Annotated in this window: 50 protein-coding genes, 1 CRISPR repeat array and 1 riboswitch (2 of these 52 running past the window's edge); of the genes, 5 read left to right on the top strand and 45 right to left on the bottom strand. The window is 37.8% G+C overall.

Going from position 1 to position 57671, the window contains the following annotated elements:
• Both BN6559_RS15555 and BN6559_RS15550 read left to right on the top strand, forming a co-directional pair.
• A protein-coding gene (locus BN6559_RS15555) for a LysR family transcriptional regulator (protein ID WP_110955582.1) crosses the window boundary here: on the top strand, window positions 1-423 show its 3' portion. The gene continues 450 nt to the left of window position 1, outside the view; 423 of the gene's 873 nt are visible here — the last part of the coding sequence; its start codon lies off the left edge, out of view; its stop codon occupies window positions 421-423.
• Between the two features lie 49 nt (window positions 424-472).
• Window positions 473-1396, top strand: a complete 924-nt coding sequence (locus tag BN6559_RS15550) for a hypothetical protein (RefSeq protein ID WP_110955581.1) — start codon at window positions 473-475, stop codon at window positions 1394-1396.
• A gap of 72 nt (window positions 1397-1468) precedes the next feature.
• Here BN6559_RS15550 and BN6559_RS15545 read toward each other — a convergent pair whose 3' ends face one another.
• On the bottom strand, window positions 1469-2167 hold the full coding sequence (locus tag BN6559_RS15545) for an LrgB family protein (protein WP_199884061.1): 699 nt from the start codon (window positions 2165-2167) through the stop codon (window positions 1469-1471).
• A complete protein-coding gene (locus BN6559_RS15540; protein ID WP_110955579.1) occupies window positions 2164-2535 on the bottom strand; it encodes a CidA/LrgA family protein in 372 nt (123 codons plus the stop codon). Before BN6559_RS15540 ends, BN6559_RS15545 begins: the two co-directional genes overlap by 4 nt.
• A gap of 236 nt (window positions 2536-2771) precedes the next feature.
• On the opposite strand from BN6559_RS15540, the gene BN6559_RS15535 reads away from it, so the two are divergent.
• Window positions 2772-3674, top strand: a complete 903-nt coding sequence (locus BN6559_RS15535; RefSeq protein ID WP_110955578.1) for a LysR family transcriptional regulator — start codon at window positions 2772-2774, stop codon at window positions 3672-3674.
• Between the two features lie 94 nt (window positions 3675-3768).
• Here the strand turns inward: BN6559_RS15535 and BN6559_RS15530 are convergent, their stop codons facing one another.
• The 39 genes from BN6559_RS15530 to BN6559_RS15340 form a co-directional block, all read right to left on the bottom strand.
• Window positions 3769-4695 carry a LysR family transcriptional regulator gene (locus BN6559_RS15530; protein ID WP_110955577.1) on the bottom strand — a complete coding sequence of 309 codons (927 nt, stop codon included), beginning with the start codon at window positions 4693-4695 and terminating at the stop codon, window positions 3769-3771.
• 570 nt (window positions 4696-5265) lie between these two features.
• Window positions 5266-7014, bottom strand: coding sequence for an NADH-dependent [FeFe] hydrogenase, group A6 (locus tag BN6559_RS15525; RefSeq protein ID WP_456060823.1), 1749 nt, complete (start codon window positions 7012-7014; stop codon window positions 5266-5268).
• A 15-nt stretch (window positions 7015-7029) separates the two neighbouring features.
• Window positions 7030-8271 carry a complex I 51 kDa subunit family protein gene (locus BN6559_RS15520; protein WP_110955575.1) on the bottom strand — a complete coding sequence of 414 codons (1242 nt, stop codon included), beginning with the start codon at window positions 8269-8271 and terminating at the stop codon, window positions 7030-7032.
• A gap of 16 nt (window positions 8272-8287) precedes the next feature.
• Window positions 8288-8785, bottom strand: coding sequence for an NADH-quinone oxidoreductase subunit NuoE family protein (locus tag BN6559_RS15515; protein WP_110955574.1), 498 nt, complete (start codon window positions 8783-8785; stop codon window positions 8288-8290).
• Window positions 8786-9279: 494 nt separating this feature from the next.
• Complete coding sequence (locus tag BN6559_RS15510) at window positions 9280-11301, bottom strand: methyl-accepting chemotaxis protein (RefSeq protein WP_110955573.1); 2022 nt, start codon at window positions 11299-11301, stop codon at window positions 9280-9282.
• A 160-nt stretch (window positions 11302-11461) separates the two neighbouring features.
• On the bottom strand, window positions 11462-12208 hold the full coding sequence (locus tag BN6559_RS15505; protein WP_110955572.1) for an ABC transporter permease: 747 nt from the start codon (window positions 12206-12208) through the stop codon (window positions 11462-11464).
• Window positions 12205-12957, bottom strand: coding sequence for an ABC transporter ATP-binding protein (locus BN6559_RS15500; RefSeq protein WP_110955571.1), 753 nt, complete (start codon window positions 12955-12957; stop codon window positions 12205-12207). The genes BN6559_RS15505 and BN6559_RS15500 overlap by 4 nt, the downstream gene beginning before the upstream one ends.
• Window positions 12958-12963: 6 nt before the next feature.
• A complete protein-coding gene (locus tag BN6559_RS15495; protein ID WP_110955570.1) occupies window positions 12964-13905 on the bottom strand; it encodes an ABC transporter substrate-binding protein in 942 nt (313 codons plus the stop codon).
• 630 nt (window positions 13906-14535) lie between these two features.
• A complete protein-coding gene (locus BN6559_RS15490) occupies window positions 14536-15180 on the bottom strand; it encodes a beta/alpha barrel domain-containing protein (protein ID WP_110955569.1) in 645 nt (214 codons plus the stop codon).
• A 196-nt stretch (window positions 15181-15376) separates the two neighbouring features.
• On the bottom strand, window positions 15377-16255 hold the full coding sequence (gene dapA / locus BN6559_RS15485; protein ID WP_110955568.1) for a 4-hydroxy-tetrahydrodipicolinate synthase: 879 nt from the start codon (window positions 16253-16255) through the stop codon (window positions 15377-15379).
• A 31-nt stretch (window positions 16256-16286) separates the two neighbouring features.
• Window positions 16287-16910: a KpsF/GutQ family sugar-phosphate isomerase gene (locus tag BN6559_RS15480; RefSeq protein ID WP_110955567.1), complete on the bottom strand. Its 624-nt coding sequence runs from the start codon at window positions 16908-16910 to the stop codon at window positions 16287-16289.
• A 72-nt stretch (window positions 16911-16982) separates the two neighbouring features.
• Window positions 16983-18245, bottom strand: a complete 1263-nt coding sequence (locus BN6559_RS15475) for a PTS ascorbate transporter subunit IIC (protein ID WP_110955566.1) — start codon at window positions 18243-18245, stop codon at window positions 16983-16985.
• A 253-nt stretch (window positions 18246-18498) separates the two neighbouring features.
• Window positions 18499-18816, bottom strand: coding sequence for a PTS sugar transporter subunit IIB (locus tag BN6559_RS15470; protein ID WP_234407849.1), 318 nt, complete (start codon window positions 18814-18816; stop codon window positions 18499-18501).
• Window positions 18817-18861: 45 nt separating this feature from the next.
• A complete protein-coding gene (locus BN6559_RS15465) occupies window positions 18862-19323 on the bottom strand; it encodes a PTS sugar transporter subunit IIA (protein ID WP_110955565.1) in 462 nt (153 codons plus the stop codon).
• Between the two features lie 21 nt (window positions 19324-19344).
• Window positions 19345-21294 carry a BglG family transcription antiterminator gene (locus BN6559_RS15460; protein WP_110955564.1) on the bottom strand — a complete coding sequence of 650 codons (1950 nt, stop codon included), beginning with the start codon at window positions 21292-21294 and terminating at the stop codon, window positions 19345-19347.
• Between the two features lie 741 nt (window positions 21295-22035).
• Complete coding sequence (locus tag BN6559_RS15455; protein WP_110955563.1) at window positions 22036-22347, bottom strand: hypothetical protein; 312 nt, start codon at window positions 22345-22347, stop codon at window positions 22036-22038.
• Between the two features lie 1187 nt (window positions 22348-23534).
• Window positions 23535-25911: a CRISPR direct-repeat array (repeat unit 31 nt; unit sequence ATTTACATTTCATTATGAGTCAATTCGAAGT).
• 193 nt (window positions 25912-26104) lie between these two features.
• Window positions 26105-27283: an MFS transporter gene (locus BN6559_RS15450; RefSeq protein ID WP_110955562.1), complete on the bottom strand. Its 1179-nt coding sequence runs from the start codon at window positions 27281-27283 to the stop codon at window positions 26105-26107.
• A gap of 375 nt (window positions 27284-27658) precedes the next feature.
• The gene (locus BN6559_RS15445) at window positions 27659-28150 is read right to left on the bottom strand and encodes a hypothetical protein (protein ID WP_110955561.1); all 492 of its coding nucleotides are present in this window, start codon (window positions 28148-28150) and stop codon (window positions 27659-27661) included.
• Between the two features lie 249 nt (window positions 28151-28399).
• A complete protein-coding gene (locus BN6559_RS15440) occupies window positions 28400-29836 on the bottom strand; it encodes a sodium:solute symporter family protein (protein ID WP_110955560.1) in 1437 nt (478 codons plus the stop codon).
• A gap of 247 nt (window positions 29837-30083) precedes the next feature.
• A complete protein-coding gene (locus tag BN6559_RS15435; RefSeq protein WP_110955559.1) occupies window positions 30084-30887 on the bottom strand; it encodes a TIGR03915 family putative DNA repair protein in 804 nt (267 codons plus the stop codon).
• Window positions 30866-32200, bottom strand: a complete 1335-nt coding sequence (locus tag BN6559_RS15430) for a putative DNA modification/repair radical SAM protein (protein ID WP_110955558.1) — start codon at window positions 32198-32200, stop codon at window positions 30866-30868. The genes BN6559_RS15435 and BN6559_RS15430 overlap by 22 nt, the downstream gene beginning before the upstream one ends.
• 189 nt (window positions 32201-32389) lie before the next feature.
• Complete coding sequence (locus BN6559_RS15425; protein WP_110955557.1) at window positions 32390-32782, bottom strand: DUF3783 domain-containing protein; 393 nt, start codon at window positions 32780-32782, stop codon at window positions 32390-32392.
• Between the two features lie 32 nt (window positions 32783-32814).
• The gene (locus BN6559_RS15420; RefSeq protein ID WP_110955556.1) at window positions 32815-33393 is read right to left on the bottom strand and encodes a hypothetical protein; all 579 of its coding nucleotides are present in this window, start codon (window positions 33391-33393) and stop codon (window positions 32815-32817) included.
• A 154-nt stretch (window positions 33394-33547) separates the two neighbouring features.
• A complete protein-coding gene (locus BN6559_RS15415) occupies window positions 33548-35056 on the bottom strand; it encodes a sensor domain-containing diguanylate cyclase (protein ID WP_110955555.1) in 1509 nt (502 codons plus the stop codon).
• A gap of 404 nt (window positions 35057-35460) precedes the next feature.
• Window positions 35461-36348 (bottom strand): AraC family transcriptional regulator, encoded by an 888-nt coding sequence (locus tag BN6559_RS15410; protein WP_199884060.1) that lies wholly within the window; start codon window positions 36346-36348, stop codon window positions 35461-35463.
• Window positions 36349-36424: 76 nt separating this feature from the next.
• Window positions 36425-37660: a beta-ketoacyl-ACP synthase II gene (gene fabF / locus BN6559_RS15405; RefSeq protein WP_110955553.1), complete on the bottom strand. Its 1236-nt coding sequence runs from the start codon at window positions 37658-37660 to the stop codon at window positions 36425-36427.
• Between the two features lie 217 nt (window positions 37661-37877).
• A complete protein-coding gene (locus tag BN6559_RS15400) occupies window positions 37878-39839 on the bottom strand; it encodes a methyl-accepting chemotaxis protein (RefSeq protein ID WP_110955552.1) in 1962 nt (653 codons plus the stop codon).
• A gap of 320 nt (window positions 39840-40159) precedes the next feature.
• Window positions 40160-40579 (bottom strand): DUF2000 domain-containing protein, encoded by a 420-nt coding sequence (locus BN6559_RS15395; protein ID WP_110955551.1) that lies wholly within the window; start codon window positions 40577-40579, stop codon window positions 40160-40162.
• Between the two features lie 128 nt (window positions 40580-40707).
• Window positions 40708-41490: an AraC family transcriptional regulator gene (locus BN6559_RS15390; RefSeq protein WP_199884059.1), complete on the bottom strand. Its 783-nt coding sequence runs from the start codon at window positions 41488-41490 to the stop codon at window positions 40708-40710.
• Between the two features lie 201 nt (window positions 41491-41691).
• Window positions 41692-42951 (bottom strand): S-layer homology domain-containing protein, encoded by a 1260-nt coding sequence (locus BN6559_RS15385; protein WP_110955549.1) that lies wholly within the window; start codon window positions 42949-42951, stop codon window positions 41692-41694.
• Between the two features lie 14 nt (window positions 42952-42965).
• Window positions 42966-43925, bottom strand: a complete 960-nt coding sequence (locus tag BN6559_RS15380) for an ABC transporter ATP-binding protein (RefSeq protein WP_110955548.1) — start codon at window positions 43923-43925, stop codon at window positions 42966-42968.
• Window positions 43915-44703, bottom strand: a complete 789-nt coding sequence (locus tag BN6559_RS15375; RefSeq protein ID WP_110955547.1) for an ABC transporter ATP-binding protein — start codon at window positions 44701-44703, stop codon at window positions 43915-43917. The genes BN6559_RS15380 and BN6559_RS15375 overlap by 11 nt, the downstream gene beginning before the upstream one ends.
• A 21-nt stretch (window positions 44704-44724) precedes the next feature.
• Complete coding sequence (locus tag BN6559_RS15370; protein ID WP_110955546.1) at window positions 44725-46293, bottom strand: ABC transporter substrate-binding protein; 1569 nt, start codon at window positions 46291-46293, stop codon at window positions 44725-44727.
• A gap of 59 nt (window positions 46294-46352) precedes the next feature.
• Window positions 46353-47174, bottom strand: coding sequence for a nickel transporter permease (gene nikC / locus BN6559_RS15365; RefSeq protein WP_110955545.1), 822 nt, complete (start codon window positions 47172-47174; stop codon window positions 46353-46355).
• A complete protein-coding gene (nikB, locus tag BN6559_RS15360) occupies window positions 47175-48116 on the bottom strand; it encodes a nickel ABC transporter permease (RefSeq protein WP_234407848.1) in 942 nt (313 codons plus the stop codon).
• Between the two features lie 264 nt (window positions 48117-48380).
• Window positions 48381-48560, bottom strand: a riboswitch (cobalamin riboswitch).
• 77 nt (window positions 48561-48637) lie between these two features.
• Window positions 48638-49078, bottom strand: coding sequence for a GNAT family N-acetyltransferase (locus BN6559_RS15355; RefSeq protein ID WP_110955544.1), 441 nt, complete (start codon window positions 49076-49078; stop codon window positions 48638-48640).
• Window positions 49079-49092: 14 nt separating this feature from the next.
• Window positions 49093-49581: a GNAT family N-acetyltransferase gene (locus tag BN6559_RS15350; protein ID WP_110955543.1), complete on the bottom strand. Its 489-nt coding sequence runs from the start codon at window positions 49579-49581 to the stop codon at window positions 49093-49095.
• A 2-nt stretch (window positions 49582-49583) separates the two neighbouring features.
• On the bottom strand, window positions 49584-50033 hold the full coding sequence (locus BN6559_RS15345; RefSeq protein ID WP_199884058.1) for a MarR family winged helix-turn-helix transcriptional regulator: 450 nt from the start codon (window positions 50031-50033) through the stop codon (window positions 49584-49586).
• A 207-nt stretch (window positions 50034-50240) separates the two neighbouring features.
• A complete protein-coding gene (locus BN6559_RS15340) occupies window positions 50241-50816 on the bottom strand; it encodes a hypothetical protein (RefSeq protein WP_110955541.1) in 576 nt (191 codons plus the stop codon).
• Window positions 50817-51026: 210 nt separating this feature from the next.
• Here BN6559_RS15340 and BN6559_RS15335 point away from each other — a divergent pair, with 210 nt between their 5' ends.
• Entirely contained in the window at window positions 51027-51701 is a 675-nt protein-coding gene (locus BN6559_RS15335) for a cytochrome c biogenesis CcdA family protein (protein WP_110955540.1), read from the top strand.
• Between the two features lie 13 nt (window positions 51702-51714).
• Window positions 51715-52293, top strand: coding sequence for a TlpA family protein disulfide reductase (locus BN6559_RS15330; RefSeq protein WP_110955539.1), 579 nt, complete (start codon window positions 51715-51717; stop codon window positions 52291-52293).
• Window positions 52294-52602: 309 nt separating this feature from the next.
• On the opposite strand, the gene BN6559_RS15325 is transcribed toward BN6559_RS15330, so the two are convergent.
• From BN6559_RS15325 to nifH, 4 genes are all read right to left on the bottom strand, one after another.
• The gene (locus BN6559_RS15325) at window positions 52603-53823 is read right to left on the bottom strand and encodes an IS110 family RNA-guided transposase (RefSeq protein ID WP_110953917.1); all 1221 of its coding nucleotides are present in this window, start codon (window positions 53821-53823) and stop codon (window positions 52603-52605) included.
• Between the two features lie 360 nt (window positions 53824-54183).
• The gene (locus tag BN6559_RS15320; RefSeq protein WP_110955538.1) at window positions 54184-55689 is read right to left on the bottom strand and encodes a nitrogenase component 1; all 1506 of its coding nucleotides are present in this window, start codon (window positions 55687-55689) and stop codon (window positions 54184-54186) included.
• 13 nt (window positions 55690-55702) lie between these two features.
• A complete protein-coding gene (locus BN6559_RS15315) occupies window positions 55703-57043 on the bottom strand; it encodes a nitrogenase component 1 (RefSeq protein ID WP_110955537.1) in 1341 nt (446 codons plus the stop codon).
• A gap of 21 nt (window positions 57044-57064) precedes the next feature.
• Window positions 57065-57671, bottom strand: the 3' portion of a protein-coding gene (gene nifH / locus BN6559_RS15310) for a nitrogenase iron protein (protein ID WP_199884226.1). 233 nt of this gene lie beyond the right edge of the window; the window shows 607 of its 840 coding nt (coding positions 234-840); its start codon lies off the right edge, out of view; the stop codon is at window positions 57065-57067.

Below are 57671 nucleotides of genomic sequence, written 5' to 3'. Positions count from 1 at the left end.
GATAATAATTTTATTGAAAATCTACACTTGGGCACACAGGAACTTGTTGTTTGCTGTTCGAAAGAACATCGTTTTCATCAGCTTCCGACAATTGATCTATCCGATTTAGTCGATGAACCATTGATTCTATTCAAACACGGTTGTTTACTTAGAAAGCTAATCATTACAGAATTTGAGCATCGAAACACGCTGCCACAAATAACATTTGAATCGAATCATATTCAGACAATCAAAAATCTAGTTGCCTGCAATATCGGATTATCCATTATTCCTCGCGATTTGTGTGAACATGATTCTCATTTAGCAGCAATTCCTTTGAAAAATCCGATCCATATTAACATCGCAATTGCCAGAAAGAAAAACAAATACCTCTCCCATGCAGCACAAGCATTATTAAATTTGACATCCAGTCTAACTGAATAAGTACATTTTAAATAGATCTGGATGGAAAGATGAAAGGAATTTAATCATCATGAAGTTAAAAATTGCAGCAGTCGGCAGCAGTCCATTGATAGCAGGCGAAATTCTCGATGCTACCAAGTTTATTGTTGGCGATGAAATTGATATAAAAACGTACTCTACCTATGAAATACAAAATGACACGGTAGCTGATATTTATATCTGTGCACAAACACAGTTAAAATCATTGAAAAAAATAATCCCCGATACGAAAATTGTTCTTTTAGATTTAATACCTACTGCGAAATTTTTCATTGCAGTCGCTAGAATTCCACGTGGCGAAACAATCTATTTATTTAATAATCAACTAGAATACACCACGATCCTTGCTGAGTATTGCGAAAAGCTAGGGATCACCGAAGTAAACTTTTTACCAATCGCTTATGAAGAGATGCCGAAAGAAGAAGTGATCGCACGCTTAAAAGAAGCAAAATACATCATAGGTGTTGATAAATTTGTGGGTAACGATGTCTTGCAAGCGCCAAAATACGTTTCTTACCTTCGACCTGACTTAACGATCATCCCAGGTACACGTGTTGCCTCTGTGCATTCTGCCTGTGCATTATTGCAATGCATTGCCACTAATTTTCACAAATGCATCGATCAAGGCGTAGCCGATATTGCAGCAAAATTAAAACTTACGCCTACCCATTCTGAAAAAGAACTCGGTGAGCTTCATCAAGAAGTCGATGAATTAGCACTCTATAGCACTAAGGCGATTGATGTCATTCAAAATGCAGTCATAAAATCTGTCGTAAATCATGTTTCTCCCGATGTGGCAATTTTAGATACTTCGACGGAAGATTCTTCAAAGCGACCAATCTTATTTAATTCTCAACACACGACAAATCATCCAATCTGCGATTCATTGGAATCCATAACCGAATTGAACCACACCCTACTCACTATCGCGAAAAAGTTAGCTAAATTAACCTAAAAATAACAATACGCTTTGCAAAATTGCAAAGCGTATTGTTGTTCATATTATAAAATTATATTTTTTTACAGATTAGAAAACTCCGCCACCAAGAAAATGAAAGCATACTGCAACAACCTGCGGCGCAATAAACGTAGTGATAATTCCCATAAAAATCATCGCCAGACTGGCAATCACACCTTCAATCTGTCCCAATTCATAAGCTTTTGCAGTACCGGTTCCATGTGCAGAAATACCATACAGTACACCTTTTGTTACCGGACTTTTAATCGGTGCATATTTGAGCAGTGCAGTTGTCAAAATCGTACCAAGCAATGCCGTGCAAATGACAAATACAGCTGTAATGGAAGGATTCCCTCCGACAAGTTCAGAAACACTCATTGCAATTGGTGTTGTAATGGAACGAGGTGCGAGACTCGCAAGTAATTGAGAATTGATTCCTAAAAAACTAGCGATTACCATTGAAGTTACTATAGCTACTATAGCGCCTCCGGTTACACTCACAGCCAATTCCATAAAATACTTTTTAACGGTTTTACGGTATTTATACATTGGTACTGCCAACGCAACAGTTGCAGGCTGCAGCATCATAGTCAATAACTGTCCGCCTTGATCATACGATTCATATGGTACTTGAAACACCAGCAATACCCCAATGATAATAATCGGGCAAACCAGCAAAGGTGAAAATATCATATGATTGGTTCTACGATATAATTTTTTTGCTATAAAATAAATGCTTAAAGTTAAAATTAAATAAAAAATCATCATGATATTTTCCTACTTTCACGAAAGCGAACAATACCTTCCGTTATAATACCGACAAATACTACAACAAAACAAATACTTCCGCCAATTGCAAACAACAATTGTGCCCAATCATTTTTTAATACATCTTGAAATTGAATGACACCAATCGCGGATGGAATAAAAAACAAAAGTAATTCTGCAATCAAAAAATTTGCACCTAATTCAATTTTTTCAAGCGGCAGCCATTTTTGCTGGATCATAATAAGTAATATTAAAATTCCAAAAATGCTGCCAGGAATTCCAACATGAACAGCACTTGCAATCATATTGCCAATAAAGCTAATCACACACAATCCTACAATTTGCATCAAAATACTTATGATTTTCATTTCTATCACCCCATGTTCTATTTACAAGTTTACATTTTCCCAGGTAAAATCCAAGACATTTTTATTTAAAATTCAATTAATATAATTAATTGAATTATTATTAAAAATTAACCAAATTTATTATTCATCTTTATGTTTCATAGTTTACTACAATTTGCAGGAATAATAAAATACTTGTTATATATATATAGTATGCGTTTAAGCTATATCAAAATAAAAAATGAGGTGCCTTAGAAATGGATATCTTGCATTTGACCTATTTCATTGAAGTTGCCAGACAAAAAAGTTTCACAAAGGCTTCACAATTCCTGCATGTCAGCCAGCCTTCGATCAGTAAGGTTATTAAAACACTGGAAAATGAGCTTGGCGTAACTCTGTTTGAACGACTTGGGCGTGAGATAGAACTTACGGATGTGGGAAAAGCGGTATTTAAACGTGCACAAAGTGTCGTGAGTGAATTTCATGATTTATCTAGTGAAATCCACGATGTCGTAAACATTAAGCATGGTGAAATTACAATCGGACTTCCCCCTATGGTTGGTTCACGCTTTTTCCCCAGTGTAATTGGTGCCTTTAAAAAGGCCTATCCACAAGTTATGTTAAAATTAATTGAAGTGGGATCAAAGCAAGTAGAACTTGATGTAAAAAACGGGCTGCTTGATATCGGCGTAATTGCCTTGCCGCTGACCGAAAGCGAAATTGAAAGCTTTACTTTCGTCAAAGAAGAATTAAGAGCCGTACTACCGATAGACCATCCACTGGCAAATCGTGCTACTCTTAGCTTAGCTGAATTGAAAGATGAAGATTTTATTCTCTACAGTAACGATTTTTCGCTGAACGGACTGATCTATAAAGAATGCCAAAAAAATAACTTTTCCCCAAACATCGTATGCCAAAGTTCACAATGGGATTTTATCGCTGAGACAGTAAATGCCCGCTTAGGCATTGCTTTACTCCCGGAAACAATCTGCAAGGAATTAGACGATAAAAAATGCATCAATATCCCACTTAATAACGCATCAATTCCCTGGAATTTAGCAATTATATGGAAGAAAAATAAATATCAGTCCTTCGCGACACGTGAATGGTTAAAACTTTGTAAACAGCATTTTAAAAACAGATATCCAAATAAAGCATGAAAAGAATTGATCCGCGGATCAATTCTTTTCATGCTTTATAAGCGCTCTTTCAAATTAAAATAACTAAGAATTCAGGGTTATAAATAGGGTTCATTTATCTTTCATCGCTCTTTGAACGATAGGAATGTATGAAATCTTGAAAATCAGCCGATTTTATATAGTTTTTTATAAAATCCACAAAGCTTTGACTTGCCTGTGATAAATATTTATTGCCACTCCAAATGAGTAGAACATTCACAATCATCGCTGGCTTAAGCTGAACAGTCGAAAAATCCGTTTCCGTATGCGTTACTAAATTCGGCAGTACAGAAATCCCCGCTTGATTGGCAACAAGCTGCTTAATCGTTTTCAACTGTGCTGTAGAAAGTAAAACATTAGGTTCAAAACCATATTCTTGACAGCGCGCATAAATCTCTTTATATTGGTGTGTACTTGGCTGCTGTAAAATAAAAGTTTCATTTTTGAGCTGCTGAAAGCTCACTGCGCTCTCTTTTTTAAGCCCATGCGCATTATGCACACATACACTCATCTGATCTTGCATAATCAACTGGCTATTTTTATGTTTGGCATTCTCACCTAAAATAATCCCGAGATCAATTTCCCCTTCTTCCAGCTTGGTCTGCACTTCGATTGAAGCGCCATATTCTAAAATATTCAGCTCAATCTTTGGATATAACATTTTAAATTTTGTAAAAATATCCGGAAACAAATACCCCTCTATCATCGGTGGTATCCCAAGTTTCAATTCCCCTTGTTCATTCTTTTGAAATCGATTCATATCCTGAACAGCTGCTTCCATAGCCTGTACTATTTTTTCCGCATGGATTAAAAATGCCTTACCTTCTGGTGTTAACATGATATGTTTTTGACTTCTATCAATTAATGTTACTTTCAGTTCCACTTCCAATGATTTAATTGCTTTCGTTACTGAGGGCTGAGATACATGCAAGAATTCTGCTGCACGCGTAAAATTCTCTAATTTAGCAATCATGCAAAAGTATTCTAATTGTCGAAATTCCATTTTTTCACCTTCTACTACACGCAGCCTATATTGGTCAGATAATTTTCCTGTTTATTTTATCATCATTCTGTGTTTATCGCTACTAAAAATTACCTCTTAATCTTCCGTCTGCAATAGCGTTTGCTTTATCAAAGTTTGCTAAAATCTGTTATAAAATTATAAATATTTCCCTGGTAATAGAAAAATTTTATTCTATTTGCTATAACAAGAAAAAGAAATATCGCAATAAAACTTTACCTATGAAGCTCTTAATGCATACATACATAGAGGTCCTTTTGGCATTGCCCAAAAGAACGAAAAGGCTAGGCCTTAAGCCTCCAAAACACTTGAAAAAAGATCAACTTACTAAAATCCTTAACTCACTGCGCTCAAGCAAACGGATTTCTTTACGTAAGTCGATCTTTTTTCATCCTACGGAACGTGTTTTTCCGGAAAAGGCCGGAGACGAAAACAAAAGTTGCTGAATTTTAGTTCGTCTCCTCAGCACACAAACAACTTCTAGACAGATAGGGTTGGGTTGCGATCTCTCCTAAAGACTAAGCATGGTAGAGGAAATCAGAGGTCGTCTGATTATTTATCTAAATAAGAAAAATCGTAAGGTTTCTCTATCTTTTTGTACTGGGTGTGCAAGAGTGCATGTGCTTTATGGCTAAGTGGTGCTTCAAGATATTTTTCATAGAGCGCTTTAACCTCTGGATTTTCATGCGACTTTCTAATAATATGGGTTTGATCAATATCATAGAGCGCATCCATACGTAATTTTTTGACATCCACCGTGGATTGAATTGGCTGTCCACCACCGCCGACACAGCCACCAGGGCAAGCCATCACTTCAATAAAAGTATAATCACAATCACCGGCTTTTATTGCTTCCATAATTTTTTCTGCATTTCGCAAGCCATGTGCAATCGCTACTTTTATGCTAGCATCACCAAGGTCAATCGTAGCTTCTTTGATTCCCTGCCAGCCGCGTACTTCTTTAAAATCGACTTCCTTCAATTCTTTTCCTGTATATACTTCCGCTACCGTTCTAAGCGCAGCTTCCATAACGCCACCGCTTGTTCCAAAAATAGCACCGGCACCGCTGCCGATACCAAGTGGGCTATCAAAAGAGCCTTCTTCTAAATTCACAAAATCAAGACCGACGTATTTTATTAACTTACTTAATTCTCTAGTTGTAAGAACAATATCAACATCTTGTCTGCCATCCCGTCCCATTTCCGGACGATTTGCTTCAAATTTTTTCGCAACGCATGGCATAATGGAGACAGTCACAATATCCTTAACGTCTACACCCGAAACTTCTGGGTAATAAGATTTTGCAATTGCACCAAAGATTTGCTGCGGAGATTTCGCCGTAGAAAGATGCTCAATATAATCACCATAGTGTTTTTCCATATAATTGACCCAGCCAGGACTGCAGGATGTAATCATAGGCAGTTTTCCATGCTGTTTTATCCGTTCTAATAGCTCACTGCCTTCCTCCATAATCGTAACATCGGCTGCAAAATTCGTATCAAAAACCTTATCGAACCCGAGCATTTTAAGTGCGGTCACCATTTTTCCTGTAACGATAGACCCTTGCGGCAAACCAAATTCATCACCAATCGCAACACGAACTGATGGCGCAACTTGCACAATCACATGCTTACTTGGATCCTGCAGCACATTTAAAACTTTTTGTGTATTATCACGTTCCACAATAGCACCAACGGGGCATACTGAGCTGCATTGTCCACAAAGAATACAATCCGTTTCCAATAATGGTTTATGATATGCCGTAGTCACCTGAAAATCTTCTGAACGTCCAGAATACGTAAGTGCATTTACACCTTGCACCTCATTACAAACTTTTACACAACGTCCGCATTTTACACACTTTGACAAATCCCTCATGAGACTCGGATTTTTATCATAAATCACATTAGGTTCACTGACTTTTTCAAGATGCGGTTTTAAGACATTAAATCGACTGCATAGTTTTTGCAAGTCACAATTTTGGTTTCTTGCACAAGATAAACAATTCTGTTCATGATTTGCTAAAATAAGTTCCAAAATCCCCACTTGTGTATCACGCACGAGTTTTGTATCGGTATAAATCTCCATGCCATCCCACACTTCTGTAGAGCATGCAGCTAAAAGCCTTCGGCTGCCAACAACTTCGACCGTACAAATACGGCAATGTGCTTTAATCGTTTGATCGGGATGATAACAAAGATGAGGAATATCAATATGGATTTTTTTAGCCGCTTCCAGTATTTTTGTTCCTTTTTCTACTTGAAGAGGAATATTGTTAATTTTTATATTCACTGTACTCAAAATCTACACCTCATTCTATTTAATTTGAAAATCTTCCGCAAAACAATGCATAGCAGAAACTAACGCACTCTGCGCTGTTTCCCCTAATCCACATAGAGATGACATTGCCATAATCTTTGCAATTCTCTGCATAGCCGCTACATCAGCTTCTGTGTGCGATCCTGCAGCAACTTTGCTTAACAGCATTTTTACATGCCGATTGCCCTCTCTGCATGGCGTACATTGTCCACAACTTTCATGTGAAAAAAAGTCTTGTGTAGTTCTCAGAAAATCAATTACGCTTGTGCGTTCATCAACGACTAAGATCGCTCCTGATCCCACACCAACACCAGCTCTGCGTAAATCTTCATAGGTATAAGGTGTATCTAAAACACTCTTTGATGCAATTTTTCCGGACGCACCGCCAAATTGGATCAATTTAATTTCGCGGTCATCAACGATGCCGCCCGCTAATCCATATACAATATCACGCACAGTGACACCAAATGGGATTTCAAAAACGCCCGGATGCTTTACATTCCCAGCGACACTTACCAATTTTGTTCCCACTGAATCTTGCGTACCATACGTCATATATTTCTTTTCATCATCTAATAAAATACTTGAGACCAAAGACAAACTTTCCACATTATTTACACAAGTAGGCAGATTATATAAACCACATTGCTTAATAAACGGCGGTTTCATACGCGGGCGACCACTTTTCCCCTCAATGGATTCAACAAGAGCAGTACCTTCGCCGCAGACATAGGCGCCAGCACCAGAATACAAATGAATATCATAGTTAAAACCTTTGCCCAGAATATTCTCACCTAAAAATCCATAAGTCTTTGCTTGCTTGATTGCATCCAGAAGCAGCGGCCTAAGATGGCTGTATTCTTCCCTTAAATAGATATATCCATTTTGCGCATCTACAGTATAACCAGCAATAATCATACCTTCTATTAAATTAAACGGATCTTTTTCTATCAGTGTACGGTCCTTAAATGTACAAGGTTCTCCCTCATCTGCATTACAAACAACTACTTTTTGATCGGCAATAACGGCTTTTGCCTGTGACCATTTTTTCCCCATATCATAGCCTGCACCACCACGACCTTTAATTTTCGCCTCTGCAAGCGTTGCTGCAATCTCTTCCCCTGCCATGTTAACTGCTTTTTTTAACGCGTTAAATCCGCCAATCGCCATATAAGAACCAATGGATTTTACATCATATTTCCCAAAATTTTTTGTCATAAAACACACAGCTTTACTCATTCGGCTCTTCTCTCCCTTAAATCAATTCATTTAACATATTGGCAATTTTGTCCCTTGTCGTTAAATGTCCATACACTTTGCCATTGATACGAACAGCCGGCGCAATATCACAAGCGCCAAAACACGGAACACTTTCCAATGTGAAACGGCCATCATACGTAATTTCATTTAAATTAATATTCAACATTTCTTTTAGCATTTCAAACAATTGCGTATTGTGATTGATCTTGCAAACGATACTGTTACAAACTTGAATCGGATATTTTGCTCTCGGTTTATCCGATATCGAGGAATAAAACGTAATACAATCGTAAACTGTAGCAATCTTGATATTTAATTTCTCTGACAGATAATAAGCGACTTCCGTTGGAATATAATGATTTGGAATGACCGCTTGGACATCCAATAAAATTCCAACCAATTGAGTACCATCGTTATCATGCGCAAATAAAATTAAATCAATTTGCTTTGCAAGTTCTTTTGTTAAAGCTTTTTCATGTGTACCGAATGCCATAATATAAAATACCCCCTCATGATAATAAAGTGACAGAAAAAGGAGAAATCAACGAATACTAGATCCATTCTCGCAAAATGCGAAATTATCAAAAAATTTAAACTATAAATTCATAAAACGTGATGGATTTACATTTTTAAATCTGCAATATTCGTCAATAATACTATTATATTTAACAGTTATTCTATGTCATAGGTACTAAATCCTTTCCAGCATATCTATAAACAAAAAGTTGTAATTTTATGAAAATTCAACTTCCATTTTTTACGTAAAATAAGGAATCAAGTGGGTTTTTTCACATTTTCCTCAATGCATAAAAATTCATAAAAAAGCATAGAAACCACACTTTTATTTATATACTTTAACGTTAAAACAGCTTAAAAATTACGTCGATAAACTTCATTTACTAACTATTTTTGTATAGAAAAATAGGGTACAGTTAACAAACCTCATTTCGTTAACTGCACCCTATTCGTTATTTATTCACGAATCATTTAAATTTTAAATTTCTTTATTTCTTCTTGTAATTGCTCCGCCATTTTCGCCAAATTCTGACTTGAGAAAGCAATCTCCTGCATTGAAGCAGATTGCTGCTGCGTTGCCGCAGATACATTCTGTGCTTCGTCTGCCCCCTTCATACTTAAGCGATCCATCTGTTGTACAATATCAACAATATGTTGGCTGTTATCCGCCATATTCTGCATTGCGTGGGAAATGCCCTTAACTTCAGCTGAAACTTCCATAACAAATTGTAAAATCTGTTTAAACGAATCACCAGTTGCTCCAACGACCTCGGTTCCGATTTTAACCTGCTGACTGCCCTCATTCATCGTCACGACTGCAGTATCCGTATCCTTTTGGATTTCTGAAATCAATTCTGAAATTTGTTTCGCAGCCAATTGTGACTGCTCGGCAAGCTTACGAACCTCCTCCGCAACAACGGCAAACCCTCTGCCAGTTTCACCAGCACGTGCAGCTTCAATTGCGGCATTCAAGGCAAGGAGATTCGTCTGCCCAGCGATACCGGAAATCGTATCAACAATCTGACCAATTTCTTTTGATCGTTCACCAAGCACTGTTACAACTCTAACAGAATCATTGGTCGTTTGCTCAATCTTATTCATTTGCGTGATTGCCTGCTCTACAGATTCGCTACCAGTCTTTGCTGTATTCGCAGCTTCCACACTCTTATCCGCAGCAACATTCGCATTTGCAGCAACTTCTTCAATCCCCGCTGACATCTGTTCCACTACATTTGTCGTATCTTTTACAGCTGCTAACTGTTCTGTCATCCCACCTGCAACTGCCGTGATTGAATTTGCAACTTGATTTGAAGCTTGTGCAGACTGCTCTGCAGTTGCTGTCAACTCTTCCGAAGAGGAAGCTAAAGTTTCCGACGACACAACCACTTGCTTCATCAAATTGCGAACATTATTTCTCATCTTACGCAAAGCATTTGCCAGTCGACCAAACTCATCATTTGTATCCACTTGTGCAGCTTTCTCACTGAAATCACCAGCCGCCATTTCATCAACCGTAGTAACCATCAAACCAAGTGGTTTGACCAAACGACCTGCCGCCCAAACAATAACAAAAGATAACAAGCACAGCACAATGAGTGAAATCGTCATAAGAATCCACAAAATTTGTTTTGCCGGTGCCAATAATTCGTCTTCGTCAAGCACTGCCGCAACTGCCCAGCCTGCTGTTGGAATCGGATCATAAAATGCAATTTTATGACTGCCTTGCTCCTCAAAGCGATACATGCCTTTTTGTCCTTCCAACATCAATTTACCAAGCGCCTGTATTTGCGGTGATTCAGCTTCCGTAATTTTCTTCTTCATTACATACTCGCTATTTGGATGTACGACAAAGGTTCCATCCTGTGCGACCAGTAATCCATACCCGCTCTCACCGGTATTAAGCTCGTGTACTTTATCTTCTACGGCCTGTACATAAACAGCCGCTAAAACCATTCCGATATTTTTACTCGTTTCATTTTTCACTAACGAAATACAATTTACAATAATCTTGCCTGTTGCCTGTGAAATTACAGGTGAAGACATAAAAGAATCCTTCTTACCCGTCATCGTATCCGCATACCAAGCTTTTGTTTTTACTTCCATCATCTTCGGCCCGGTAACAGCCATCCCGGATAATACACCTGAATTATCAAAATGCCCCCAGCTCACGCTGTCATATGTATTAGGAACCTTCTCTGTCATTAATTTCAGACGAAATTCATTCGCCTTATTTGCTGATGCAGGATCATTGGCGATATTCTTTAAGGTCGGGCTCATCGCTACCGTCTGCGTCTCCAGCAGCCGTGCCTCTAGCCACCCATCAATATTTTCTGATATTTCGGCAACATTTTTCTCTGTTTGATTTACCAATTCCTTATCCAATACGGATTGAAAGAAGTAATATGACACAAGGGATAATGACACTAATCCCAAAATTGTAATTGGTAAAATGAATGCTAACATTTTCCCCTTAAATGATAAGTTCTTTAACATCGCTATCCTCCTACTAGTTAAAAATTATAAATTCAAACTATACTACAATTAAATTTCATTTGTTAATAAAACCTAATTATACTATATATTGCTTATTATAACACAAGTAGACATAAATAGATATTAAATAATAATCATTTTCATAAAGAAATGTTTATGCTCATTTGTACTGCCAATGACAAATTTTCTTATCAAAAAAATCTATGATGCCAAATAAAATCAAACCGATAAAGCTTAGTACAACGATCCCCGAATACATTTCTAAATAATTGACGCGCAGCCATGCGTCCATAATAAAATACCCCATACCATATTGCGTACCAAACGTCTCCGTAAAAAACAATACCGAAATCGAAGTCGCCATCGCAACGCGAACAGAGGTAAGAAACTTCGGCATAGAAGCAGCAAAAAGAATCTCCCTAAAAACACTCCAAAAACTCGCCCCTAGTGAATATAACGGGTAATAGGTCTCTTTTGGAATCCCCTTTACCCCATCGCGTACCGACACGATCACTTGAAATACGATGATCAAAAAAATCATCAATATTTTTGAGACTTCACCAAGACCGCAGAGCAGCATAAGAATCGGCAATAATGCAATTTTAGGAATTGGATACGTCAAATAAATAAGTGGTGCCAAGAAACGATCACATTGCGGAAAATATCCCATGCACATTCCTATAGGCACTCCAACAAGAATCGCGAGGACAAGTCCAGCCACCATACGCCATAAACTATAAAAACCGTGAATCGCAATTGATTGTACGAAAATATCTACTAAATTTTCAAAAACCCTAAAAGGCGAAGGTACAATCGGTAAATGAATCACTTGCGCAATCACTTGCCAGCTGGCTAAAAAAATGCCGATCCCCAAAAGATACCATAAGAAAGTACGTTTCTCTATCAACTTGACCAATCCTCTTTAATAAAATTACGTAGTCTTAAACTTAATTCAAAAAATTCTTGTTTATTTCGAACCCCAGCTTCACCAAAAAGCGGATTCTCAATCACTTTGCTGATTTTTCCCGGATTCGTAGATAAAATAACAATTTTCTGCCCTAAATAAACAGCCTCTTCCACATAATGTGTTACAAAAACCGTAGACACCGCATGCTTTTTCCAAACCTCTAAAAATACATTTTGAATCTCTTCACGCGTTATTGCATCTAAAGCAGAAAACGGCTCATCCATCAGCAATACATCAGGTTTCAATAAAAAAGCGCGCGCCAAACTTACTCTTTGCTGCTGTCCGCCACTCAGTTCGCCCGGATAACGTTTCCCCAATCCGTCAATGCCAAGTTGCTGCATAATGAAATCTACGGCACTGGGTTCTATTTTTTCTCTTGGCTGCTTTATTTTCAGACCTAAACAAATATTTTCATAAACATTCTTCCAAGGCAGTAATCCATAATTCTGCGGAATAAAACCGATTTTTTGTTTTTTCGGTGAAATTGCTTGTCCATCAATTTCTACACTGCCTGTAAAATCAGTGATAATTCCAGCCAGCACTTTTAAAAGCGTCGACTTCCCCGACCCAGACGGACCAATGATTGCACAAGTTCCGCCTGTTGGAATCGCGAGCTGAATATCCTTGAGTGCAGTATAGGTTTCAGCAGTAGATTGATAAACTACAGATAAATCTTTTATTTCAATCATATTGCATCACTTAACAAATTGCTCTATCACTAGATCTTGATAGGAATATAATGTTTTCACAAGATTTTTGTCTTTTAGCCACTTCATACAATCATTCACATCTTTTTCAGTCGGTACGGTTGCTTTTTTATATGCAGGCAATACCAAAGACCCTTTTACCGCTGATGGAAAACCGCCCTTTTCAATCAAAAGATCAATATAATTTTCCTGTGGTTCCTTTTCTAAATACGCAATCGCTTTATTATACGCTCTATACATAGCCTGCAACTCTTTGGTTTTATCAGCTGCCGCTTGATTCGTAAACATCATAACCCCTGGATTGATACCCAATTGATCCGAACTGTTCATTAGCCGCGCTCCATTGCTTATTGCAATACTTGCCATCGGTTCAGGTAAAGTGACTGCAGCTATTTTACCATTCTGCAGCATTTCCAGCCGAGTCGGAATTTGCGGGATTGCAACCTTGTGAAGATCCGTATCCGACATATTTGCTTCCGTCAATATTTTATCAGTCACATATTCAATAATCGTATTCTTCGAAATCGCAATATCTTTTCCTTTTAAGTCTGCAAGACTATTTGCGGCTTCATTCTTTCCCACAACCATTTTATAACTGCCACTAGTAAGCGAAGTGATTTTTACATCAAACCCGCCTTCTTTAGCAAATGCCACAGCCAGCATATCAGAAATCGCGCCATCTAAATTTCCGCTCTGCAATGCACTATCACGATCCATTGCACTTTTAAATGGTTTCAATGTTACATTTACATTTTCTTCTTTAAAATACCCTTTTTCTTGCGCAATAATAAATGGGATGGAATCGACATCCGGCATAATCCCAACCGTCAATTCCTGCATTTTTCCACTTTTAGATTCATTCTGTGCCCCACATCCGCCTAAAATAAACATTGTCAAACTTACAAGCATAATTGCTAGCATTTTTTTCATTTTACGATACGCCCCCGTTCTAAATCATAATAAATTAAACCCTTACTCTAATTATTAATCATACACCAAAATTATAGCTTTGCCAAATATCCTGTCGATTTATACAGATAAAAAATGGACACATTACATCAGGATATTTATAAAAATTCTAATGTAATAATAAAGACGTGGGTGTCCTTTTGGCATTGCCCAAAAGAACGAAAAGGCTAGGCCTCCAACCTCCAAAATACTTGAAAAATGATCGGCTTACTAAAATTCACAAACTCACTTCGTTCAGACAAGCGAATTTCTTAACGTAAGCCGATCATTTTTCATCCTTCGGAACGTATTTTTCCGGAAAAGGCCGGGAGAACGAAAACAAAGCAAAAACTGCCGCATTAACGTGCGACAAAATGGCATGGCACAACAAAGCAACTCATATTCACAAAAGTGAATATGAGTTGCTAAAATCGATTCCACTTATAAACTAGTACGAAGATAGGTTGCCGGTTGGTGAGAAGTGCCTAGATACTAGGCGCGCATGAAGGGGATGTGAAGGAGTCGTACTTGTGTACGTCGACGAACAGCACCTTCATGCAACGACGTAGATAGGTGCTTATCGCCGACCCGCCGCCTATCTGTCCATAGAGTTTATCTAGCCGCTCTAATTGCTTCAAGGAAAGTTTCTGCTGCTTTGGTGACTTTACCGTAGTCTCCATCTTTTTTATGCGCTTTTGTAATATAACTGCCAACGCCTACAGCAACGCAGCCAGCTTCGAACCATGAACCAACATTTTCCGGTGTTACACCGCCGAATGGAACAAGCGGTGCAGTCGGCATTGGTGCCCGCAATGTTTTTACATATTTTGCTCCATAAAAATCTGCCGGGAATAATTTGATAATATCAGCACCAGCTGCCATTGACTCAGCAATTTCAGTTGGTGACATTGCGCCAGAAACCGTAATTGCCTGATAACGATTGGCCATACGAATCATTCCAGCATCAAAGCTTGAACTTACTAACATTTCTGCACCAGCTAACAGTGCAGCAGCAGCATGTTCCGCATCTAAAACAGTCCCTACTCCGATAACAACGCCTTGGCTGCTATATTTACCTGATAATTTTTTTACAATACTTAATACATCAGGAACTGCAAATGGGATCTCTAAAGCTCTTGCGCCACCAGCGATGGCCGCTTCAGCAATTTTATAAGTATCTTCCGGATCATCCGCACGGACAATCACAATCATACCGCCTTCATAAATTGTCTTCAAGTTCTCTATTTTTTTCCACATTCTAATCACTCCTTCATCATCTATAAAACTATCTTAATAAAAAATGCAGGCAGAATCGTTTAAATCGTTTCCACCTGCATTTTACAGTGATTCTCTATTGATACGTCTGCTCACTGTCTTGAACCAACGAATTAAACTGCGACTTATTTCAAAGAGAATTGCCAATGAAATCTAAGCATCCAGTGTTTTACGTATTCTATAAGTTATAAAACGCTAACATCTCTTTGATTTTTGGTATTACTTCTGCTTTAGGCTCTTGGACTGGAAGTCTGCAAGGACCAACAGGCATATTTGATAACACCAAAGATTTTTTTAACACGGACGGAACAGTAGCCAATTTTAAAACGCTGCGTAGAACTTCAATCTTTTCCTGTCCTTTTTCGGCTTCTTCTAAACGATGGTTGATAAAGTTTTCATAAATCTCCACATCATTTTTCGTCAAAAGATTTGCCGTTGCTGCGATCGCTCCTACGGCGCCAATTTTAAGCGCTTTTAAGATTAGAGAATCCGACCCTGAAAGCACAGAGAATTTTTCGCCCTTCGCTGCTTCTATATAGCCGGCGATATTATCAATATTACCGCTGCTGTCTTTAATACCAACAATATTATCGACTTTCGCTAACTGCGCAACTGTTTCTACAGCAATATTAATACCTGTATTCTTCGGTATGTTATATAAAACAATCGGAACATGAACAGCAGCTGCAACCGCTTTATAATGCGCAATCAATTCTTCCTGAGACGGTACTAAGAAATACGGCGTGATAACTGATAATGCATCAGCCCCCAGCGCTTCCATCTGCTTAGATAAAGCAATGACTTCAGCAGTGCTATTTCCACCCGTTCCCACATATACAGGCACGCGTTTTTTTACTTCATCAATTACACATTTGGCAAACTCTACTTTTTCTTGATTATTCAGTACATGAAATTCTCCATTTGTTCCAAGAATAAAAATCCCATATACCCCATCATCAATCAGCTTATTTACCAATTGGCGCGTTGCCTGAAAATCAATGTTTTGATTCTCATCAAAAGGAGTAACCATTGCTACGATAATTCCTTTAACATCCATTCCAATTCCTCCAATTTTAGAAACCACGCGACTATGACTTTTGCTGCAATTCATCCTTGATCCCTTTTCCAAGAGATCCACCCGGATGCCATTTTACATACTGCTCTTTTGTCAAGCCCTTTTCTGTTTGCAAAGCAACACTAAGTGCTTGTAAAACAATAATTTCAGCAACAATAGATACACGCGGTGCTTTATTTAATACTCCACCTTCTGCGCCGACACCAGCGAAAAGGAATACATCCCCTTTTTTAGCCAGCCAAGAATCTGCATTGCCAGTCACAGAGATTATGCTTGCACCATTTACCTTTAGCGTTTCCACGGTCGCTTTCAATTCGTTTGTTTCTCCGCTATTGGAAATCGCGATCACAACGTCTCCCGGCAATACTTGTCCTGCTGAACCATGTACAGCTTCTGTACCGTGTAATTCATACGTAGGTGTACCTGTCGACGAAAATAAGGACGCAACATATCCAGCAACATGACCCGGTTTACCAATCCCCGTTACATGAACCCGATTTTTATTTTTTTCTGCGTTTAAAATTAGATCTTTCGCTGCTTCGATGCTCTTAAAGTCCAATTGTTCAGCAAACTTATCAATTTCTGCAAGAAAAGTTACCACATATTTTTGCAAAGCTTCTTTATTACGTTCACTCATATCCATTCTCCTTAATACTGTTTCACATATTTTTACACTATCATTCTACAACAGCATATTCCTATTGTAACATTATTTAAAAATACTTAACAAGCTATTAAGAATCATTCCCATAACATTATAGTCAACATTTGGGAACGTTGAGCCGAGTACACCCATTTCGCCATATAATGGGTACAATACAACCGGCAAGAATGCCAATAATAAACCGACTGTGAAAGAACCTGCTACAGCACCTCTCCAACCGCCAAATACATTGCCGAATACCCCTGCAGTCCCACCAGAGAAGAAACAAATATGCGCTGCTGGAATAATAACAACCGGAGAATTTAGAAGCACCATTACGACAATCGCAAAGAGCCCAGCGGTATAAGAGCAAAGGAATCCAACGATAACTGCAGTTGGTGCATACGGGAATACAGTTGGAACGTCCAATGCAGGGCGAGAACCAGGAATAAATCTTTCAGATATTGCAACGAATGCAGCTGTGATTTCACCTAAGAACATACGTACACCAGTCATTAAGACGGACATACCAGCCGTAAACATAAACGCCTGTAAGCCAGGGAACACCAACCAATGTGTCGAACCCGCTAATTTCTTAACGAAATCCGGACCTGCTGCCAATGCAGAAATATAGAATAATAGCATCATGACAAACGCACAACCCATTAAGAAGTCACGGAAGAAAGATAACCATTTTGGAAATTTGATGTCTTCTGTTGTTTCTTCTCCCCATTTCGAGAAAAAGATTTTACCAATATAACCGGATAAAGAATAACCAAGCATGTTGAAATGTCCGATTGCCTGCTCATCATGTCCCGTCATTTTACGCATAAACGGTTGACAAAGTTGTGGTAAAAAGGCTGAGCAAAATCCTAGAATAACCCCCCCGGTAGCAATTGCTACTCCATCACTAAATCCATTAAACTTTAGAATCAAGCCGAGAACACAAGCGAAGAACAAACTATGTCCGCCAGTGAAAAATACATTTTTAAACGGTGTAATACGTGCAAATACAAGATTCATAATAAAACCTAGAATCAAAATTGAAGAAGTTACAAACCCATATTGGCTCTGTGCCAAGGCTGTAGCAGCTTCCGGCGATGCAATAACGCCCGAGATATGAAATCCTGCCTGGAACATTTTGTTGAAGTTTTGTAATGCGCCAGTCATCGTTCCAGCACCAATTCCAAATACCAAGAAACCAATCGCTGTTTTTGAAGCACCAGTAATAATTTCAGTTCCCGATTTTTTCTGCGCTAAAAGACCAATAAAAGCAACTAAACCCAATAAGACCGCAGGATTACTCAATAAGCTAACGATAAAATCCATGATTTCTGCCTCCCATATCTATCATATTTTGACCAGATTACCACCGATCGCGGTAAACATCGTCATTTACTTTAAACTCTATAAAGACCATATAGTTTCTACCATACATTAAATTTATTTTGTTTATGAATTCAATGTATTTCATAAATTCTGAAATTAATATTCCTTCTAGAAGCAGTGCTCCTATGCACAACAAACGATAACCTTTATGGGAATACCTGTTCACATAGGAGCCGTTTAACAAGAACTCCTGTTATTTCGCCTCTTCAAGAAAAGCATTCAATTTTGTTAAAATTTCTTTTTTATCCATAATGTTGTCAATACCGATAATTTTTTGTGGTAATTTTTTCCCCAATAATTCTTCTGCAACATCACTTAAAGTAATGATCAAAGCACCATTAAATCCTGATACAGTATCAAGTGAACCATGCTCAATTTTAATTGGCAGGTTGTTTTCACTAATGACTTGATTTAATTTAATTTTGAGCATCAAACTTGATCCTACCCCTGCACGACAAGCAACTAATCCTTTAAATTCCATTTTTATCACCCTTCTTTTATCAAATTTCATCCGATGACCTCGTCTCCGGATCGTTAGATTGCGATTCAGATAGGATTAAACCGTCCCATCAGAATCAAAATTCTTTATATATTGTATTACTTCGGACGCATCTTTCGCATGATCCAAAAGATCATAAAAAGCCTGATCTTCCAGCAACGCCGTCAAATCTGCTAAAGCACTCAAATGACTTTCACTATTTTTTGCGCTCAAACAAAACAGATATTTTACCGGATCATTTTCCTTATTGCCGAATATAACCGGTCTTTTCAAAGTCGCTATCCCAATTGCACTTTCAATTGCGCCGGCCTCTGATCTGGCATGTGGCAAAGCAACATGTTTTGTCAGTACAATATAGGGACCAACCTCTTTTACCGTATGAATAATTGCATCAATATATCCCGGTTTTATCTTGCCATTTTGCAATAAAGCATCTGCCGACTTCCGGATCGCATCTTCCCAATCATCTGCATCAATATTTAATCGAATAAGCTCTTCGCTCGTCAAATCTATTAACATCCTACTGTAAAACCTCTTTTCCTACTCACCAAGTTTCTCCATTAATACCTCAAACTTGGCATTTTTTATTAATGTGTTCACGCCAAAATCACTGATAAAATAACGATATAACCGCTCAAAAACGGGCTCCCAAACACGACATTTACTCTTTGGAATACTTAACAAAAATACCACTTGTACTTTTTCTTTATCCCATAAAATCGGTTTTTCCAAAACTGCTACAGCAATCACGGCCTCTTCACCGTGGCTCTCTAAAGCATGTGGAATTGCAATCAAACTGCCTAATTCAGTCGATGCCATCTGTTCTCTGGCAAACACCGATTTCTTTCCTGCCTGATCGATATACCCTTTCTTTACCATAAGATCCGTCATTTTTTCTAAAACATCGATTTTAGAATTTGCCTTTAATTTTGGAAAGAATAAATCTTCTCTAAAAAACTGTTCCTGCGATTCTGCTGAATTTCCATTAATAATGATTTCGATTTTGCCTAAATCATCTTCAGTTAAAATGGGCTCTACTTGAATAATCTTTTCTGAATGAATTCCTCGAATCGGTACAGTAGTAAAAACGAAATCAACACTTTGGATCGTTTCCTCTGTTATTTCATAAAGCGGACTTACCTTCAAGATTTGCAATTGCTTGCCAAATTTTCTCTGCAACTTACTTTTTACAAACATCGCTGTTGAAAGACCTGTTCCACAAGCAATAATTGCTGTCATTGCCGTACTGGTATTACTTTTCCGACGTTCCAATGCCGCCCCAAAATGAATTGCCAAAAAACCCATCTCATTTTCATTTGTTCTGAGTTTTTCCTGATTGGTCAGTACCTTACTGGCAATCACCGCCATCTCAAAAGCCAGCGGATAATTCTTTTTAATCGGAACTAAAATCTCATTACGAATATTCATATTAAATTTCAGCCGATTTACTGCAGCACCCAAATGAATCATCAATCCAGAAATTAACTCTTCATCGCCGGATAAATCAATCCCAATGTCATTGCGGATCTTTGATAAAATACTGTCCACTAAAGTTTTGTACTCCTGTGTAACTTCCGTATTTTCTTCCGTTTCCAGCAACTTTTTACTTGATACAAAATGTTGTGTCAAATAATACACTTCATTCGTAATATCCACATTTAACTGCTTTAAGATAATATCTATAATTTCTTTTGCTGCCGAAAAATATACAGACTTCTCTAAAGCGGTCATTTCTTCTTCACTGTACTCCGTCGTATTTTTCCCATCAGCTCGTTTCATGGTAATAATCACATGTACAAGTAAATTTTTGAAAGCAACATCCGTTAAATGAATATTATAATTTAAGATAACATCCAAAATAATTTGTTTTACCTTCTCAATTTCTTCTGGGGAAAATAATTTAGCGTAAAATTCATTTTGTGCTAAATCCACCAACTCGTTACTATTAAAAATGTATTCTGAAATACAATAACGAATTTGTGCTTCATCACCCTGCATCCGAATACCATTCATACGATCCGCAGTAATTTCCACACCAAAACGCCGTAAACTTTTTTTTATATCCTTCATATACTTTTTTAACGTCGAAAGACTAATAAAAAGTTCATCTGCTAATTCTGACTCTGTAACGACTCTTCCATGTAAAGAATTTAGCAAAAGCTCAGCAATAATAAAGGAAATCCTATCATTATGGTCCGAAGGAATGATATGATTTTTTAGCCAGTACTCTTTTCTGCCTTCACTGCTCTGGGTGTCTTTAAACGCCTCATAACGCTTCTCATCATAAACTTTCAACATATATCCGACACCAGGTTCTGCCTGAATTTCGGCGCCATACTTTTGAATTAAGGCATTACACTCTTTGATGTCATTACGAATCGTACGCGAACTCACACCAATCAAAGCAGCTATACTGGCACTATCCAGTACTTTCTTATTGATATCAAATAACTCCAGTATTTTTAAAACCCGCTTGTTTTGAACCTCCAATACTTACACCTCGCTTGCTACAATTTCATTATAACAGTCTCATAACTGCCTACCTAGACATTTAACTTCCACAGTCTGTGGAAGTTCCTCTTCAAGTACTTGAATCCTCTGCCTTCAAGCTACCTCAATTCATATTTTTCTGCTTACAATCTACGTCATAAATAGGATAAGAAAACTGTTTCTCTCTATAATTATGACACATTTCATTCACAATTTAATCCATATTGTATTACCAAGAATACCACATAAAGCCAAAAAAACAAACCTTTCTCCAGAAAGATTTCAAGTTGTTCATTTCTGCAAGTTTTCTAATAACAAAATAAAAAATACACTGACGATTTATTTCTTACCAAGAAGAATAAATCTATGCAAAACATTTAGTTCTGCTAATTTTCACTACATTCCAATCTAAAATAAGCGACCGGAAATAAATCCAATCGCTTATAACTTGACAGTATGAAATTTTACGATTATGATAATAATATAAAAGGTGCTACTGATAAACGGTTAGCTCCCAAAAGTGATTAAACTAGATTAACCGCATTGTTGTGAGCAGGGCGGTTAATCTTTTTTTATGGCAAAGACCAGGATGATAAAAAATAACAATGTTAAATTTGTATCATTCATGGCATCACCCCCATTCCTCCACCGTAGTGGATTGCGAATGGGAACTAACCGCCTATCGTTATCGTAGCACCTATTTGCATTATAGCAAAAGTTGTCAAAATACAGCAAGGACAATTAACCTTTTTGATCGAAATATTTCCAATACAATTTTAAAGATTCCAAGCTTTTTGGTTTAATGCCCTGTTCCAATAGTTCCTGATCCAATTTTGCATAGGTAATCGCTCTATATTCCTCAAATAAAACATCGTCCACGATTTCACTGATCTTCTCAGACAATGGCAGATGATAAATCGTCGTTTCATCTTGCCGTTTAAGAAGTAAATATTCTTTGCCATCTAAATCAGCGAGCAATTGCAGCGTAATGTCCTCGTGCTCAACTTCCGCCGCGATAATCGTATCTTTCGCCGTTCTATAGGTTTTATACATTTATAAATACCCTATTGTTTGGGAAACTATGTTTCATTCCTTGTAAATAGAGCGAATTTTTTCCGTTGCATGCGGCGAGAATGCCGTCTCGCCACATACCAGTGTACATACTTAGGCGCAGTTTAAAGCTACTGTTGACTGATCCCAATTTATATTCCCCCATCCTCATCCTGCAGATGGCTTCTCCTACCTGCTGACACCACAGCTAGAAGAAACCAACCTACAGTTTGTTTCAGGGGAAATTAAAAAAGCGCATGCGAGGTTATTCTACCTACACATGCGCTTGCTCCGTTTCTCATTGCATGCCGACGCTAAGCCCTTCTGCCAAAAACTTCAATTTATCACACAAAACGCACTCCTACCTTGTTTTCAAGGAAAAAGCACGGTATAATAAATTGTCGTCGTAGACAGCTAGCTGTTACGTGTAGGTGCTAACTCACCTGCTCGTGCCTAAAAGTGTTCCCGCACTCTTAGGACACGGCGACTTTTTTAATTTCCACCTATTCCTAATTATATTACATTTCTTAGCGATTGCAAGCAAAACTAAACCAAAACATGATTTTTCATCGTAAAAATTATGTTTTTTTGTTTTATTATGCGAGAGTCTAAGTAGCGCAAAGCTGATGATCTTATCAAAACTCGTTTATCTGGCAGAGTAAAAAATTCACGCAGTTATTGACAGTATAATTTATATGTTTTATGATAAACATATAAAAGGTGCTACCGATAAACGGTTAGCTCCCAAGTTTATACGTTTAAAAGATTAATCGCATTGTTGGTAGCAGGGCGGTTAATCTTTTTTTATGGCAAAAACCAGGATGATAAAAAATAACAATGTTAAGTTTGTATCATTCATGGCATCACCCCCATTCCTCCACCGTAGTGGATCGCAAATGGGAACTAACCGCCTATCGTTATCGTAGCACCTGCACAAATTATAACAAATTTTTCTTTTTTCGACAATAATAAGACGACCGTTCGGAGCTCTCGCTTTCCAAACGGTCTGACGATTAACCCTAGGTCAGTCATCGGCTGTCAACCAATTAAATTATACTCGATGAACCTCCAAAATTCAAATTTTAGGAGGTCTTTTCTATGTGGAGGTGAGAATCCCCAATCAATATGAATCCATATTAAAACGATCAGGCATCCTCTCTTTTTAGACATGTAAAAAAGACAACTGAAAAATTTACATTTCATTATGAGCCGATTCGGAGTGTAGTAACATTGCCACCAGAATCTAATGTACATCTATTTACATTTCATTATGAGCCAATTCGAAGTTCTAGATACAGTGTACAAGTCCCGCTATCTTCCCAATTTACATTTCATTATGAGTCAATTCGAAGTCACAACAGCATCTACAGAGCCAACTTGGCCAACCGCATTTACATTTCATTATGAGTCAATTCGAAGTTCTGACAAGCAACACGATACAAGCATAGAAGCTCAATATTTACATTTCATTATGAGTCAATTCGAAGTATTCTCTAGCTGTTTTGTGATCTCAAAAACTTCTTTATTTACATTTCATTATGAGTCAATTCGAAGTATGCTTTTCCTTAACAGCTTCATTGTTCGCTTCTTCATTTACATTTCATTATGAGTCAATTCGAAGTTATAGCATATGTATGGCGAAAAGTCAATAAAATCAATTTACATTTCATTATGAGTCAATTCGAAGTTCGCACGTGTGGTTACATCGAATGATGTCGGTGTTAATTTACATTTCATTATGAGTCAATTCGAAGTCGGTGCCAATTGAATTCACTGCTTACATAGATCCGAATTTACATTTCATTATGAGTCAATTCGAAGTCCAAAAAACCTAAAGCATAATCTTCGTTTCTAAAAGATTTACATTTCATTATGAGTCAATTCGAAGTGCTGGAACTACCAAAAAATCTATATCCATCTTCATCATTTACATTTCATTATGAGTCAATTCGAAGTAAGTCTCTATTTTGTGTAGACATTCCTAAATCATTAATTTACATTTCATTATGAGTCAATTCGAAGTTCTTACAATGTTTGCTGAATTAGTAAAAAATTCAGCATTTACATTTCATTATGAGTCAATTCGAAGTCATATCCCAAAAATTGCGGCAACCCACCGTCCATCAATTTACATTTCATTATGAGTCAATTCGAAGTTGAAAGATTTCGCTTTTGATAAATTACCGTCTGGTAATTTACATTTCATTATGAGTCAATTCGAAGTTGGAACACGACGGCTAAACCGTAAATGTAATTTTAGATTTACATTTCATTATGAGTCAATTCGAAGTTTCCTTTGCCCCTGCTTCGTCCTCATATCGACCTTTATTTACATTTCATTATGAGTCAATTCGAAGTGGTGAAATGAGTAAAACCGAAAAAGTGTACAGCTTCAATTTACATTTCATTATGAGTCAATTCGAAGTTAAAAATCGCTATCATGATATGTGGGAAATGGCCATATTTACATTTCATTATGAGTCAATTCGAAGTACGAGAAGCACTAAAAAAAGCAAGCTCCTTACCGCATTTACATTTCATTATGAGTCAATTCGAAGTATTGCTGAAAAATTTGAATTATTTAAATGTCTTAAATTTACATTTCATTATGAGTCAATTCGAAGTTCAAACTGTAATATGTTTCGAAATCAGCTTCGCCAGATTTACATTTCATTATGAGTCAATTCGAAGTGCAATATCAGCCGAAGTAGACAAGAACATTTCTTGATTTACATTTCATTATGAGTCAATTCGAAGTGTACCTAGCATGTCCCATGAGGTTGATGTTTTTGCAGATTTACATTTCATTATGAGTCAATTCGAAGTTTTCAGCAACCAAAAAGTACTTTCAGTACCGTTTACATTTACATTTCATTATGAGTCAATTCGAAGTTTGGCCTTCACCAGTGAAAGTTGTACTTTTTACCATATTTACATTTCATTATGAGTCAATTCGAAGTTCTAATTTGTTAGCCATATCAGTAACATTTTGATAAGCATTTACATTTCATTATGAGTCAATTCGAAGTTATAAACGTTTATGTACCTTATTAGATAAAAAGCAGATATTTACATTTCATTATGAGTCAATTCGAAGTTGCAAATACTGTCATCATCTTTTAACCCACACTCGTTATTTACATTTCATTATGAGTCAATTCGAAGTAGGTAGTCTCGCGTCAAAAGATATTTCTGTAAGGCCATTTACATTTCATTATGAGTCAATTCGAAGTGAGCAATTAATATTGCTAACATCTATGCAAATAGACATTTACATTTCATTATGAGTCAATTCGAAGTTTATAAAATAAACGGTCATTACATAAAAGCATGGGAATTTACATTTCATTATGAGTCAATTCGAAGTAAAGAAGTTACCAAAGCATGGTAAATAACGCGCAGATTTACATTTCATTATGAGTCAATTCGAAGTTTACTGATTATGTTAATGACTTTGCTCATAGTTTTTCATTTACATTTCATTATGAGTCAATTCGAAGTGCACCGCACATAGCACATTTGATTAATCCAGCTAAATTTACATTTCATTATGAGTCAATTCGAAGTCTGACTATAAACCAAGCCTTATTTTTCAATATAAAATTCATCAGTTTCTGTCTACCTCTCATTATATAACATATTTGCATATAAAATTGCAACAAATTTTTTTAGAAAACTCTCTCTATCCCTTTAAAAACCTGGCATGTTTTGTATCTGTCGTACCCCCTATAAAAATGCATTTTAGGAGGTCGACAGATTTTTATGCTCCTTGGCTTTGCTTCTTCTCAATCGAGTAATAAAAATATACCGCTATAATAAATGCAAGAAAAGCGACTGCTCCTTCAACGTAAAAGGCAGCGGCTAAACCGGCAGTATGAACTATATTTCCTGCAACAATCGGCATGGCCGTCATGCCAATTGCATAAATCGCTTGATGGAATCCCATCGCTGTTGATTTTTTTTGCTGCGGAACTTCCTTCATGGCTTCTGCAGTACAATAAGAAAACAAAATTCCCGTCGACATTCCTGCTAAAATTTGAATGGCGAAAAGCTGCTCTACAGAAAACAGATTTGCTAACATGATGCAGTAAAGAAAGAGTCCCAGCGATATGACCGGAATCCAAAATTTCGTTCCCTTTTTCTGTGCATAAGCAGATGTAGAGAAGTAAGAACTCGCTACCGCCGCTATCATATAAACGATTAAACAAAGACCAATCTGCATATCACTGGCACCAATCTCCTTGGCCGCCTGTGTCGTAAAAGACATGCAGGTAGACATCAATATGCCCTGCTGTATCAAGGCCAACACGGAAAAAAGAATCAATCTTTTATTTTTATAAACTTGTATCAGCTCGCGAACCGGCAACACTTGCAGCGAACCAAGCGGGTCTTTTAAATATCTTGCCAATCCAAAACTCACGACAGCTGCCGCTACGCTTAATATACAAAGAAATTGCATTCCAAATTTCTCATAACACAAAGTACTGATCATAAAGCCGCTTAATACGCCTACATTATTCGCTCCAATGATTAGCCCCATGGATTTTTGTAACTCTTCCTTTGTAAAATAATTAGAATATAAAACCATAAAAGAAATCCACATAGCCGAGGCTAATCCAGATAAAAGATTGCCGATCAAAAAACCATTTGCCATGGGCAGATAGATCCGAAAAATGGATGCGACGCCGGCAGCAAAAATACCGATTAAAATAAATATTTTATGTCGCTTTTTTATATCCGCCAGAATACCAATTGGCATACGAAATGCAAATTGCGTAAAACCATACGCACCAATGATCGTACCTACTAAGGGCGGTGTAACATGCATTGATAATAAGTATGGTGTTTGATAAGGCACATACACATATTGAGAAAACCAAAACAACATTACAATGACCAATAAAAGATTCTTCTGCTGCTTCATTTCAATTTCTTTCATGATTCAACTCTCACTTCTTTTAATCTTACAATCCAATCTCCATTTAGCAAGTCTGAAATAACTCAAGCGTAGTTTAGTGGAGATAAAATCGCGCGTGGCTATGGACAATTTCAATATGGGTAATAGTTCTTTAAAATCCATAATAATCCTGCACATTTTTATAAAATGATTGCCCAGCAAAAAGATGTGATTCATATCTTTATCCCGTATTTGTAAGGGGTATCTAAATCACTTCACAAAGACAAAAGTGCCGCATATACTTATACGTCTTAATGCGTCCTTTCGTTATAAAAAATCCCCTCTTTCAAAACGTCAAGTTTCAAAAGAGGGGATTTCAGATCAATTTTATATTACGGCAATACCACAATATAAGAATTAGAATCTAACTGTAGCACCTACACCAAAACCATCTTCATTATGACCACGATCTGGGCTAAAAGAATGATAGTTTATATTCAATTCAACATTAGATATTAAAGAAACATTTGTACCAATTTGTGTTTCTTTGAAATCACTGCCTGTTACAAAGGAAGCATAACCATCCATATTTGGCGTTAAAGGTACGCTGGCAGCAAGACCTGCATAGAAATTCGTATCATAGTTTAAATCTCTGTGACCAACAATTGCCCGTAAATTGTTATTCAAACGGAATTGACCATAAATGTCATCATGATCACCATACTCATCGCGATCAGCTCTTTGATATCCTAGTGCAAAATCGTCGGAAACTTGATGCTCTATATAGCTTTCATTCGTACCGACACCAATTGCTGTTTCTCCGCCTGCTAAATTATGAATTGGCGCAGCGGAAGCAGCTCCTGTAGTTAGCGTTAAAATAGCTGCTAATGTTACAATACTTTTTTTCAAAATAAACCCCTCCTAAATACTTTCATATTCATTTTGCTAAACCATTCACTATATTATGTAAAGTTTAGACACGCTATATATAGGAATTATAACAAAAATTGTTTATCGGTACAATGGGAAACAATGACTAGATGAAGTATGTATATATTTACCATAGAGTTTTGTACCTTATAAATTCATTATAAACATGAAATCTTTGATTTTTATTGGAAAGTCCAAAGATATAAATTCTTTGGCGCTTGTACCAGCCTATTCTACGTCGCTTGGCGGTATTTTAATTTTTGCCGGATGCATATACATCATGATAATCATCATAAAAATCGTGATCAAAATCGCAGTTGACTGCGCATTCAAAATCCATATACCCTTTCCAGCATTCCAAAATTGTAGAACAATCGTCACACCAATGCCAACAATAGCCGAAGCAAATGCAGCCATGGTATCCGCTCTTTTAGAAAATAAGCCAAATAATAATGGTGCTGTCAACGAAACTGACATTAAAGCATAAAAAATCGATAATGCGGTAATTACATTCGGCAGTATAATCGCCATGCCTACGCCTATCAGCCCTGTAACGACCGTAACAATCCGACTTGTTTTCAATAATTGCGCATCAGAAATATCTGGTTTGATAAATGTTTGATACAAATCTTTTGTAAAAGATGAGGTAATCATATAAAGCACCGCATCTGCCGCACTGATTTCTGCGGAAAATATCGCCGCCAAAGCAAGTGCAGATGCCCAAAAAGGCATACATTCTTTCATCACAATCGGTAAAGCTAAATCACGTTCTGCCAAATCGGGAACTACAACTGAAGCCGCCATACCTAGTAAGACAGGGATAACCGCAAAGAGCAGCATGACAACGCCGCAGAGCATCGTACTATAAATAACAGTTTTTTCATTTTTTGCACCATATACTTTACCGATTAAAGCCGGTGATATGAAAAAAGACGGTGTAAGCATTAAAAAAAAGCCAAGAATCGTTGTTATTCCCATACCATCAATTTGAAAGTATTGTGCAGTTTCCATGGCATTTAGATTGGCAGCAACTTTTGCTTCTAATCCACTGAAGCCCCCGACAAATTGAAGAACAAAAGGTACTGCGATAAAAAAACCGATCAGTTTTACGACCGCTTCGATACTATTGACATAAGCTGCCGAAACCAGGCCGCCGGCACAAAAATACAAGACAACGACTACAGCACCAATTAAAATTCCTACCGTTTTTGAAACACCAGCTACAACGGATAGAATCCAAGCTATCCCCATGAGCTGTCCGGCAAAAATAGCAATTGACCCGATTGCCATTAATAAAGAGATCAAACCGCGAAAATTACGATTATATCGATATTCAAGATAATCTCCTAAGGTATAAAAATTATGTTTTTTCGCCAAACGCCAAATTTTCGGCCCAACAAAAAGAGCTAAAATAAACGTTCCCAGCGCAGAAGCAACAATCCACCAAATCGCCGAGATTCCAGCTTGAAACCCAAGTCCTGCAACCCCAACCGTAGAACCGGCACCAATGTTGGGTGCAACCAAAGTAATAAATAATAGCACTGTTCCAAATTTTCTTCCGCCTACAAAAAAATCATCTGAATTCTTTACACGCTTTCGCATAACAGTACCCACGCCAATGAGCAGCAACGCATATAAAACAATGACCCAGACATATCCATTCATTGTCTATCCTCCCTAAATAACTGCCTGTCCAGCAAGCATTCCGCATGATTTATTCCATCCATTTCAAAATCAGTCCAATATGATAGGATTCTAATCTGCTATAAAGTTATTCTTTAATCAAGAACACTGCATCATAGAACCTTCTTTTGTAAAGTTATACAAAAATGATTTAAATGTCAATATAATATCACAAAATCACCTAAATCATACGTTTCAACTCTATCATACCAAACGACTACCCGAATTATTATTTCAATAAATTTTTTTCTGCTGCAATACTTGGTACTGCTGTAGTCTCCTTTGCATTGCTAAGCTCTGTCATATACGTCCAGTACCGTTTTGGCATTAGCGTCATTCGGCACTTAGGATTATGTCGTTCTTTGATCTCTATTGTATTGTAAAACACCTGCCAAAGTGTACGAAACTTTTGTTCTGCCTGATCCGGTTGCGGCAATTCGATTTCATCTAACGGAACAACAAGCGACTGATAAGGTTGATATATAAGTGCCATCTTATGTGTCTTGTCATGAATGAGAAAACGTTCTTCCGGATATCGATCACGAAAATGGGGCAATAACAAAGGCAACACATAATTTTTCGGTTCAATTTGTGCTACCAAAACATGCTGAAAATCAGAGAAACGGATGAATCCTTTAAATAGATGTGTTTCACGTTCTAAGTGTCGTACAGCTTTAAAAAGCGTGTGCACAACATCATGAGATAACAGCTCCATTACCTTAAACCCATAAGAATATCCTAAACGCAAAAAAAGCAAAATATAGACTTCTTTTTGCCCATAATAAGTTAAAAAAGCTCTTTTGACAAAATGAAACGCTTCCTGTCCCATTTTTTTCGGAATGGATACAAGTACCCGCTTCGCTTTTTCTAAATCTGTTTCAATCCGCTTTATTGGCAGCAGAACCGTTTGCGCTGTTTCTGGCAGAAGAATGTCTATTGGAATTTCTTTTTTTTCATAGCTTTCAAATACACAGCACAGAAGCCCATCAAAAGTACCATCATATTGATATACTAAATTTTCTGCTGCAGACATCTTATAAGTTCCTCCTGTACAAAATCATTTTCTGCCTGATGCACCGGAAAAAGTGAAAGCTGTTCTTGATCAGACGTTTTGCCAAAATCGTTTTGATAAGCTTTGAAAGATTTTGCCGACATCAGCGCACGCACGATATTTTTTTCTGTCAAACACAATCCATCTGCTTTTTTCCCTTTACAAGTGATAAAGTATTGTGCACGTTTTAAGACGACACCTAGTTTTTTCAAACCATCAAAACTTAAGGTACTCAGGCGGCGCGCTTTCACAATCCGCATTGCACTATTTACCCCAATTCCCGGTACCCGCAGTAAATCGGTATAGGAAGCACGATTTACTTCCATAGGAAAAATCTCCATATGCCGAAGCGCCCAATCGCATTTTGGATCGACGTAGGGATGAAAGCTCTGATTTTCTTCATCCAGTAATTCTTTTGCCGCAAAACCATAAAACCGCAACAGCCAGTCCGCTTGATAAAGACGATGCTCACGCCAAAGCGGCGGTTTCGTGTTGAGTGCAGGTAAAAGACTATTTTCTAACACAGGAATGTACGCTGAAAAGAAAACTCTTTTGAGCTGATATTTCTTATACAAACCTTCCGTTAAATTTAAAATCTGCAAATCGGTATCTGGTGTGGCACCAATAATCATCTGCGTGCTTTGTCCAGCCGGCGCAAATTTAGGTGCATGCCGGTACTTCACAAGATCCGTACAATTCTCTTGAATACGATTTTGAATATATCCCATTGGTTTTAAAATAGAATGTTTTGATTTGTCCGGTGCCAGTAGCTGCAAACTATCATGCGAAGGCATTTCAATATTTACACTCATTCGATCTGCCAGCATTCCCAATCTCGAAATCAGCGTATGACTCGCCCCTGGAATCGCTTTCGCATGGATATAACCAAAAAATCGATATTCTTCACGTAAAATTCGCAAAGCCTCAATCATTTGTTCACAAGTATAATCAGGATTTTTTAAAACGCCCGAACTTAAAAAGAGCCCTTCTATATAATTGCGCCTGTAAAAATTAATTGTTAAATCCGCAAGTTCACGCGGCGTAAATGCGGCACGTTTGGTATCATTCGATGTACGATTCACACAATATTTACAATCATATACGCAAACATTCGTCATCAGTACTTTTAATAAGGATATGCAACGGCCATCTGCTGAAAAACTATGACAGATTCCACAGGCTGCTGCACTTCCAATCCCGCCGATTGGACTTTTTTTATCTACTCCGCTAGAAGTGCAGGCAACATCATATTTGGCTGCATCTGTTAAAATTTTCAGCTTATCAAAAACATCCACGTAATCCACTCCCTTTACACTTTCTATTATATTTCAGAACATACGTTCTTGTAAAGGAGGGTAAAAATTCCCTGCTTCATCATTCGTTAGACCGTATCATGAAGCAGTTCTAAATTTATATTGTTCAGATAAAAGCTCTCCTAAATGAAACTCTTACGCGAATGAAAAGATTCTTTACCTGCACTTATTCTATTTTTCTTTATTTATATAGGCCAGATGATCTTTTTGAATTGTTTTGCAAAGCCTTGAAAATGACCAAAATATATTATATTGTGTTACCATTGCTTTTAAAGCAATTTTCTCAATCTGCGCATCCTTAAATTTTGCTAAGATTTCATTCATTCGTTTATTATGAATTCCGTACATCACCATAACCTCTTGGTCAAAGGATTCTACAATTTCTGCAGAGATAGTTTCTTTAAAATTGGCTGCTTCGACTAAATAACCAACTTTTTGTACGATCATTTCCTCGGAAATATCTTTTACTCCAATTTTCATCTGTGTTAAAACTGATTTTATTTTTGCTTCTTTTTCTTGATCTGTAAAATGATACAGCAGTACTAATTCTTTTGTTTTTTTCATTCACTTCACCTTACTTACCTTTGTTTATCAAGTCAACGACTTTTATTCTCTTTTGATGCTTCATTTTGCTTGGAGAAAAATGCTGACAAATGATTTTTCTGCGTTTCAATAAATTGTGTAACCTGATCTATTACATCACGGTGTTCCTCGATGAAAGATTGTACCTTTTTACTGCTGTCCTGTGTATCTTGTACAGCAGCAGCCACCGTTTCTCCGCTCGCTTTCACCGCATGAACTGTATCTTTCACTTTATCAGTTCTTGCAGTTGTCTCTTCTATATATTTTTCCGTTTTATTTTTTAGATCCTGCATTTCAGGCAATTTACTTTCCGTGGTTACACTCCGATCTTTAGAGGCTGTCGGGCCTTGATGCTGATTATGTATACGTTTATTTTCCGCAATATCTTGTTTTTCATAATAGTAAGACAAAGTAAAATACCCCAGTAAAGAAGCCATTACAAACAACACCGTCATCACTACTGCAAGCTTTTTCTTTGACTTCAATTTTACATCCTTACGCGGCACATTCCTTGAAAAATCATTTTCAACCGGCTTTTTTGGCGTTATTACGATTTTCTCCATTTTTGCTGTCTTATCATCGACTTCTGCCATCCACCATCACCTCAAAATAATGTTTCCTTTTTTCGCTACACTATATTTTACACCCAAAAAGACATGCTGCCAAATAATATCACTCAAATTTTTCAGCAATCTCTTAAAGTCAAAATACTGCCAGGAGGAAAGAACTAATTTACTACAATTTTATTTATAAAGGATTAGAATATATCGTTACCTTGTTTTTACTTTTTTTGCTGATGTAAAGCGCTTTATCCGCCAGACGCAACAACTCCTCAATTATCTCTGTATGATTCGGATAAATGGCGATTCCTATACTTACGGTACAACCTCGCAAGTTTTTTTCTGATTGCAAGCGAATTTCTTCAGCCACCGACAAGCTTGTTTCTTCAGAAGTATTTTGCAAAATAATCACAAATTCATCGCCACCAAATCGAAATACAGATTCCTGTTCAACGTTGTTCTTCAAAATTACGGCAAATTCTTTCAATACCTCATCACCAATTAAATGTCCTTGCGTGTCATTTAATATTTTAAAATTGTCTAAATCCAAGACCAGTATGCCTATATTTTTTAATGCACCATCATTTATTCTCAAAAAAGCTGTTTTAATTTCTTTCTCAAAAGCTCTTCGATTTAAGATCCCGGTTAATCCGTCAAGAACCGCTGCTCCTTCTAAACGATTATGCACCTCTTCTAATTTTTTAATTCCATCATTATAAATTTGGATAATTTCAGTAAATTCACTGGTATGCTGTTCGATAGGAATTTGCTTATACTTTCCTTTTTTCATAGAAGCAAATCCATCCAGCAACTGATCGATAGGTTTCATAAAATGACGTACCGTATAACTGCCTATTAATAAGATAAAAAAAATCGACAAAAAAGATATCGCGATCATCTCGTAGACCAATATCCGACGAAATTTAGTTACCTCGGCTGTAGGTGTATTGACACTCACGATCCAGTCTAACCCAGGCACTTTACTATAGCCAATATATTGTTCTTCGTCTGTACGATTTTTCATAATTACAGAACCGCTTATTTCTTCAAAACTTTCAGCGGTGATCGACTTTTCTCCAATCAATTCCTTATTGGGATGATACACAATATTTTGATGTTTATCAATGATAGAAATCGTTCCATTTCGTCCGAAAAATTTATTGTCATACATGACAGCTAAAATATCTCCACGTAAACGAATAACCCCAACGATCACTCCTGTAACACTGTCATTTTCCCAAACCGGAACTGCAACTGCAATAATTTGATTTCCTAAACTGCCTGTATAAACATCACTAACATAATTTTGCCCTTTCATCGCTTCTTGAAAGTAGGTTCTTTGCGATAGATTGAAATTTGAAACATCACTTTCATTTCCACTGGAAAGTAAAATCTTCCCCTGTTTATCAACAACTGCAATCGCATCTATTTCAGGGATAATATCATTAATTGTGGTAAGAAATCCATGGTTCTTTCTTGTTGTTTCATCGGCGGCAATCACTTTTAATGTATTTTCAATTTTTTGAAAATGCGTTAAAAATTGATCACTAAGATTTTTCGCAGCCCTTTCATTTGTTTCTAATAAAAGCAAATCTGCAGCACTGAGGAAAAATCGGTCAAATACAATAAATTGAACGATGCTGCCAATAATAACAACGGCACTAAACAACAATGTGAATTTATGTAAAAAGCGCATACCCACAACCAACTTTCTAAAAATTCAACTCAATCTAAATTAAATCATAATGAATAATTGTAATTTTACAATTTTACTTATTACTTAGCAAGAGGGCATCTACATGAACTCGCAAAGAAATTTATCAGTGTCTAGACAAACATCACAAATTATACAACGTTGACAACACGATGTTTTCTAAGTATTATTTATTATTTTTTTGATAAATTACGACATTTATACATTGGCCTTGCTTTTACAACTTATTTTTTAACATAAAAAATCATCTAAGCTAGGCTTAGATGACAGACCGCGGGCAAAATAATGATAATACAGCAGAAAATAGCTATATTGTTTTGACTTATAATTTGGAAAGAAGATGGGTTGCCGATTGGTGAAAATTGCTCGGATATCAGACGCAGAATTTATATTTTATTCGCATCAATGATCGGCTGATAAATATCTAACTCGCAGTAATGATCTTTACAAAGATGATTATTGATATATTCAAACCTGAACGTATCCGCAAATTTATAGCCTGAGTTGAAAATCCATTTTGAATACATGTGAACAAGCAACCTTCCAATCTGTCTACCATTGATATCATCCGGCCTAAAAAAACCAACAAAGTGAAAAATCACATAATTATGCGCTGGAATGACCACGCCTTCCATATGCTTAGGAACCTGCTTAAGATCATGCACTTGTAACGAGGGCATATAGTAAATACAGCCATTTTCGCTATCGCGCCAGTCGGTATAACCGAAATAGACTTGTGAATCAACTGGATTTGTAATCTGGTGGCTCTGCTGATAAAAAAACTTTTTACCATAAGAATTTGCTATACGATCTCCAGACTTGCTAAGAATTTTATGTTTTACCCCAACTAAATAAAATTTTTGTTTAAACATAAATGAAGGTTTATAAATGACTGAATTATTCACAGACATAATATCATCAATGTTCAGTTTTTCTTGTATGACAAGAGAGACTGGTTCAGATCTTATCTTTAAGGGTGTAAAACCAAATTTTTTTCTAAAGGCTCTAATGTAAGATTGCTCATAATCAAAACCGTAATCCATGGCTATATCAATAATTCTTCTGCTGGTGTCCTTTAACTCTGAAAGACTGGATGAAAGTTTACGGGATTGAACATACTCCATTAAAGATTCACCCGTCAAAGATTTAAACATTCTATGCAAATGATATTTCGACATACCACAATGCACGGCTATATCATCTAAGTTGATTTTTTTATAAAGATTATCTTCTATATAACGAAGACATTCCGCGATTGTCTCTTTTAGTTCCATGATATAGCCTCCCCAAATACAATTACTGTAGATTAATCACATTACAGAATAAATACTCCGCTTTTTAACATGTGTTTTATTTATAAGCCTTTAAAGCCAATGTAGCGTTATGCCCGCCAAAGCCAAAAGAATTACTTAACGCGTGTATAACTTTACTTTGACGCCCTTGGTTAGGTACATAATCCAAATCGCAGGCTGGATCAAAATTTTCATAATGAATTGTTGGGGGCAAAAACCCCTCTTTAAGTGCCATCGAAGTAATAATCGCTTCGACTGCTCCCGCCGCTCCCAGCAAATGTCCGGTCATAGACTTTGTCGAACTTACAGCGATTTTATCAGCATGCTCACCAAAAGCACTTTTTATTGCTGTTGTTTCCATCCGATCATTCAGTTCGGTTGAGGTTCCATGTGCATTGATATATTGGATATCTTCTGCTGTTAAACCTGCATCTTCTAAAGCTAATTTCATACATGCAGCTGCACTATCTCCTTTTGGATCAACGGCGGTGATATGGTATGCATCATTGGTACAGCCATATCCCACAATTTCAGCAATAATGTCTGCGCCTCGATTTAATGCATGATTTAGTTCTTCTACAACTAAAACACCAGCTCCTTCTCCCATAACAAATCCATTGCGTTCAAGATCAAAAGGTCTGCACGCTTTATCTATATTATCATTTGTCGTCATCGCTTTACTTGCACAAAACCCAGCCATCGCCAGCCTAGTAATGGCTGCTTCTGCACCACCGGTAAGCATGACATCTGCTGCATCCCGCTGGATAATCTTAAAAGCATCACCAATTGCATTTGTAGAAGTTGCACAAGCAGAAACCACACACTCAACAAAGCCTTTTATTCCAAATTTAATCGCTAACGTTCCCGCAGCCATATTGGATAACATCATTGGAATAAGAAATGGACTTACACGGTTTGTTCCTTTTTCTAAAAGTGTATGATATTGATTTTCTAAGGTTTCAAGTCCGCCAATACCTGAACCTAAAATGATACCGGTTCTGCCGTTTTGCAATATTTTAGGATCTAATTGCGAGCTTTCTACGGCCATTTGTGCTGCAGCCATCGCATATTGTGAAAATCGATCAAGTCTTTTTACTTCTTTTTTCTCAATAAAATCAATGGGATTAAAGTCTTTTATCTCCGCTGCAACTTTAGTCGGTAGATCACTTACATCAATCCGCTCAATCAGACTAATTCCCGATTTTCCTGTTTTAATGGACTGCCAAACTGTATTTATATCGAATCCTAATGATGTAATTGCCCCCATCCCAGTGATTACAACGCGTTTTTTCATTTATTCATCCTCCAGTATCTTTCTGTTGTTAACTCCGCAGCAATACTTTGCTGACGAATCTTTTTAAAGGTTAACACATATTGATGTATGAAAATGAACAACTATTGCTTTTTTAGTAAGAATTCCGCTCTGCTTATATGAAAGAAAATAATCCTAAAAAACTGCGCTTCAATGCAGCTTTTTAGGATTATTTGAATTTTACTGTTTATTGAATTGACTAAATTCTGAACTTGCTGACGGCATCTTGCAGTTTTTGTGCCATCTGCGCAAGGCTTTGACTTGAAGATGCAATTTCTTCCATAGAAGCCGCTTGTTCTTCCGTCGCAGCTGAAACATTTTGTATTTCGCCGCTTGCATTTTTCGTCAACTCATCTATATTTTGAATCGAAGTAACAATATGCTGACTATCGTCGGCTAGATGTTCAATAACCGTAGATGTTTCACCGACTTGTTCGGCCAAGCTGGTAATCATCGTAATTATTTTTTCAAAACTTTGCCCAGCTTCATTGACGACACCAGTACCGATCTTAACCTCTTTTGTGCCTTCTTGCATTGCAATTACTGCTTTATCGGTTTCGCTCTGAATTTCCGCAATTAAAGTTGCAATTTGCTTCGCAGCTTCTTGCGACTGTTCTGCTAATTTACGAACTTCTTCAGCTACTACCGCAAAACCACGGCCTTGTTCACCTGCTCTAGCCGCCTCAATCGCCGCATTCAATGCCAAAAGATTGGTTTGTCCAGCGATGCCAGAAATCGTATCTACAATTTGACCTATTTCTTTTGAACGTTCACCAAGCTGTGCTACAACTGCAGCTGAACTGCTTACTGTTTTTTCAATATCCACCATCTGTTTTACAGCAGACTCTACCGCTTTTCCACCCTCTTGCGCAGTATCTGCCGCCTGAATGGACTGCGTAGATACTGCATTCGCATTATCTGCAGCATGACGAATCCCCTGCGACATTTGTTCAATTACTTTCGTCACATCATTCACAATATGATACTGTTTTTCTGTTCCTTCTGCTACTTCAGTAATAGACCCAGCCACTTGGTTAGAAGCAATTGCAGACTGTTCAGCACTTGATGTTAACTGCTCAGAAGAAGCCGCCAACTGATGCGAATTTTCCTGTACATGCCCAACTAATTTTTTAAGATTCTCTACCATTGTCGCAAATGCCGCTGCCAGCAAACCGATCTCATCTTTACTTGTGATTTCTATTTTTTGTTTAAGATCACCTTGTGCAACTTTGCTCGCTAATTGCTGCATTTTTAATATTGGCTCTGAAAAACCTTTGGCGATATAAAAAGCTAAGATTCCAACTAATATTAAAACAATTGCCGTTACTAAGCTCACCATAAATAATAACGCATGTGTTTTTTCAGTTATCACACTATAAGGCGTTTCAAGACAAACGAGCCATCCCGTTCTATCGTCATACACATACGTGATAATTTTCTTGTCACTATTTTTATCCTCAATGATTGCAGAACCACTTTTTTTGCTGGTTAATCCATCCTTAGCAAAGCTTACTTCATTCATATCCGCACGATCTTTTACAAGCGTTTGATCCGGATGCGCCATAATTTTTCCTTCACTGTCAATCACATATGCCAATTTGCCGTCAGTAGATAATTTCTCTACAAACTCGCTGATTTTTGTAAGTGTAAGCGAGCCCTGCATGACTCCAATCACATTGGTCCCACTTGCATCACGTACAGGCGTCATCAAATTTACTACCGCACGATTGGAATTCTTGCTAAATACTACGCCTGATATCGCTTCATCCTGTCCTTTAAGTGCCGCTTGATAAAACGGTCTTTCCCATATATTCGCCAGCTTAATATCATCGCCTCTTACAACCTGATTTCCTTTTGCATCATCAAGCGAAAAAGAACTTTCCGGATAGACCTTTTGCATCTGCAGCAAATAGGTTTTTACGTTAGGCAAATCATATTCCTTGACCGTTGAATTTGCAGCAATCGTCTTAAGTGCCATAAAGGATTTATCCAGAAAGCCATTCATCTGAAAATCAACCCCTACAGCAATTTCCCTGCATTGATTGATTGTCTCTTCCTCTAATTGATTTCCTAAATATCGTACTGAAATCACAGACAATATGATAAGTGGTATGCAACTTATCGACAACATAATTAACAATAATTTCTTCTTTACACTCATCTTATTTGGCCCTCCTGTTCAACTACTGGTAAATTAGCTAAAGCATATCTTGCAAAATTAACAGCTGCCGCTACGACTCCTTTCACCCAATATTCATTATTTCTTACATATTTTGATACATTTATATATATTTATGCAAGTTTTGTGCCAATATGTTCCACCTTGATAATACTGGATTTCTTCTTTTTATATCCATAAATATGTTTCATATTGCAACATCATTAGTGCACGTTGCGACAAATTGAAATTTTTATGTATCTCAAAATAAATAAAAAAATTATCCTTGATCTAAAATTTGATCAAGGATAATCTAAAATTTGCTATTTCAATATAGGCAAACTTCCCGTCAAACGATTTACTGCTTTTTTGCTGCCCGAAAGACAGATACCTAGATAATTAAGGTCATCATCAGAAGTTTGTGCCATTTTAGCTGTATAATCCTCATAAGTTTTACAGCGTTGTGCCAAATCACTAAATCCAACAATCATCATACTTTCATCTTGAAGTGCATGAGCTGTTCGATAAATTTCTTTGATTTGATCTTTTGTCGCCGCTAAAATTGGAATCGGTGTATTTATAATTCCAAGGTGCAGTCGATTGTCCTGATCGACCACATCCTCGCCCACAATTTCAGTTCTTTTCTTCCCAAGTGTACAACCAAGAATTGCCGCCGTATTTGCTATAAGCCCCAGTGGTAAATCTTGATCAATTACTGCTACACATTTTTTTAAAACCTCCATATGAAAACCATCCTTTATTTCTCCAACAGATTTTTAGATAGAATTACAATCTTTTCATCAAATTTTCATTTCTATCTTTTTCAGTGTAGCAGTTACCAATCGCTTCGTATTGTAAAAAATTGCGCTATTTAATTGATCGTTTGATACATGTGGGGCGTAACCCCACAATAAGTTTTAAATGTTTTAGTAAAATGACTCTGATCATAGAAACCTGCTTCATAAGCAACGTATGCAAGCTCTTTTCCTTTTCTCAACAGACACTTCGCATGATTTAATCGCATTTGTGTTACATAAGCATACGGCGTCATGGCATAATTTTTTTGAAATAGACGAATTAAATGATACTTTGTAATTCCCGACAAGTTTGTCATATCATCTAATGTGATATTTTCTAGATAATGCTTTTCTAGATATCTGCGTAAAGAGCATGCAATATCGTTACAGCTTTTATTATTTATTGGATAGAGGGCAGTGTTTGAAAAAGAAAAAATATCTGCTAACGTAATAATCAATTTCGTTTCTTTTTCTAATAATGATGCTTTTGATTCAAGATAGGAAAAGAATGATTTTATTTTATTGATATTTACAAAATTCATTTTTTTAATCATAATCGAACGAATCGTATTTTCACTAAAAACAGCTTCTATCCACTGATTATCAATATAAAGCATCTTAAATTTCCATGTTTTTATATCCTTAGGCGTACATTGATGCATAACACGAGATGGAAAAATAATCAAATGATTCTGCCCAACAGCAAAACGATTTCCCTGACAGCTTACTAGGCTCGTACCACTTTCAATAACACCGATCGATATTTCGTTATGACAATGATATTTTTCCGCCGGAATTTGATATTGCCCTGTTTTGATTTCATAATAAGGAACCTGTTCATCTCGATAAAATTGCAAATTTTCCACACCTACGCTTTCATACTTCGCTTTATCTGCACTATATATTCCAAATTTAAATACACCAGCGATTTCTTATACTATATCATAAGAAACGTGACTCCTGCTAAGTTTATATATTGGATTCTCTGTCTTCTTCATCTTAAATAAAAATCCAACTAAAATAAATTTTAGTTGGATTTTAGGTTATATCTCTTTTTATTAAAATCTAAATTCCAAACGACCGAAAATTCTTTCTACATCCCGTTCAGAGCTGATGGTCTCACCATTAAAATACGTGATTTGTCCCATAATATTTTTATCAAGCATGTATTTTGCACCGATTTCGTAGCCTTTTTCTCCATTAAAATTGGCTACATAAGTAGGTAGTGATACAGCAAGATTACCAAGCTGCCGGTACGCTGCCCAGATGCCGAAACTACCGGGCGCACTGCGTTTAATGCCTTTATAATCCAATTGTACAGTGTATGCTTGATCTTCATCATCGCTTTTAAGATTAAATTCGCTTGCATCAAGATTAGACTTTGCATAAGCACCGCCGAATTTCAAGGTGTTTGAAAGTTTATAATCGGCAGCAACCTCGACGATAGACTGATTTTTATACAGTGCTTCATCTCGCAGGGAATGATAGGCTGCACCAAGCATAAGCTTATCCGATGCATTGCCGGTAATTTGAATTCCTGTATAATCTAGCGAGCTATTTGGATAGTTGCTAATTCCGTTGCCGTTCGTGTAAGCCGTGCTTCCAGAACCTATCCGTCCACCAACGAGTGTAACTTTTACCCTATCGCCAAAAACTGCTTTTGCACCAGATATGTAGTCATCAAAAATAAGTCCATAGGCAGCATTCATATTCTCAAAATCAGCATAGTCTATTTTACCGACAGAAACTTTTCCGCCCAATAAATTACCGTTTGCATAGGCCATTTTCAGTGTACCAGTTCCGCCTTCACCTGTTTTCAAGTTTGTATCATAATCAATTCTGGCTTTCATCTGCCAGTCTTCATTGATAAATGCAGTCGGTTCTAAGCGTAGGCGTGCTTTGGACTTTGTTGTGTTTTTCACTTCATCTTTGCTTGTATCCAAACGAAGCAGACCGTTTATTTTTAAGTTGTCGCTTTTTTCCTCAAGTTCTGTTACGCGGACCCCGAGATTATGGAGTTCATCAGCATATTCCGCAGATAATTGATCAAGCTGTGTTTTTGCGTTTGTACTCAGATTGGATTTTGCCATTGCTTTAGCAATGATCGTTGCCATTTCATAACGTGTAAGTTTAGCGTCACCACGGAACGTGCCGTCACCATAGCCTTCAATGACACCTTCTTGGGCTAGGATCGTCAATGTATGCATCGACCAATGATCAGATGGCACGTCAGAAAATGGATTTTCAGCCGCGTAAGTTGTATGCGCGATAGATAATACTAATATATTCAGCATCATAGGTGCAAATAACTTCTTCATGTAAACGCTCCTCTTTATATTGAAATCAAATGACAAGCAATCTTATGATTCTCTGTAATGCTTGCAAGCTTAGGTTTTTCCTGCCGGCAAAGTTCCATACATTCCGGGCATCGATCCTGAAATGGGCAGCCTTTTGGTAAATCTAAGGGGCTTGGAACTTCGCCTTTTAATAGCTGCAATTTGACTTCTTCCCTATGCACTACAGGAAAAACAGCTTTAAGCAAAGCTTTGGTATAGGGGTGTTTCGCCTGCTCTAAAACGGCTCCGGAAAGTACTTCTACAACATTGCCAAGGTACATGACCACAATACGATGACAGAGCTGCGATACAAGCGCCAAGTCATGGCAGATAAAGATAATAGACAATTGTTTTTCCTGCTGCAGCTTGATTAGAAGCTTAACGACCCTTTCCTGTACCGATACATCCAGCGCACTCGTCGCCTCATCACAGACGAGAATTTCTGGTTCAAGCACCAACGCTCTGGCAATTGCAGTACGTTGCCGTTGTCCGCCGCTCATATTGCCAGGATACCGATTTGCAAATTCTTCCGGCAGTTCAACAAGTCTCAAATATTCTTTTGCTTTATTTTCAATCTGATTTCTTTTAATCAAGCCAAAATTGTATAATGGTTCACAGATAATATCCTTGATTTTCATTTTTGGATTAAAGGCTTGCATAGGATCTTGAAATACCATCTGAATATGACGGCGGTTTTGACGCGCCGTCTCGCCCTTCAGCTTCGTAATATCGACACCCCTATGATAAATTGCTCCATCCGTCGGTGGATATAACTGCATAAGCGTTTTTACAAGCGTGCTTTTCCCACAGCCACTTTCACCAACAATACCAAGTGTTTCCCCTTTATAAAGGGTAAGTGAAACATCATCGCAAGCAGTCAGTTTCCGCCCATCCGGCACCGGAAATCGCTTTACAATATGTGAGATTTCTAATATTTTTTCCCGATCAGATGACATAGCGCTTTCCTCCGATCTGAGGTACAGATTCTAACAGCTCTTTTGTATACGCCGACTGTGGATTCATGATAATATCACTTGTTTTCCCCGCTTCAACAATACGCCCTGCACGCATGACAATCAACTGTTCTGACATGTATGCTGCTACGCCAATATTATGGGTAACGATCATCATAGCGGTCCGATCGTTACGGCATATTTCGAGCATTTCCGTGACGACTTGCGCTTGCGTGGTCACATCAAGCGCGGAAGTAGGTTCATCTGCCAATAAAAGACGTGGTTTAAAAAACATCGCCATCGCAATTCCAACGCGTTGCCTCATTCCTCCACTTAACTCAAAAGGATAACTGTTCATCACATTTTTGGTATGTGGTAAATGCAACTTTTTCAACATCTCTTCTGCGGCAGCGGCTGCTTCTTTTTTTGACATGGACGAATGTTCACAAATATATTCAATAAACTGGCTACCAATTCGTTGGATCGGATCCATCATACTACCACTGTCTTGAAAAATCATAGCTGCTTGTGTGCCGCAGAGCTTTCGCCAGTCCTCTGGTGTATTTTCTAAAAGATTCTTTCCATCAAAGAAAATTTCACCGCCAGTAATATGGCCTTCATGTGGCAGACAACCTAGAATTGCACGTATGACAGTTGTTTTACCACTACCGCTTTCTCCCACAATCGCTGCAACCTTACCTTCATCTAGCGACAGATCAAAATCTTGAACAATGGTCTGGTCGGCATAGGCTACTGAAAGTTTCGATACTTTTAATAGCATTTCTTTCCCCTTTTCTCGAAATTATTTCTGGGTTGGACGAATTTTATTGGTGAGCCAGTAGTAATCTGATGGATACATCTTTGCCCCTGTAATAGAAACCGAACTAATAATATTTGTTTCCGGATATCCAAGGAACAGGCCTGCGCCGTCATTCATAATAATTTGCTGAATATCAATCATAAGCTGGCGTCGTTTTTCTTGGTCGAATTCAGAAGACAGTGCCGCAAATTTTGCATCTAATGCCGCACTACTGTAACCTGAACCATTTTGCGGGTTGTCTCCATTTTTATTACTTCTCCAGTACCAATTCAAGAAAATTTCTGGGTCACCGGTATTTGCCGTAGTAATATTAGAAATAAGGCAATCGTATTCACCATTAATGCCCATTTTATCAATCAAATTATAGTCCACATTTTTAATCTTTACATCAATTCCAACTTTTTTTGCATCCGCCTGCACAGCCTCAGCATAAAGCGGTAATTCCGCCCGACTGTTATATACAACGAAATCCACCGAAAGTGGGTTACCGTCTTTTTCAAGGATTCCATCGCCATCCGCATCAGCCCAGCCAGCTTCTGCTAAAAGTTGTTTTGCACGTTCGATATCATAACTGTTTGGATCGGTAAGCTGTGCAAAACCGTAATCCATAGATGGTGGTACAGGTGCTTTTCCTTCAATGAAAGTCCCTTTCAGTAGAATTTCATTATAAGATTTTCTGTCACAAGCACTGATAAATGCCGCACGTACTTTAGGATCACCGAGAACGCCCTTTTGATTAATTCGCGCCAGTACAGTGCGAAGTGAAGCGATACGATCTATATTGAATTTCGAAGTATCATTAAAAAGTGAGATATCTCCGGCTGCAATATTAACAGCCATATCAATTTCTCCTGACTGCAAAGCCATAGCGCGCGTATTTGGATCATCAATTGACGGAATTTCTACGGTTTCATAGGGTACTTCTCCATCCCAATAATAAGGATTTTTTACCATAACAGCTTTATCTTTCACAAAACTTTGTACCATGTAAGGGCCTGTACAGATCGGGCCTTCTTTTGCAAAATTCCGTTTTGCTTCAGCGGTTACATCAACAATAAGAAATAGTGGATCTGCTAAAAACCCCGGCATATTTGGTTCTGGCTTTTCTGTACGAATTTTAAGCGTTTGGCCATCGGTAGTCATTTCAGCATATTTAAAAAAAGTTGCTGCACGTTTATTTTTTTCAAATGCTCTCTCAATCGACGCCTTGACAGCTTCCGCAGTTAATGGCGTTCCATTTGAAAACTTCACATTATCTCTGATTTTAAAAGTCCATGTTAAATGATCATCACTTATTTGCCAGCTTTCCGCCAACCAAGGTGTTACTTTCATTTTTTCATCAAATTTTGCTAAACTTTCCCCCATACCATAACGCATAACAACCCAGCCAAAATAATTTTCTGTTGGTTCAAGCGTATCTGCAAAATTTGTTACCCCAATTTTTAAGGTTGTTTTATCTGCTTCTTTCTTGCTATCACCACAGCCTGCCATAAAAATTGCTGCGATGCAAACCATCATGAACACACTTAAAAGTTTTCCAAAACGTTTCATATCATCCATCCTCATCTTTTTTATTAGGCAATATCTCCCTGCCCAACTTGTGCTTTATATTAATTTACCCGCTGCGGATCCATAATGTCGCGCAGGCTGTCACCCCAAAGATTAAATATTGTTACAACAACTAGAATTGCTACGCCTGGGAAAATCATGAGCCAAGGTGCCGTTTGAATATACTGTCTTCCTTCATTCAACATAAGCCCCCACTCCGGCGTCGGCGGCTGCGCACCAAACCCTAAAAAGGAAAGACCTGCTAGTTCCATCATCATCGTACCAATATCCATCGCAGCTGTTACAACAATCGTCGGCAAAATGTTTGGTACGATATGCCGTCTTATAATCTGGTGCATTTTCGTTCCATTTGTAACCGCTGCCGCGATAAAATCGCGTTCACGCAATTTCAAAGTCAAACTGCGGGCCAGTCGTGCATATTTTGTCCAGCTCACAACCGCTAAGGCAAGAATTGTATTGATAATGTTGCCCCCCATCATACCAGCGATTGCAATTGCGAGCACAATGCCCGGAAAAGCAAGCATCATATCGGCAATACGCATAAAAACCATATCGATTTTACCACCACAGCAACCTGCAACAACGCCGATCAGCATCCCTACACCAGAAATAAGGATAACGAGTGAAAGTGTCATCATTAGAGAAATCTGCGTTCCTAAAAGTATGCGGGATAAGCAATCTCTGCCTAATTTATCGGTACCGAATAAATGCGCTGAAGAAGGTGAGAGCATAGAGTTTTTCATCGTCGCATCAAATGGATCATAAGGTGCAAGCCAAGGTGCAAATAGTGCCGCACCCAAAATCAAAAGAACCAAAACTGTATATAACCCAAATAAAAATTTATCTTTAGAAAAAGACTTCACTCAATGGCCCCCTCTCTTTAAACGCGGATCGAGATATGTATAGGAGATATCAACCAGCAGATTGATTCCCATATATAAAATTGCAATCCATAGAACAAATCCCTGTACCAATGGATAATCACGCATTTCAATAGCATGTACAGCCATTTTTCCGAGGCCCGGCCAAGAAAAGACCATTTCTATAACAGCCACACCGCCAAGCAGCCAGCCAATTGACAATCCCAAAAGTGTAATGAGCGGCAGACAAGCATTGGGAAGCACATGATGCCACAAAATTTTTCGCATCGGAATGCCTCGCGTACGTGCACCAATAACATAATCTTGCCCAAGTTCTTCAAGAACGGCGGTTCGTACTTGTCTCGTATATTTGGCCGACATTGCAATTGCCAGTGTTACCGCCGGAAGTACGATACGATCTGCAGACACAACCCCGCCGGCAATAGGAAACATGCCTAGTTTTAAACCAAAAATATAGAGTAAAATTAAACCTACCCAAAAACTAGGCATAGAAATTCCTAAAAAAGAGATACCACGAATGAAATAGTCAATTTTACGATTTCTATATACTGCAGAAAGAATACCACCAGGAACTGAAATAACTAACATCATAATAAGTGCAGTAGCGGCAAGCGTCAGAGTTCCCGGTAAGCACTGCCAAAGTCGATCTGCAACCGGCATTTTTGCCGAATAAGACATTCCCATATCTCCATGTGCGATCCCTACAATCCAGCGGATATACTGTATGTGAAAAGGCTGGTCTAAACCAAGCTGCGCTCTGGTCTCGGCAATCGTTTCTTCTGAAACAATCGTATCTCCAACCTCTAACAGCATTTCTACAGGGTCGCCTGGTGATAAATAGGTCAAACAAAACGTCAGAAATGTCACACCGGCAAGCGTAACCATCATCTGAATGACCCTACGCACAAATTCGTTTTTTTTCAAACTATCATCTCCTAAAATTCCTTATTTAAAATTGAATCATTACAGCGAAAATTATGTATTTTAGAATTTCTGCCAGAGCATATACCATTTTTCATGTTTCTTCGAACGATAAAGATAAGATTGCAAAAAAAAATCTTCCGCCAAAGCAGAAGATCGCAGTACAGTGCCGTATAAAATAATAAATGCCCTGACAAAAATAGCCAGGGCAAACAATACAGACCTATCGTGTACTGAAATCCCCTTCCCATCGCTCGTGAGTAAATTACGGTGATTGTTGAACAGGCAGTTCTCCTGGCTCTAGTTCATCGCTCGCTCAGCCTTCCCAGAATTTAAATTCCAGTGACATTTTTTGAGTCTGCTCCCTATTACAGTGGCGGGACCGCATTGGTTTTACACCAACTTCCCTATTAAGCCCTCTCGGGCACCTATTCCATATATAAAATTTATGAAATCATTGATCATCAAATTATTCTTTCTAAGGATAGCATATTCTATAAAATATTGTCAAATAAAAAGATAATTTAGATATGTTTCATCATATCGACATGCTCAATTCCCGCATCTAAATAGACTTCTCCTTGTGCTTGATATCCAAGTTTTTCATAAAACTTTTGTGCATGCAACTGTGCTGACAATTTCAATTTGCTATACTTTTCACCTTTTGCCTCCGTCTCGATACGATCCATGAGTAATTTACCAATTCCAGTGCCACGTTCTTTTTGCAGTACTGCCACTCGTTCAATTTTTAATATGCCGTTCTCGTATGGACGAAATCTAGCGGTTGCAATTGCTTTCTTTGACTCGTCTAAAATCAACACATGTTTCGTTGCTTCTTGACGATCATAAGCATCAAGCTCTAATTCCTCCGGTACATTTTGTTCTTCTATAAATACTTTTCTTCTGATTGCATAGGCTTTTTGCAGTTGTTCATCATTTACGATAATTAAACTTTTATATTTCATGTAGACGTATCTCCTCAAATGTGTAATTGATAAAATCTTGTATCGACCTTCATAACAGGAAACGTTTCTGGCAAACCCTCTTTTGTTATCTGCACGAATTTATTTTTTTCATAAAACCGATGTGCCGCCAAAAATTTCTCTGTCGTCCCTAAATAAATATTTCGCATCTCATGTTTTTTTGCCCACTCAATTGCCGTTTGTAATAAAGAATTTGCTACATTATGAGTTTTTCCCCGATATGGAGCCTTTACAAACATTTTTCGTAAAGCACCTTCGCCATTGCCGATATCCAATAAAGCAATCGTTCCTAACACAACATCTTGATCTATAGCCGTCCAAAAATTTCCGTTCTGGGATTGATAAAAATTCGGTATATTACTTAAATCCGGTTGATCGTCTTTTGTGATCGGAATCTGAAATTCCGTTTGCTGTATCGTAAGAATTAAATCAATGATCTGTTCTTTGTAGTTTTCTGTATAGCTTTGAATTACCATATTTGACATGCTTATTCCCTCTCCATCTTGTGTGCAATTTTCTTATCAATTTGAATCGACTGCTCCTTACTGGATTTTGTTTCTTTCCAATATTGATCAATATGAATGCACATTCTTTTCATAAATTGTTCCATCATTTTTTTTTCTTCTACAGAAAAGTCCTGAAAACAACTTTCAATATTCAAATTTTCTTCCTCAATCATATAAGGATAGATTTTTTTCGCTTTTTCAGAAGGGAAAAGATGATAAATCCGTTTATCTTCACAATCACGTGTTTTGCGTACATAATCTTCTGCCATCAATTTTTGTACAGCTTTTGTTGTTGTCGCTTTATCTACTTTCAATAAGTTTGATAGTTCATTTAAATGTATGCCTGGCTGCTCACAAATTCGCGTTAAAAAAATAAATTGACCACGTTGCAAATTCAACTCACGAAATTTAATATCACAAATCGATTGCACACAACGTGCTAAGGTTCCTACATCTCTTAAAAATTCATTTTTCAGTTCATAAATAGAAATCCCCTCCGATCTTTAAATTAGTTTAAATTTCAACTAATTTTAGTATAAGTAAATTTAGTTGAACTGTCAACTAAATCCGTAGTGAATTCTATGACATAAAATAAAGTGAGGATGGCGCATTTTAATGCGCCATCCTCACTTTATGATCTAGATACGTACTTCGAACTTTTTCTTAGGCTTAGTATTTGTTATTACATTTTCATCAGCGGCAATATCAATTCCCTCTTTAGGCAGGGCGTCATCTGTTTGTTGCAAATCGTCTATAATACTTGGTGTTTCCTTTGTATTCTTTTTTAACAACTTCAATCCAACTAACACCACCGCGACGATTACAAGGATGCCAATGAAAGGAGCATAACTAAAGCCAGAAGATTTACTTTGCTGCATCGGCATTTTATCTACAAGTGTCTGTGCCTGCATTCCTTCATCAGAATTCACATTTACCAGAGAACTCTCCTGTGGCGCCTGCTGCACGGTCTTGCTCGCATCCGTTTTTCCTGTATCTTTTGCCTGCACGGAATTTTCTTGTGGTTTTTCGTCTACACTTTCGGTCTTCTTTGTATCGCTCGCCGATGTATGATCTGCTGCGCTGTTTGAAAATTTTACTGGATGCAAATTTGCAGCAGCAGGATCCGTTGCTTCTGCACTTGTACCTGCGGGAGTAAGTGTTGGTGGAACCGGCGGCGTAGGTTTGGTTGGGGGTGTAGGTGCTATAACTGCCATGACGATTATCCTTTCTAAAATCAACCTAAATAGTTCAATAGCTTATTTGAGACTATTATAGCCTATCTTACAAAATATTTATATAGGTATCTTGCTGTAACGATGCAGATGAGTGCTTATCCTCGACCCGCCGACTGTGATTCAATCACTGAATTTGCGCTAAAAAATGGTATATTATATAATACATATCATATATAGGAGGATAACGGTATGGACTATATCATCGCTTTTTTAGAAGGAATCATCACATTTATTTCTCCTTGCTTGTTGCCAATGCTGCCCGTTTATATCTCCTACTTTACGGGTCAAACCAATATGCAAAGCAATAAATCAGCTGCACTTACAAATGCACTTGGTTTCGTACTTGGATTTACGATTGTCTTCGTAAGCTTAGGGGCTTTTGCCGGTGCGGCTGGTCATATTTTAAAAGAGTATCAGACCATCATCCATATAGTCTCCGGTATCGTTGTTATCGTATTTGGCTTGAATTTCTTGGAGATTATTCGTATTCCTCTACTTAATACTACACATCAGCTAAAATTTCAAGCTGTTAAGTTAGGTTTTTCTTCATCTATTTTATTCGGCGTAATTTTTTCACTTGGTTGGACACCTTGTGTCGGTGCATTTTTAGGATCTGCCTTAATGTTCGCCGCCACCAGCGGTGAAAGTTTAAAAGGAGTCCTTATGCTCTTAAGTTTTTCACTCGGACTCGGCATACCGTTTATCATCAGTGCCGTCTTAATCGAGCAATTAACAGCCGCTTTTGATTTTATCAAAAAAAATTATCGCATCATTCAACTCTTTTCCGGCAGTTTACTTATCCTGATCGGAATTCTCATGATCACCGGATGGATGGGATATTTCCTATCCTTACTAACATTTTAGGAGGACAATAAAGATGACTGCAAAAAGAAAAATATTTTTAGGTATCATATTATTTAGCGTATTTCTCAGCATTGCTTCTTTTGCTTATTCAACTCTGACCAAATACCAAGCACAATCTTCTGAATCAATGAATCCCACTATTACCGCAGAGAAGTCTGCCGAATCAATCAAGCAAAAAGCACCTGATTTTACGGTTTTTGATGCCAACGGCAACAAGGTAAAACTTTCTGATTTCGTTGGCAAACCGGTGGTATTAAATTTTTGGGCTTCTTGGTGCCCACCTTGCAAAAGCGAAATGCCACATTTTAATAAAGTATATAATACAGAGAAAAATGATGTTGTCTTTATGATGGTTGATTTGGTCGATGGCCAACGTGAAACGCAAGAAAAAGGGCAGCAATTCATACAAAGTCAAGGTTATACATTCCCTGTATATTTTGATCTTGAATATCAAGGCATCGATGCGTATGGAATTTCTTCTATTCCAACAACAGTTTTTATCGACAGAAGCGGTAATATTGCTGCTGCATACCAAGGTGCCATCAGCGAACAAACTTTACAAAAAGGCATCAATTCCATCAAAGCCAATTAAATTTATTTCACACAATTATAAAATGGGAGCGTCACATAAAAATGCGGCACTCCCATTCTTTTCGTCCCTGGCCTTTTCCGGAAAAATACGTTCCGAAGGATGAAAAAAGATCAGCTTACGTTAAGAAATCCGTTTGTTTGAGCGAAGCGAGTTAAGGATTTTAGTAAGTTGATCTTTTTTCAAGTATTTTGGAGGTTTGCGGCCTAGACCTTTTGTTTCTTTACTATGAAAACCTCTTCTATATCCTAGAAAAAGGACGCACAAAGACAAGCCCTATAATTCAGGACAAAAAATATCGTATATAGACAATCAGGTTGTAGCTGTGGTGGGGCGCTCCCAACCCAAAGCCGCTAATTTCTTCAAATAGGATTGTATTTTCTTCTCTCGGTTAAATTGATTGTAATATTCCGAACCTAACTCTCGATAAGGAACTTTTGCTTTTAGTATGTAGTAAATAGCGATTAGTATGGAATGAGCCACAGCTACGGCGGCTCTGCTTTTTCCTCTTCGCGCTGCAATCCGTTGATATTGAGCTGAAAAAAAGCTTCCCTTCGTCTTTTGCGCAGCCTTAGCACATTGTACTAACATAGCTTTTAATGTTGTATTTCCATGCGTAGTTTTTCCACTCTTTCGTTTCCCTGCACTCTCATGGTTACCTGGCGCCACACCAGCCCAAGAACTAATATGTCTTTCGGTTGGAAACCGATTCATATTTAATCCGATTTCCGCTAAGATTGTTTCTGCACTGATTCTCCCAACACCCGGTATTTCATCTATGGCTGCGATGGCTTCTTCATATTTGTTCAAGTAGTCTTTGATTAGTTTGTCCATATCTTCGATACGTTTTGTCATATCGTCAATATGATCCAAGACATTACGAAGCAATCTGCGTTGCAAGGGCGAAATAATTCCATCAACGCAAGCCATGATTTCATTGAGTTTAGCGTGCATACTAGGATGAAGCAGCCTTAAAATCTCGTCTTCATCAAGCTTTTTATCTTGGACAATGCTTTCCAAAAGTCGCCTGGAACTCTTGCCGTTGATGGCACTTACTACACTGGATAGTTTCACATTGGCTCCTTCTAGCATTTTCTGCAATCGGTTCAGCTCTCGGCTTCGCTCATCAATCAAGCTCTTGCGATAGCGAGAGATTTCCCGTAGTTCCCGTTGTTCACGGTCTGGAATATAGCTTGCTTTTAGTAACCCATGTCGAAGAAGATCGGCAATCCATTCTGCATCTTTGACGTCGGTCTTACGACCAGGCAAAGCTTTCATGTGCTGGGCATTTACTACCATGGCATTGAGATCGGAAAGCTCAAAGATATTGTACAATGGTTTCCAGTAGGAAGCGGTACTTTCCATGGCAATCATTTGACAACCGGCGTCAACTAACCAAGCTGATAAATCTCTCAGTTCTTTTGTCGTTGTACCAAACTGACGAAGTTGCTGCTTTCCACCACAGATTAGACAGGCAACTATCATCTTTTTGTGTACATCAATCCCACAACAACGCTCATAAGTTATGTCCACAATACCATCCCCTTGTAGATAAAATATGGCGTGACTTCCTGTAAGTTATTACTTTACTACACGTCCTTTCGCCCGAAGGGGCTGGACAATATGTGGTGCAAGCAGGAAATCATATCAATTTTGGGGTCGAGTTCTTGACTCAAAAAGAATCGACCTTATGCCATACTTTAATTATACATCATTGTTTTCGTTCATGGTGATGCTACCGCTTGCGTTGCATCTTATTTTGGGGCGATGCCAAAAGGACACCTTACACTAAGAATTTTATAAGTAAGCGCTTAATGCGATATCTGCATTAGATATATATCAAAAATGGAAAGCAAACTGCATGCTTTCCATTTTTGATCAACCTCATTCAGTTTAATACTTAATATACGTAAAAGGTTCTTTTTCATACCATTCTTGTTTATAAGGGAGTGCTCTATATTTCTTTAAATTCTTGTTAAATTGACTGTTTTTCATGATTCTATTCAACCGTCTTGCTATTTCATACGTACCCGAATATCCAATATAATTATAGCTCGATCCATATAGCGGAAAAACCGGCAGACCATATTTGGCGGTGACATTTCCACTGCCTGTATGAATGATCATGACATCCGGGTTTAATCGCCTTACAAGGTTCGCTTGTTCAAACGGATGCTGCGTAGCAATATTAATATGCACATCATCAATATCGTCTAAAGCCTCGAATATAGGTTTTGCAAATTGATCAATATGATGTCCTTTTAAGCCGACAAGTTTCATCTCTAAATCCTGCACAACCTCAGCTGTAGCTAAAATTCTGACTTCACCACCGCTGATCAAAACACGTTTTCCGCGTAAATTCTCTCTAAAAGGCACAAGGCTGTCATCCAACAATTCATTTTCTTTTCGTATGAGAGACTGTGCTTCTTTTTCAATGCCGAAATGTGCAGCAATTTTTAAAAGCCAACGATCTGTATTTTTACGGCCAATCGGAATCGTGTCAATCATATAAGGAATATGAAAGTTTTCATAAATATACTGTAAATAATAATCATCATGGGTGCCACAAATACTCACATTCAGAGCCACTTCAAGCGCATAGGAAAAATCTTCTGGTGCTGCATAGCAGGGAAGAAAATTAACATTCAGTTCAAGTGCTGTCAACAACCGCTGAATTTCCAGTTCATCTGCGCGGCTCATCGACCCCACATTAAAGACATTCACGGTTCTTTTTAGTTTATATTCTCTTGCTTGTTTTTCAAGATCCGTTTCTGTCAGATATGTTTCTCGCTCCGGATATCTGGTGAGTTTTTTCAAAATCCCATTATACACAGCGTCATAGGCTGTTGCCATCAACTTTGTTTTAAAACCCTCACAAATGACGGGTACAAGTTCCGCCGTGACCTCCGTTTGTAATTCCTGCAGGATGCTGTCCACATCATCGCCAATTAAAGCCGGCACACAGGAACTTGCTACAATGATCGTCTCTGGGCGAAACTCTTGATCCGCATAAAGAATGGTTTCTTTTAATTTTTCTTCGCCGCCGCTGATTACATCTGTTTCATCAAGGTTTGAACTCAACCATATCAAACCGTTCGCCGAAGGATCTCTAAGCTGTTTATACGCTTTTCCCATACCAATATTTGCCGTAGAGCAAAACCCGCAGCCAATTGGACCATGCATAATAATAACAGCATTTCGAATTGTATTTAAGATACCAAGGCTTAGCGTAAATTGGCATCCATAGGTTTGTGAAAAACTGCGATTTGCCGCATGCAAACAACCGCCGCCTTCTTGATTCAGCGTATTCTTAAGCTGTGCACATGTACCACAAAATGCAATGCCTGCCTTTAAACGTTCTTCACGTGCCGGTGCCGCATTTTCAATTTCTCCTGCCATTGTAATTCGCCCCCTATCTTCCCGCTACCAACGTAGTAAATATATCTTCCATTAACGTAATTCCGCCGTTAAATCCTGCATAAGCTCTATTCATAATGACCCTGTTCGTAATTGGAAAAGATATTGTAACAAGCGGATACTTGAATTCAGCAGAAAGTTCTTTTTCAAATACACTGCCCAAAATGATGCCCGGATCTAATGCATCATAATATCTTTGATTGCTGTCAGGTTCCCAATTTTCTCTTACATAACGGCGCACTGACGAAGCATCCGTATCGAATTTAACATTTGGCTTTAAGCCCGATTCATAATTTTCAAATCTATTTTTCAGCTTATCTTTCTGTTGCTCAGTCAAAAAATCTGTAATTACAGTAAGCTGTGGTACCCAGCCAAGTTCATCTGAAATAAATTCACTGACCGCTGGTGCATAATTCGCATCAGATACAACGATACCATAACGTTGAAAATCCACGTCATTATAAATATCGGCGATTCTTTCCACATAATCAAAATACGTATCTTTTTCAAATTCCAGTGCTCTTTCTATTACACTTTCATCAATTTTAAAATATTGACCTATCTTACGCAAAAATTTTTCAGTTTGCAAATAACCTACCGGTAAAGCAGTTCTAACCGCCGGAATATGATGAATTTGTGCATAAGCCTCCGCAGTTAATGCACCATATACATCTGAAAGAATAATATTTAGGCTCGCGTCGGCAGAATTTCGGATTTCATTTAACGTCTCGCCTTCACCAAAAAACGTATTTGCTTTAATACCGATCAGTTGCAGTACACGTTTGATCTCTTTTAAATTTCCTTTCCATAAAACATCCTGCCCAGGAACGATGCCAAGAATATTTACTTTTTTCGGATCTTTTCCCTTCTGTTCTATCACGTACTGCTTGACCAATCCCTCTAACAATACATCATAACCATAATAAGAATTCCCTTTAAAACTTGCCGTTGACACAGCAATTACCGGATGCAAATCGTCAGCAAATTCTTTGACCACCGACTCTGCATCATCGCCTACCATTTCCACCATACACCCAGTGACAACGACATATAAATCACCATCCATGATTTCAAGTGTTGTCTCAATCTGTTCCTGCAGGCGCTGCTCGCCGCCAAATACAATTTCTTTTTCTAATACGTTACTGCTGGGAATTGAGGTTGCTCCGCAATATCCACCACCTAAATAAGCAGCCCCTGCATTTGTTCCGTTGTACACATTGTAAGCACATCCCGTGGAAGCATGCACGATTGGAATTGCACGCGGAATTGCGCGAAGTACGCCCAGTGCTCCCGCTAAAGCACAGCCAAATCTCGGCCGATCTACATATTTGCTCATTTGTGCGCCCTCCTAGCTGCTTTATATATGATAATCGTCAACCAAATCCATAAGCCCATATTCTTCGAGAATTTCTTCAAGTCTCTCTTGGGTCATTGGTTTTGGAATCACAAAAGAGTCATTCTCTTCTATTTTTTTAGCAAGTTCTCGATATTCATCGGCTTGCTGAGATTCCGGCTGATATTCTATGACTGTTTTTCTTCTGATTTCTGCACGCTGCACAATATTATCACGCGGCACGAAATAAATAAGCTGCGTACCAAGTTCTTGTGAAAATGCTTTTAGCAAGTCAATCTCACGATCCACATTACGGCTGTTGCAAATAATGCCGCCTAAGCGCACCCCACCCTTTTTGGCATACTTTTGAATGCCTTTGGCAATGTTATTTGCTGCATATAATGCCATCATTTCGCCACTCGCAACAATGTAAATTTCTTTTGCTTTGCCTTCACGAATCGGCATTGCAAAACCTCCGCAGACCACATCACCAAGTACATCGTAAAATACATAATCCAGCTCATCCGTATAGGCACCTAATCGTTCGAGCAAACCAATTGAGGTAATAATGCCTCGTCCAGCACAGCCTACACCAGGTTCCGGCCCGCCGGATTCCACACATTTCGTTCCT

Source organism: Massilibacillus massiliensis (assembly GCF_900086705.1).
GTDB lineage: Bacteria > Bacillota > Negativicutes > FLKF01 > FLKF01 > Massilibacillus > Massilibacillus massiliensis.
The sequence above is the reverse complement of the archived record's forward strand: the minus strand, read 5'-3'. Positions and strand labels throughout refer to the sequence as shown.

What these genes read in the sequence shown, in the direction of transcription:
- BN6559_RS15455 (WP_110955563.1), bottom strand. Translation starts at nt 22,347, where the DNA reads ATGTATAAAACCTATAGAACGGCGAAAGATACGATTATCGCGGCGGAA.
- BN6559_RS15550 (WP_110955581.1), top strand. Translation starts at nt 473, where the DNA reads ATGAAGTTAAAAATTGCAGCAGTCGGCAGCAGTCCATTGATAGCAGGC.
- BN6559_RS15465 (WP_110955565.1), bottom strand. Translation starts at nt 19,323, where the DNA reads ATGTTAATAGATTTGACGAGCGAAGAGCTTATTCGATTAAATATTGAT.
- BN6559_RS15495 (WP_110955570.1), bottom strand. Translation starts at nt 13,905, where the DNA reads ATGAAAAAAATGCTAGCAATTATGCTTGTAAGTTTGACAATGTTTATT.
- BN6559_RS15490 (WP_110955569.1), bottom strand. Translation starts at nt 15,180, where the DNA reads ATGTGGAAAAAAATAGAGAACTTGAAGACAATTTATGAAGGCGGTATG.
- BN6559_RS15380 (WP_110955548.1), bottom strand. Translation starts at nt 43,925, where the DNA reads ATGTCATCTGATCGGGAAAAAATATTAGAAATCTCACATATTGTAAAG.
- BN6559_RS15450 (WP_110955562.1), bottom strand. Translation starts at nt 27,283, where the DNA reads ATGAAAGAAATTGAAATGAAGCAGCAGAAGAATCTTTTATTGGTCATT.
- BN6559_RS15535 (WP_110955578.1), top strand. Translation starts at nt 2,772, where the DNA reads ATGGATATCTTGCATTTGACCTATTTCATTGAAGTTGCCAGACAAAAA.
- BN6559_RS15410 (WP_199884060.1), bottom strand. Translation starts at nt 36,348, where the DNA reads ATGGAACTAAAAGAGACAATCGCGGAATGTCTTCGTTATATAGAAGAT.
- BN6559_RS15330 (WP_110955539.1), top strand. Translation starts at nt 51,715, where the DNA reads ATGACTGCAAAAAGAAAAATATTTTTAGGTATCATATTATTTAGCGTA.
- BN6559_RS15335 (WP_110955540.1), top strand. Translation starts at nt 51,027, where the DNA reads ATGGACTATATCATCGCTTTTTTAGAAGGAATCATCACATTTATTTCT.
- BN6559_RS15545 (WP_199884061.1), bottom strand. Translation starts at nt 2,167, where the DNA reads ATGATGATTTTTTATTTAATTTTAACTTTAAGCATTTATTTTATAGCA.
- BN6559_RS15420 (WP_110955556.1), bottom strand. Translation starts at nt 33,393, where the DNA reads ATGGCAGAAGTCGATGATAAGACAGCAAAAATGGAGAAAATCGTAATA.
- BN6559_RS15480 (WP_110955567.1), bottom strand. Translation starts at nt 16,910, where the DNA reads ATGAGTGAACGTAATAAAGAAGCTTTGCAAAAATATGTGGTAACTTTT.
- BN6559_RS15400 (WP_110955552.1), bottom strand. Translation starts at nt 39,839, where the DNA reads ATGAGTGTAAAGAAGAAATTATTGTTAATTATGTTGTCGATAAGTTGC.
- BN6559_RS15470 (WP_234407849.1), bottom strand. Translation starts at nt 18,816, where the DNA reads ATGAAATTTGATAAAAGAAGGGTGATAAAAATGGAATTTAAAGGATTA.
- BN6559_RS15510 (WP_110955573.1), bottom strand. Translation starts at nt 11,301, where the DNA reads ATGTTAAAGAACTTATCATTTAAGGGGAAAATGTTAGCATTCATTTTA.
- BN6559_RS15320 (WP_110955538.1), bottom strand. Translation starts at nt 55,689, where the DNA reads ATGGCAGGAGAAATTGAAAATGCGGCACCGGCACGTGAAGAACGTTTA.
- BN6559_RS15355 (WP_110955544.1), bottom strand. Translation starts at nt 49,078, where the DNA reads ATGAAATATAAAAGTTTAATTATCGTAAATGATGAACAACTGCAAAAA.
- BN6559_RS15385 (WP_110955549.1), bottom strand. Translation starts at nt 42,951, where the DNA reads ATGAAGAAGTTATTTGCACCTATGATGCTGAATATATTAGTATTATCT.
- BN6559_RS15540 (WP_110955579.1), bottom strand. Translation starts at nt 2,535, where the DNA reads ATGAAAATCATAAGTATTTTGATGCAAATTGTAGGATTGTGTGTGATT.
- BN6559_RS15395 (WP_110955551.1), bottom strand. Translation starts at nt 40,579, where the DNA reads ATGGAGGTTTTAAAAAAATGTGTAGCAGTAATTGATCAAGATTTACCA.
- BN6559_RS15350 (WP_110955543.1), bottom strand. Translation starts at nt 49,581, where the DNA reads ATGTCAAATATGGTAATTCAAAGCTATACAGAAAACTACAAAGAACAG.
- BN6559_RS15370 (WP_110955546.1), bottom strand. Translation starts at nt 46,293, where the DNA reads ATGAAACGTTTTGGAAAACTTTTAAGTGTGTTCATGATGGTTTGCATC.
- BN6559_RS15440 (WP_110955560.1), bottom strand. Translation starts at nt 29,836, where the DNA reads ATGAATGGATATGTCTGGGTCATTGTTTTATATGCGTTGCTGCTCATT.
- BN6559_RS15435 (WP_110955559.1), bottom strand. Translation starts at nt 30,887, where the DNA reads ATGTCTGCAGCAGAAAATTTAGTATATCAATATGATGGTACTTTTGAT.
- BN6559_RS15415 (WP_110955555.1), bottom strand. Translation starts at nt 35,056, where the DNA reads ATGCGCTTTTTACATAAATTCACATTGTTGTTTAGTGCCGTTGTTATT.
- BN6559_RS15425 (WP_110955557.1), bottom strand. Translation starts at nt 32,782, where the DNA reads ATGAAAAAAACAAAAGAATTAGTACTGCTGTATCATTTTACAGATCAA.
- BN6559_RS15375 (WP_110955547.1), bottom strand. Translation starts at nt 44,703, where the DNA reads ATGCTATTAAAAGTATCGAAACTTTCAGTAGCCTATGCCGACCAGACC.
- BN6559_RS15530 (WP_110955577.1), bottom strand. Translation starts at nt 4,695, where the DNA reads ATGGAATTTCGACAATTAGAATACTTTTGCATGATTGCTAAATTAGAG.
- BN6559_RS15340 (WP_110955541.1), bottom strand. Translation starts at nt 50,816, where the DNA reads ATGGCAGTTATAGCACCTACACCCCCAACCAAACCTACGCCGCCGGTT.
- BN6559_RS15520 (WP_110955575.1), bottom strand. Translation starts at nt 8,271, where the DNA reads ATGAGTAAAGCTGTGTGTTTTATGACAAAAAATTTTGGGAAATATGAT.
- BN6559_RS15515 (WP_110955574.1), bottom strand. Translation starts at nt 8,785, where the DNA reads ATGGCATTCGGTACACATGAAAAAGCTTTAACAAAAGAACTTGCAAAG.
- BN6559_RS15475 (WP_110955566.1), bottom strand. Translation starts at nt 18,245, where the DNA reads ATGGATTTTATCGTTAGCTTATTGAGTAATCCTGCGGTCTTATTGGGT.
- fabF (WP_110955553.1), bottom strand. Translation starts at nt 37,660, where the DNA reads ATGAAAAAACGCGTTGTAATCACTGGGATGGGGGCAATTACATCATTA.
- BN6559_RS15315 (WP_110955537.1), bottom strand. Translation starts at nt 57,043, where the DNA reads ATGAGCAAATATGTAGATCGGCCGAGATTTGGCTGTGCTTTAGCGGGA.
- dapA (WP_110955568.1), bottom strand. Translation starts at nt 16,255, where the DNA reads ATGGATGTTAAAGGAATTATCGTAGCAATGGTTACTCCTTTTGATGAG.
- BN6559_RS15500 (WP_110955571.1), bottom strand. Translation starts at nt 12,957, where the DNA reads ATGATTGAAATAAAAGATTTATCTGTAGTTTATCAATCTACTGCTGAA.